Source organism: Cellulomonas sp. ACRRI (genome assembly GCF_022346185.1).
GTDB lineage: Bacteria > Actinomycetota > Actinomycetes > Actinomycetales > Cellulomonadaceae > Cellulomonas.
Genome location: NZ_JAKRMS010000014.1, coordinates 1 through 48,063 on the forward strand (window position 1 = coordinate 1; position 48,063 = coordinate 48,063).

A 48,063-nucleotide genomic window follows, 5' to 3' on the forward strand; every position below is an offset into this window, starting at 1 on the left:
GGACGCCCCCGCCCCCCTGGAGGGCGCCGCCGGGCGCGCCCCAGGGGGCCGGCGAGCCCCACCCGGACGGGGGCTGCGGCGGCGCACCGGCCGGCAGGGTCCCGGTCCCCGCGCCCGACGGCGCCCTCCAGGCGGGCGGGGGCGTCCAGCCCCGCGGGGCGGCCGGCGGCGGCGCGTACGGGTCGGCGACCGCGGGTCGGTGCCCCGCCTGCCCCACCCGGTCCTGCGGCGGGTCCGCCGGCCGGCCGTGCTCGTCGGGCGCGGTCACGGCAGGTGCACCGCGGTGGCGAAGGTGTCCCACCCGCGGGTCAGCCGGGCGCTCAGGCCGGCGTCGAACTCGCCCTCGGGGAACTGCGCGACCACGGCGGCGGCGCCGGGGCCGGTGCGCGACGACACGACCTCGACGACGGTGTCCCCCGACTGCCAGGCGGCGTGCCAGGGCTCGGCGGACAGCAGGTACACGGTGCGGCCCTCGACGTCGATCGGCTCCGCGGCGGTGAGCGCCGAGACGTCGAGCCGGCCGTGCTGCTCGGTGACGACGACGTCCCCGGTCGGCCCGGACAGGTCCACCTCGAGCGTGCCGCCGTCGTCCCGCAGGTGCACGGCGGTGACCGCCCAGCCGGCGGGGACCTGCTCGGGGCAGGTCCAGCCCTCGGCGCGCATCCAGTCGAGGTAGTCCTGGGTCGTCGCGCCCGCGGCGGGTGCGGCGCCCTCGGACCCGGCGGCGATCACGGGCAGCGCGGCGGGTCCGGCGTCACCGAGCAGCGACAGCGCCTCGGTGGACTCGGAGACCGGGGCGACGGTCGGGCGGTCGCCCAGCAGGAACAGCCCGACCGCGACGACGCCGAGCCCGGTGATCGACCCCACCGCCGCCCGCAGGCCGCGGCGGGTCGCGCCGGGGGCCGTCGTCGCCGGAGCGCTGCCGACGACCGGGCGGTCGCCCAGCAGCCGCCGGGAGCCGAGCACGGAGCCGCCCAGGACGGAGTGCGCACCGAGCACGGACCGCCCGCCGAGGACACCCTCGCCGAACGGACCGCGCCCGCCGAGCAGCCCCCCGATGCCGGCGGCCGCGGACGACGGCGCGCCGGTGAACGCCGCGGCGCCGCGCACGGCCGACGGCGGCACGAACGGGTCCATCGGCCGCGCGTCGCCCGGGCGCGCGGCGGCGTCGGCACCCGGGGGCACGGGGGCGCCGCCCAGGGCGAGCAGCCGGGCCGTGAGGTCGCCCGCGGGCCGGACGTCGTCGCAGCCGGACAGCACGCGGCGAGCGGCGCGCGCCGCGGCGAGGTCGGCCGCGCACCGTGCGCAGCCCGCGACGTGCGCGAGGGCGCGCTCCGCGGCGGCGGGGGCGAGCTGGCCGTCGACCAGCGCGCTCACGCGGTCGCCGAGGTGGGCGCTCACCGGGCGCCCGCCGGGGCCGTCACCTCGGCGGGGTCGACCGCCGGCTCCGCCGCCACCGCGCGCGTCGCCGAGGGCGCACGGTGCTCGAGCGCCACCCGCAGCCGCGCGCGGGCGCGGTGGATGCGCGAGCGCACGGTGCCGAGCTTGATGCCGAGGGTCACCGCGATCTCCTCGTACGACAGCCCCTCGATGTCGCACAGCACCACGGCGGCGCGGTACTCCGGGGGCAGCTCGTCGAGGGCGCGCTGCACGTCGACGTCGAGGTTCTCGTGCTCGAAGGCGCGCTCGGGGCCGGCCCCGGTCGCCGGGTAGCGGTCGCCGTCCTCGCCCATCGCGTCCATGCGGATGCGCTGGCGGCGGCGGGCGCCGTCGAGGAACAGGTTGGTCGTGATCCGGTGCAGCCAGCCCTCGAACGTCCCGGGGGTGTACGTCGACAGCGACCGGAAGACGCGGACGAACACCTCCTGCGTGAGGTCCTCGGCGTCGTGCCGGTTGCCGGTCAGCCGGTAGGCGAGGCGGTAGACGCGCGCGGAGTGCTCCCGGACGATCGCCTCCCAGGTGGGGGGCTGCCAGTCCGGATCGGGCAACGAGGTCGCCATCCACGTCCTTCTGTTCGGGGGCCGCGGGTGCGGCGCGGAGTCCCAGGGACCCAGTGTCCCAGGGCACGGGGCCCGGTGCGAACCGGGTCCACCCCTTCTTGCGCACAACGCGCACAGGTCCCGCCCGGTTCCCCCGCGCGCGGGTGAGGCCGCGGGGCGCCGCGGGCCGCCCGCCCGCCGCGCGCACTAGGCTGGCCCGCGCCGGCGCCACGTCCGCGCACGGCCCGCCGCACCCGGCGCGCACCACCTTCGACCAGGAGGACACCATCGCCACCGACAAGGCCGCGAGCTGGGTCTACGCCGAGGGATTCGTCCCCGAGGACGACACCCTGCTGCGCGCGCGGGACCGCGCCGGCGAGCTCGGCTGCACGCCCGTGCAGCCCGGCACCGGCGCCGCGCTCACCGTGCTGGCCGCCGCGTCCCGGGCGCGCGCCGTGGTCGAGGTGGGCACGGGCGCGGGCGTCAGCGGCCTGCACCTGCTGCGCGGGATGCCGTCCGACGGCGTGCTCACCACCATCGACGTCGAGGTGGAGCACCAGCGCGCGGCCAAGCAGGCGTTCGCCGAGGAGGGCGTCCGCGCGGCGCGCACCCGCACCATCTCCGGCCGGGCGCTCGACGTGCTGCCGCGGCTGACCGACGGGGCGTACGACCTGGTGTTCGTGGACGCCGACGTGGAGAGCTACCCGGCGTACGTCGAGCGCGCCGTGCGGCTGCTGCGGCCGGGCGGCGTGCTGGCCGTCGACGACGCGCTGTGGCACGACCGGGTCGCCGACCCGGCCCGGCGCGACGAGGCGACGACGCTCGTGCGCGAGACGGGCCGGCTGGTGCGGGAGGACGACCGGCTGATGCCGGCGATGCTGCCCGTCGGCGACGGCCTGCTGGTGGCGGTGCGCCGCTGATCCCGGGGCCCGGCACGCGGACGGCCGCCCACCCCGCGGGGTGGGCGGCCGTCCGCGTCGTCGGCCGGGCGGCGTGCGGCCCGGCTCAGCGCAGCGCCGCGAGCCAGCGCAGCAGCAGGCGCGCACCGAAGCCGGTCGCGCCCTCGGTGACCTCGTGCCGGTCCGCCGTCGCCCGCGCGGGGCCGGCGATGTCGAGGTGCGCCCACGTCCGGGTGCCCACGAACTCGCGCAGGAACAGCGCCGCGGTGATCGACCCGGCGCCGTACTTCGCGTCCTGCGGGACGTGCCGCAGGTCGGCCACCGTGGACCGCACCGCGTCGGCGTAGTCCTCGACGAGCGGCATCGACCAGACGGGCTCGCCCGACTCGGCCGCCGCGGCCTCGAGCGCCGCGGCGAGCCGCGGGTCCGTGGCGTACAGCGCGCCGTGCTGCTTGCCGAGCCCGAGGCTGGCGGCGCCGGTCAGCGTCGCGACGTCCACGAGCACGTCCGGGTCGAGCGTCGCGGCGGCCCACGCCAGCGCGTCGCCGAGCACCAGGCGGCCCTCGGCGTCGGTGTTCGCGATCTCGACCGTGCGCCCGCCCCACATCCGCAGGACGTCACCCGGGCGGTACGACGCGGCCCCGACGTGGTTCTCCGCGAGCGGCAGCACCGCGGTGACCCGGTGCGGCACCTCGGCGGCGGCGGCGCCGAGCACGGTCGCGAGCGCGACGGCGGCGCCGGCCATGTCGGTCTTCATCGGCACCATCGCCTCGCGCGGCTTGATGGACAGGCCGCCGGTGTCGTAGGTGATGCCCTTGCCGACGACCACGACGTGCTGCCGGCGACGACCCGCGGTGCCGGCCGGGCCCGCCGGGTCGTAGGAGACCGTGACCAGGCGCGGCGGGGACGCCGACCCGGCGCCGACGGCGAGGATGCCGCCGAAGCCCTGGGCCTCGAGCTCGCGCGGGCCGAGCACCTCGACCCGCAGGCCGGCCGCGCGGGCCAGCTCCGACGCGCGGTCGGCGACCCAGGCCGGGTCCTTGGTGCTGGACGGGGTGTTGGCGAGGTCGCGCACCAGCCAGGTGGCGGTCGCACCGCGCACGGCCTCGTCGAGCGCGGCCTGCACCCGGACGCCCTCCCGGCCGACGACCACCAGCCGCTCGGCCGGCGCCTCCGTCGGCGAGGCGGGCGCACCGATCCGCTGCACGCGGTAGGCGGCCAGCAGGTAGCCCTCCGCGAACGCGCGGACCGCGCGCGGGCCGTCGGCGCCGGGCTCGGTGCCGACGGTCGTGAGCACGCGGCGCAGGCCGCGGGTGGCGCGCGCCAGGGCGGCGCCGGCCCGCCGGAGCTGGTCCGGCGTGCCGTCGCCGACCCCGACCAGCACGAGCCGGCGCGGCAGACCCGCCCAGGGCAGGTCGCCGCCGGCGCTGCCGACGGGGCGCGGGAGCAGCAGCGTCCACGCCTCGCCCGCGGCGCCGGTGAGGCCGGCGCGCTCCGCGAGCTCGGCCAGGTCGATGCCGTAGCGCGCCGCCGCGTCCGCGGTGCCGCGCCCGGGCTGGAGGTCGGTGTCGTCCGGCGCCGCGGGGGCGACCGGGACGGCCACCGCGTCGACGTCGGCCTCGAGCAGCAGGTCCGAGGTCGCCAGCGAGCCGGCCGCGAGGCCGACCGCCGGGACCGCGCGGCCGATGCGCACCGTGGGCGGGGTCAGGGAACGAGCCACGTCGGAAGCGGGTCCCGCGCGGTCAGGAGACGACGGAGGTCAGGGCCTCGCCGAGCTCCTGGGCCTCGGTCGCGTTGAGCTCGACGACGAGTCGGCCACCGCCCTCGAGCGGGACCCGCATGACGATGCCGCGGCCCTCCTTGGTCACCTCGAGCGGACCGTCACCAGTCCTCGGCTTCATCGCGGCCATGCGGGGCTCTCCTTCGCGTCGTCAGCTGGGCTCCCGGGCGCCCGGTACCGCCGCGTCCGCGGGGGGCGGGACGGGCGGACGCGGGCCTCCGGCTCCCGGATGTCCAACCCGCAGTCTAGTTCACCGGGGCGACAAGGCGGGGCCGTCCTCGCGCGGCGGGTGCGCCAAGCCGCTCGTCAGGCCCCTGCGGCGGGGTCTCGGCGTCCCGGCGGAGCGCCCGCGGAGCCCCGACGGCACCCCGCGGACGGGGGCGGTGGCGACGGGTCACGGCGGCCAGCCGGACGGCGGCACGAACCGCCAGATGTGCCAGATCCACACCACCTGGAGCACGAGCATGAGGACCACCACGGCGCCGGTCCACGCCCAGCGGGCCGCGCGCGGCCGGGTCACCACGCCCGCGGTCGCGGCGCCGATCGGGAACGCCAGGAGCAGGAACCGGGCCAGGCTGCTCCCGGGCTCCACCGCCGCCGCGAGGTACAGCAGGTACGCGGCGGACCAGGCGTGCAGCTCCCGGCCCAGCCGCCACGCCGACGGCGTGACCAGGCAGGCGATCACGAACGCGGCCGCCGCGAGCACCACGAGCGGCGCCGCGTCGCCGAACCAGAACGCCGGCACGTACGACCACCCGGCGAACGGCGCGGTCGTGGCGGCGCCGCGCCAGGCCTCCTGGGTCTGCAGGTACGCGTCGGGCACGCCGGTGACCCAGCCGCAGATCGCGAGCCACGCGACGCCCGACACCACGGCGGCCACCCCCACGGCCGCGATGCCCGCGAGGTCCCGGCCGCGCGGACGCTCCCCGGCCGTCCGCCACTCCCGCCACCGCACCAGCGCGTGCACGGCGACCACGACGGCCATCGGCAGCGCGACGGCGCGGGTGAACCCGAGCGCGAGCACCGCGGCGCACGCCCAGCCGTACCGCCGGGTGACGACGGCGAGCAGCGACGCGGCGACCAGCAGCAGCGCCAGCGACTCGGTGTACCCGACCTGCAGCACCACCGACGTCGGGAAGACGCTGACCAGCAGCACCGTCGCCAGCGGCAGGCCCGGGCGGGCGGCGACCGCGCGCGGGGCCCCGCGCACCACGACGCGGTGCACGAGCAGCACCGCCCCGGCGCCCGCGAGCAGCGACACCGTCGGGGCGACGACGGCCCAGGACCCGCCGGTCACGGACATCACCGCGCGGACGACGAACGGGTAGAGCGGGAAGAACGCCCACGCGTTCTGCTGCACCAGGCCGTCGGCGCCGACCGGGAGCTCCGCCGGGTAGCCGCCCTCGGCGATCGTCCGGTACCAGGTCGCGTCCCACATCAGGCCCGTGTAGTCGGCGTACCCGGGGGACGCGCCGGTCCAGCCGCTCGCCGCCTGCCGGGTGGCGACGACCAGCAGCACGACGGCGGAGAAGGCGCGGGCCGCGGCGTACACCGCGAGCGCCTGCACCCACCACGGCCAGGTGCGGGGGTCGAGGGCGCGGCGGGCGGGGGCCGTGGCCGGTGCCGTCACGCCAGGCCCCGGACGGCGCGCGCCGGCGGCGCGTCCCCGCGCAGGGCGGCGACCATGTCCACCGTCCGCCGCGTGGCCCGCACGTCGTGCGCGCGGAACACCCGCGCGCCGAGCCAGGCGGCCAGCGACGTCGCGGCCAGGGTGCCCTCCAGCCGGTCCTCCGGGGGCAGGTCGAGCGTCTCCCCCACGAAGTCCTTCCGGGACAGGGCGACGAGCACCGGGTGCCCGAGCGCGGTGAGCGCCGCGGTGCGCCGGACCAGGTGCAGCGAGTGCCAGGTGCTCTTGCCGAAGTCGTGCGTCGGGTCGACCAGCACGCTCGCCGGGTGCACCCCGAGGTCCACGGCCCGCGCGGCGGCGGTGCGCAGCGTGGCGAGCACGTCGAGCAGCACCCCGTCCCGCGGGTCGGCGCCGGCGGGCGCGTCGGCCGGCAGCGGGTACGACACCCGCAGCGGGTCGGTGCGCGGCGGCAGCCCGCCGGTGTGCGAGCACACCACGCCCAGCCCGCGCTCGGCGGCGACCTCCACCAGCGCCGGGTCGTGCCCGGCCCACGTGTCGTTCAGCAGGTCGGCGCCCGCGTCGGCCGCGGCCCGCGCGACCTCGGCGCGCCAGGTGTCGACGCTGACCAGCAGGTCCGGGTGCCGCCGCCGGACGCGCTCGACGAGCGGCACGACGCGCGCGATCTCCTCGGCGACGTCGACGGCCGGCCCGCGCCCGGCGCGCACGCCGCCGAGGTCGACCAGGTCGGCGCCCTCCTCCTCGGCGCGCGCGACCGCCGCGTCGGCCCCGGCGTCGTCGTGCCGCGCGGCGGCGTAGAACGAGTCCGGCGTGCGGTTCACCACCGCCATGACGACCGGGTGGCCCGGGCCGAACCAGCGGCCGCGCAGCAGCAGGGGCGCGCCGGGCGCGGGGACGCCGGGGGGTGCGGCGGCCCCGGGGTCCCCGGGGTCGGGCTCAGCGCCCACCCGGGGCGTCCTCCGCCTCGTCGGCCACCTCCGCCTCGGCCCGCTCCTGCGCCCGCTCCGCCTCCGCGGCCGCCGCGCGCTCGGCGGCGCGCAGCTCCATCCCGCGGTCGCGCACGATGCGCACGGCCTCCTCCGGGTCGTCGACCAGCCGGATCAGCTCCAGGTCGGCCTCGCGGATCATGCCGCGGTCCAGCACCGGGCCGCCCAGCCAGTCGAGCAGCCCCTGCCAGTAGTCGGTGCCCACCAGGACGATCGGGAACTCGGTGACCTTGTGGGTCTGGACGAGGGTGAGGGCCTCGAACAGCTCGTCGAACGTCCCGAACCCGCCGGGCAGCACGATGAAGCCCTCGGCGTACTTCACGAACATCGTCTTGCGGGCGAAGAAGTAGCGGAAGTTGACCCCGAGGTCGACCCACGGGTTCATGCCCTGCTCGAACGGCAGCTCGATGCCGAGGCCGACCGACAGGCCGCCCGCCTCGGAGGCGCCCTTGTTCGCCGCGGACATGATGCCGGGGCCCCCGCCGGTGATCACCGCGTAGCCCGCCTCGGCCAGCAGGCGGCCGACCTCCTCGCCCAGCGCGAAGTCCGGGTGCTCGGGCAGCGTGCGGGCCGAGCCGAACACGCTGACCGCCGGGCCGAGCTCCGCGAGCGCGCCGAAGCCCTCCACGAACTCGCTCTGGATCCGCATCACGCGCCACGGGTCGCCGTGCAGCCAGTCGGCGCCGTCGCCGCCGGACAGCAGCCGCTGGTCGGAGGTGGTGGTCGGGATCTGCCCGCGCCGCAGCAGGACGGGCCCCTTGCGGTAGCCCGAGCCGGGGACGGGAACGCCGTCGTCGCTCATGGCCCCGACTCTACGGTCCGCGCCGGGGCACGCGCGGGCACCCCGGGGGACGGGCGGGTGAACCCCCGGCGGCGGCGGCGTCAGGCCGTCAGCCAGGCCCGGAGCGCGTCGTGGCACAGCCGGAGCTGGGCGACCGGGAGGCGCTCGTCGTCCTTGTGCGCGAGCAGCGGGTCGCCGGGGCCGAAGTTCACCGCCGGCACCCCGAGCGCGGAGAAGCGCGCGACGTCCGTCCAGCCGTACTTGGGCGCCGGCGCACCACCGGTCACGCCGAGCACCGCGTCGGCGAACTCGGCCGCGGCGGGGTCGTCCAACCCGGGGCGGGCACCGGCCGCGGCGTCCGTGACCACCACCTCGAAGCCGTCGAACAGCTCCCGGACGTGCGCCTCCGCCTCCGCCTCGGACCGGGACGGGGCGAACCGGTAGTTGACGGTGACGACGCACCGGTCGGGGACGACGTTGGTCGCCACGCCCCCGCTGATCAGCACGGCGTTCAGCCCCTCGCGGTACACCAGGCCGTCGACCTCGACCGAGGCCGGCTCGTACGCCGCCAGGCGCGCCAGCACCGGCGCCGCGCCGTGGATGGCGTTGACGCCGGTCCACGCCCGCGCCGAGTGCGCCGCCACGCCCGGCACCCGCACCTCGGCGCGCAGGGTGCCGTTGCAGCCGCCCTCGAGGCCGGCGTCGGTCGGCTCGCAGAGGACGGCGAAGTCGGCGGCCAGCCAGTCCGGGTGCCCCCGCGCGATCCGGCCCAGGCCGTTGAGGGAGGCCTCGACCTCCTCGTGGTCGTAGAACACCCAGGTGACGTCGCGGGTCGGCTCCGTCAGCGCGGCCGCGAGCGCCAGCTGGACGGCGACGCCGCCCTTCATGTCGACCGTGCCGCGGCCCCACAGCACCGCGTCGGCGCCGGCACCCTCGAGCCGGGTCGGCAGGTTCGCGGGGTCCGTGGTGACCGGCACGGTGTCGATGTGCCCGGCGACCACGACCCGGGACGACCGGCCGAGGCGCGTGCGCGCGACCACGGCGTCGCCGTCGCGCAGCACCTCCAGGTGCGGGTACGCGCGCAGCGCCGCCTCGACCGCGTCGGCCAGCGCCCGCTCGTCGCCGCTCACGGAGGCGATGTCGCAGATCGCGGCGGTGAGCGTCGTGAGGTCGGCGGTCAGGTCCAGCGGGGTGGTCGTCGTCACGCCCGCGACCCTACCCGCGGACGACCACCCCCTCGCCGACGGCCCCTAGGCTGGGCGCCATGACCGACCGCACCGCCTGGGCATGGGGCCTGGCCACCGTCACCGACTCCGCCACGCTGGACGCCTGGTACCCGCGGCCCGCGCTGGGCGACGTGCCCCCCGCCGCGGAGTGCCCCGAGGAGCTCGCGGCCCTGGTCACGGTCGACGCCGCCCGCGGGGTCCGGACCGAGACCGTGCTGACCGTCGTGGACCTGGACGCCGAGCCGGTCGACACCGCCGACGCCTACCTCCGGCTGCACCTGCTGTCCCACCGGCTCGCGGCGCCGAACACGCTCAACCTCGACGGCATCTTCGCGGTGCTGCCGAACGTCGTGTGGACGGACCACGGCCCGTGCGCGGTCGACGGCTTCGAGCTGACCCGCGCCCGGCTGCGCGCCGCCACCGGCCGGCCGGTCACGGTCCTCGGGGTCGACAAGTTCCCGCGCATGGTCGACTACGTCCTGCCCGAGGGCGTGCGGATCGCGGACGCCGACCGGGTCCGGCTCGGCGCGCACCTCGCCTCCGGCACCACGGTCATGCACGAGGGCTTCGTGAACTTCAACGCGGGCACGCTGGGCACGTCGATGGTCGAGGGCCGCATCTCCCAGGGCGTCGTCGTGGGCGAGGGCAGCGACATCGGCGGCGGGGCGTCCATCATGGGCACGCTGTCCGGCGGCGGCCGCGAGCGGGTGTCGATCGGCGAGCGCTCCCTGCTGGGCGCGAACGCCGGCCTCGGCGTCTCGCTCGGCGACGACTGCGTCGTGGAGGCCGGCCTGTACCTGACGGCCGGCACCAAGGTGACCCTGGTCGGCGAGACCGGCGACGACGGCGCCCCGCGGGTCGTCAAGGCCCGCGAGCTGTCCGGCTCCGACGGCGTGCTGTTCCGCCGCAACTCGCTCACCGGCGGCGTCGAGGCCGTGGCCCGCACCGGCACCGGCATCACGCTGAACGCCGCCCTGCACGCGAACTGACGCCGTGTCCCGCCGTCGCGGCACGGCCTCGCGCCTCGGCTGCGCGGCGCTGGCCGCCCTGGCCCTGCTGGCCGGGGCGGTCGGCGCGGTGGTGTGGGCCCTCGGCGGGACCTCCCCCGCACCCGCGTCCCGGCGGTGCACCGCGACCGTCGACGGCACGGCGTGGGCGCTGTCCGCGGACCAGGCCGACAACGCCGCGCTGATCACCGCCACCGCGGCGCAGCGCGGGCTGCCCGCGCGGGCCGCGACGATCGGCCTCGCCACCGCGCTGCAGGAGTCCCGGCTCATCAACATCGACTACGGCGACCGGGACTCCGTCGGGCTGTTCCAGCAGCGGCCCTCGCAGGGCTGGGGCACCGTCGAGCAGATCATGGACCCGGTCTACTCGACCGGGAAGTTCTACGACGGGCTGGTCGCGGTGCCGGGCTACACCGAGCTGCCGGTGACGGAGGCCGCGCAGGCGGTGCAGCGCTCGGGGTTCCCGGACGCGTACGCCCAGCACGAGGGCCGGTCGCGCGCGTGGGCGTCCGCGCTGACCGGCTGGACCCCCGCCGCCGTCGACTGCGACCTCGACCCCGCGGAGCCCGGCGACGTCGACGCCGTGGCGGCGCGCGTGCAGCGGGACTTCGGCGGCGCCGTCTCGGCGGCGGTCGACGCCTCCGCGGACGGGGCGGCGGGCCCGGTCGTGCTCCTGGACGTCGCGGGTCTGACTGCGGCGACCGGCGGCGACCCGGCGCGCGCCGCCTGGGCGGTCGCGCAGTGGTCGGTCGCCGCGGCCCAGGCGCTGGGCGTCGACGCGGTCGAGGTGGGCGACAGCCGGTGGGACCGCGCGGGCGACGGCTGGACCGCGGGCGGCGCGGCGGCCGACGCCGCCCCGGCCCCCGAGGGCACGGTCGCCCTCACCCTCGCCCCGGGCGCGGGGTCAGCCCGCCGACCTCGCCGAGATAGGACCTGCGCGCCGAGATAGGACGCGCCGGGGTCCTATCTCGGCGCGGGGGTCCTATCTCGGCGATCGGACGGTCGGACGCGGGCGGACGCGGGTCAGCGGAGGGCCGCGAAGGCGGTGATCTCCTCCCGGAGCTGCTCCGCGAGCTCCGCCAGGCCCGCGTCCGGGCCGGCGCCGCCGCCCGCCGCGGCCGCGACCGCCTCGACCTGGCCGGACATGCCGGCCACGATCTCGTCGATCCGCCCGATGGCCCGGCCGGCGTCGTCGGCCACCGCCTGCGCCTCGGCGACCTGCCGCGCGATGTCGTCGGACCGGCCCGCCGAGTCGTCGGCGAGCGCCCGGACCTCCTCGGCCACGACCGCGAACCCGCGCCCGGCCTCCCCCGCCCGCGCGGCCTCGATGGTCGCGTTCAGCGCGAGCAGCCGGGTCCGGCTGGCGATCGCCTTGACCAGTCCCGCGGCCTCGTCGATCTGCCCGGAGGTGTCGGCGAGCTCCCGGACGGTCGCCCGGGAGTCCCGCGCCGCGGACGTCGCCTGCTCGGCTGCGGCGCCCAGCGCGGCGGCCGACGACGCGAGCCGCTGGGCGCTCTCCGCCACCCGCTCGGCCACGGCGACCAGCCGCTCGGCGAGGTCGGCCCGCTCCGCCCGGTCCCGGGCGGTGCGGCTCGCGGCGCCCTCCAGCCCGGCGCGCGCGCCGTCGATCCGCGCGGCGCCCTCCCGGAACGCCCCCGGCAGGCCGCGGCGCAGGAACCGCCGGTGGAACCGCCCCTCGCCCGCGGCGGTGAGCGAGGCCTGGGACTCGCGGACGTACGCGTCCACCAGGTCGGCCAGCCGGTTGAGCGAGCCGCGGGCGCGCTGCACCGCCTCGTCGCCGTCGAGCACGGGGAGCCGGCCCTCGAGGTCGCCCGACGCGATCCGGTCGCAGAACGCGGCGATCGCCTCCAGCGCCGCGGCGGTGCCGTCGTCGGGTCCCGCGCCCGGTCCCCGGCCGCGGGACCACCGGCGGTCACGGCCCGCCCGCGCCGGGGCACCGACCCGGTCCGTGCCCGGCGGCACCGGCAGCACCGGCAGCGCCCCCGTCGTCGTCGCGGTCATGCGGCACCCCCGTCGGCGTCGTCGCGGCCGGCGAGCGACCACACCCACTCGTCGTACGTCAGTCCGGCGTCGTCCAGGGCGACGCCGAGCGCCGCGGCTCCCGCGGCGAGGGCGTCCGGCGTGCTCGGCTGCGCGTCCTCGGCGGCCCGGACCCGGGCGTAGAGGTCGCCGACGGCGCGGCGCGTGGCCGGCGGCACCCACCGGCGGTTGGAGTGGTACCCGACGACCCGCCCGTCGGGCCCGCGCGAGGCGGTGACGTGCGCGAGCACCCAGTAGTGCCCGCCGTCCGCCGCGAGGTTCAGCACGTAGGCGAACAGCTCCTGGCCGGTGGGGATGACCTCCCACATCAGCCGGAACACCGCCCGCGGCATGGCCGGGTGCCGGATCAGGTTGTGCGGCGCGCCGAGGATCTCGTCCTCCGGGTACCCGCTCACGCGCACGAACACGTCGTTCGCGTAGGTGACGACCCCCCGGGGGTCGGTCTTGGAGACGATGATCTCCTCGGGCCCGAAGGCCCGCTCGACACCGGTCGGCCGCACCCCGCGTCGCCCCCGCGCGGGTCCGGGCCGCCGGCCGCTGCCGCGATGGTGCGCGGCCTCAGTGGGCGACATGCCCCCGGGATCGGTCCGAGTCGTCGGGTTCTGACCGGTTCGTCCGACCCGATCCGGGGGAAGCGCTCGCCCGCGCGGGCGGGGGTGCGGTCAGCGGTCCTCGACCGGGACGAAGGTCCGCTCCGGGGAGCCCGAGTACACCTGGCGCGGCCGGCCGATCTTGGTCTGCGGGTCGGTCATCATCTCCCGCCACTGCGCGATCCAGCCCGGCATCCGGCCGAGCGCGAACAGCGGGGTGAACATGCGCTCGTCGAAGCCCATCGCCTTGTAGATCAGGCCGGTGTAGAAGTCGACGTTCGGGTAGAGCTTGCGCGAGATGAAGTACTCGTCGGACAGCGCGATCTCCTCGAGGGTGCGCGCGATGTCCAGCAGCTCGTTGTCCTTGCCGAGGGCGGCGAGGACGGCGTCGGCGCTCTCCTTCACGATGGCCGCGCGCGGGTCGTAGTTCTTGTAGACCCGGTGGCCGAAGCCCATGAGCCGGACGCCCTGCTCCTTGTTCTTCACCCGGCGCATGAACTCGGTCGCGTCGCCGCCGTTCGCCTGGATCTCGGCGAGCATCCTGAGCACGGCCTCGTTGGCGCCGCCGTGCAGCGGGCCGGACAGCGCGTTGATGCCGGCCGCCACGGAGGCGTACAGGTTCGCGTGGCTGGAGCCGACGATCCGGACGGTCGAGGTCGAGCAGTTCTGCTCGTGGTCCGCGTGCAGGATGAGCAGCTTGTCGAGCGCCCGCACCACCGTGGGGTCGACGTCGTACTGCTGGTACGGGACGGCGAACGTCATCCGCAGGAAGTCCTCGATGTACCCGCGCGAGTAGTCCGGGTACAGCAGCGGCTCCCCGCGGGACGTGCGGTGCAGGTAGGACGTGATGGTCCGCGTCTTGGCGAGGATCAGCACGGTCGCGAGCTCGACGGTCGCCGGGTCGAACGGGTCGAGCGACTCCGGGTAGAACGTCGGCAGCGCGTTGATCGCGGACGACATGACGGCCATCGGGTGCGCGCCGGACGGGAACGTGCCCATGAACGTGCGGAAGTTCTCGTGCACGAACGTGTGCCGGTTGATCCGCTCGACGAACGCCTCGAGCTGGTCCGACGTCGGCAGCTCGCCGTTGATCAGCAGGTAGGCGACCTCGAGGAACGACGACCGCTCGGCGAGCTGGTCGATCGGGTACCCGCGGTAGCGCAGGATGCCCGCGTCGCCGTCGATGTACGTGATCTGCGACTCGCAGGACGCCGTGTTCATGAAGCCGGGGTCGACGGTGACCAGGCCGGTCTCGCGCAGCAGGGACGACACGACGACGCCGTCGTTGCCCTCGGTCGCGCGCACCACCGGCAGGTCGTGCGGGGTGCCGTCGACGACCAGCTGGACAGGCTCGGTGGTGACGTCGGACATGGCGCTCCTCCTCGGGCGGTGTGCGGGGCTCGGACCTCGGTCCGGTCCGCGAGGTCGTGCAGGTCAGGTGCCGGCGGCCGCTGCGGTGCGGGCGCGCGCCACGGGGGTGGCTCGGCCTGCGACGAGGCTACGTGCCGTCCGCGGGCGGAACCATCCCGGGAGCGGCGCGAGGCGCTGTGACGAGAGTCACACGTCCCGTCGCAGGGCACGGCCGCCGACGGAGCGCCGCGCGCCGGCCCCCGCGGTCAGCGCGCGCCGACCGCCGCGAGCCGCGCCGCCGCCGCCGCGATCCGCTCGTCCGTGCCGGTCAGCGCCACGCGCACGTGCCGCGGCGCGCCGTAGAACGACCCCGGCGCGACCAGGATCCCGCGCTCGGCGAGCCGGCCGACGGTGGCCCAGCAGTCGTCGTCGCCCTCGGCCGGCCGGGCCCACAGGTACAGCCCCGCGGCGGACCGGTCCACGACCAGCCCGGCGGCGCCCAGCGCCCCGAGCAGCGCGGTGCGCCGCGCCCGGTACCGCTCGCGCTGCTCCGCCACGTGCGCGTCGTCGCCCAGTGCGACGGTCATCGCGGCCTGCACCGGGGCGGGCACGATCATGCCGACGTGCTTGCGGGTGGCGAGCAGGTCGCCGACCAGCGCCGGGTCGCCCGCGGCGAACGCCGCCCGGTACCCCGCGAGGTTCGACTGCTTGGACAGCGAGTACAGCGCGAGCAGCCCCGTGACGTCGCCGCCGGTGACCCGCGGGTCCAGCACGCTCGGCACGCCGTCGGTCGCCCACGGCTCGTCCCAGGCCAGCTCGGCGTAGCACTCGTCCGAGGCCACCACGACCGGCCGCCCGGTGCGGGCCGCGGCGGCACGGGCGGCCTCGACCACCGCGCGCAGCTCCTCGACGCCGAGGACCCGGCCGTCCGGGTTGCCCGGGGAGTTCAGCCACACCAGGCGCACCCGGTCGCCGTCCGGTCCGGCCAGCAGCGCGGCCGGGTCGTCGGTCGCGACCGGCTCGGCGCCGGCCAGCCGCGCGCCGACGTCGTAGGTCGGGTACGCCGCCGCGGGGTGCGCGACCAGGTCGCCGGCGCCCAGGCGCAGCAGCGCGGGCAGCAGCGCCACGAGCTCCTTCGACCCGACCGTCGGCAGCACGCCCGCGGGGTCGAGGTCGGGGACGCCGCGGCGCCGGGCGTACCAGGCGACGACGGCCTCGCGGAGCGCGGGGGTCCCCCAGGTCTGCGGGTAGCCCGGCGCGTCGGCCGCGTCGGCCAGCGCCCGGCGCACCACCTCGGGCGTCGGGTCGACCGGCGTGCCGACCGACAGGTCGACGATGCCGTCCGGGTGCGCGCGGGCTCGGTCGCCGTACGCCGTCAGGGTGTCCCAGGGGAAGTCCGGCAGCGCGCCGGTGTGCAGGCCCACGCGGCCTACTCGCCGTGCACCTGGAGCGGCAGGGTGGCGATGACGGGGTGGTCCTTGTCGATCACGCCCATCTTCGCCGCGCCGCCGGGCGAGCCCAGGTCGTCGAAGAACTCGACGTTGGCCTTGTAGTACTCGCTCCACTGCTCGGGGACGTCGTCCTCGTAGTAGATGGCCTCGACGGGGCAGACCGGCTCGCAGGCGCCGCAGTCCACGCACTCGTCGGGGTGGATGTACAGCGACCGCTTGCCCTCGTAGATGCAGTCGACCGGGCACTCCTCGATGCACGCCTTGTCCTTGACGTCCACGCAGGGCTGGGCGATCACATACGTCACGGTGTCCTCCACGCGCCCCGGCCTCGGCGGCCGGGCGCGATCCGGGTCGGCTCGGGCTGGCTGCTCCTAGTATCGCTCACCTGCGCACGACCGGCGCAGCAGGGCACGACGAGACGGGGACGACACATGAGCAGCGCCGACGCGACCGCTCCGGGCGGACCGGGCGGCGGCGGCCCGGCCGCGGTCCCGTGGCGCGCGTGGCGGCCGGGTCAGCGCGTCGTCGTCCGGCGCCGGCTGCCGGCCGGCGAGCCCCAGCCGTACACCGACGTGCTCGGGGACCTCGTGGCGGTGGACGACGACGGGGTCACCGTGCGGACCCGCCGCGCGGGTGACGTGCGGGTGCCGGGCGCCGAGATCGCGCTGGGCAAGGTCGTGCCGCCGGCCCCGGAGCGCCGCCCGCGGCGCTGAGCCGCCGCGGCGCCGAGCCGCCCCCGGCGCGCCGGGGGCGGCGGACCTCAGCCCGCCGGCGCCGCCGACGCCGGGTCGGGCCCGCAGACCACCTTGTTCTGCGCCTTGTAGGTCCAGGTCGACGGCTCGACCGCGACGACCTCGCCGTTCAGCTTGATGGTCCGGGTGTTCGTGATCCGGAAGCCCGGGTTGCCCGCGGACTGCGGCGAGCAGGTCGGCGACTGCGAGTACACGGTGGTCGGCTGCACGACGTTGGTCTTCGGACCGGCCTCGGTGGTCACCTCGAAGTACGGGGTGCTCCAGATCTTCACCCACGTCTTGCCGTCCGCCACGTACGCCTGGACGAGCGCGCCGTAGGGCGTGGTGTTCTTCCACCTCATGTCGAGCGTGCCGGTGAACAGCGTCGCCTCGCGGCCCGCGGGGTACCGGGTGAACCACTCGGAGTGCGGCTTGTGCTCCACGTCCTCCATGCCGGCGAAGTAGGCCGCGTTGTACGTGGTCGTGGACAGCTGGGACAGCCCGCCGCCCCACGCGTCCGTGTGCTCGCCGCTGACGATCGCGCCCGCGGTGGTGAAGCCGTGCGCGGCGTCGATCGGGCCGAGCGCCTCGGTCAGGCTGAACGTCTCCCCCGGCCGGACCAGCGTGCCGGAGATCGCGGCGGCGCCGGCGGCGATGTTCTGCGTGCGGCGCGGCTCGGAGGTCAGCGGGGTGGAGAACTCGGCGACGACCTGGGTGACGCCGAGGGCCTGCAGCGCCTCGGTGGTCTGCGCCGGGTCCGAGGCCACGAGCTCCACGGCCGCGTCCCGCTGGTCGGACTGGGTGGCCTGCGCGACGGCGGCGGCGAGCGCGGCGGGGTCCAGGGTGGTGCCGGGGGTGCCGGGCACGATCACCGGGGCGCCGTCCTGGAACTCGAAGCGCGCGTCCGAGGCGGTGGTGAGCAGGTTCGTGGAGCGCGCGAGCACCGCCTCGACCAGCGCGGCGCCGTCCAGCTGCAGCACCAGGTCGGAGTCCTGCGGCACCATCGACGCGGCGGCGCCCAGCACGTCCACCGGCAGCTCGACGGTCTGGCCCGCGACCTGCACGGCGACCGGCGCCGCGACGACCCGCGACGCGACGTCCTGCAGCGCGCGGTCGGTCTCCTCCTGGGTGATGTCGGGGGCGACGACCTCGGTGGCGAGCTCGAGCGGGCGCGCCGCGGTGAGCCAGGTGCCGGCCAGGGCCTCGCGGGCGGCGTCCTCGTCCAGCGCCCAGCCGTCCTCGGCGGCGACGGCGTGCGCCTCCCCGTCCGCGAACGCGATCGACCCGTCGACGGGCGCGAGGGCGAGCGTCCCGGACAGCGACGCGACGGCCGCGTCGAGCGCGTCGTCGTCGACGACCGTCACCGGCTCCTCCGCGGCGCCGCCGACCACGTGCCGCCACAGCCGCTGCGGCCGCAGGTCCGCGCCGGTCAGCCGCTCGACGGTGGCGGCGGCGTCGAACGTCAGCCCCGCGGCCGCCGGGTCGACGCTGCCGGACATGTCCTGCGCGCTCACCGGCACGGGCTCGGCGGCGAGGCCGCCCAGCTCGTCGGTCAGGACCTGCTCCGCGCGGTCGGCGGACATGCCGCCGATCGGCACGCCCGCGACCGTCGTCCCGCGCGGGACCCGGTCGGCCAGGGCGAAGGACGCGCCGACGTACGCACCCGCCAGGAGCACGACCACGCCGCCGACGACCAGCGCCGCGCGCAGCCGGCGCCGCGGGCGCTCGGGCTCGAACTCGTCGAGCGGGGACCACGACTCCTCGGGTCCACCGCCGTCCACGACGGGCTCGGTGCCCTCCGCGCTGCCCTTCGCCATCCAGGTCCCCCCTCGCGAGCGGCGGCGCCGGGATCAGGACGCCGCGACCGCCGATTCTACGGCCGCGGCCCGGGTCCGCCCCGGGTCCCTGTCCCGCTTTCGACCGGTTCGCAGGTCACGACTTCGCAACGACGCCCGCGGCTCAGCGCAGCCCGCGCACCCGCCGGCGCAGGTGGACGAGCGAGCCCGCCCCCGGGTCGCCCTCGCGGGACTCGAGCACGTCGGCGAGGACGACGTCGTGGTCCCCCGCCGGCACGATCTGCGCCGTCCGGCACTCGAACCAGGCCGCCGCGCCGGACACCCACGCCGCGCCCGACCGCGGCGCCGCGACGTGCGGCACGCGGTCGAGCTGCCCGACGGCGGGGCGCCCCGGCGAGGCGAGCCAGTCGGCCACCGGTGCCTGGTCGTCCGCGAGCACGCTGACGGCCCAGGTGCCGACCTCGTCCAGCGCGTCCCGCAGCCGCGCGTCCTGGTGCACGCACAGCAGGAGCATCGGCGGCTCGAGCGAGACCGAGGTCAGCGCGGAGGCGGTCATCGCGTGGTCGGTGCCCTTCCACCGCACGGACACCACGACCACCCCCGCGGGCAGCCGGCCCATCGCCGCGCGGAACGCCTCCGTCGCCTCGGCTCCCGCGGCGCCGGCGTCGCCGTCCCCGTAGAGCGGGTCGACCTCGGTCACGGGACGCTCGGGCGGCGGCGCAGCGGCACGTCCGCGAACCAGCGGCGCGGCGCGAGCGCCACGGCGAGCGCCACCGCCAGCGCACCGAGCGCCCACGTCCAGCCGAGGGCGGCGTCCCCGCCGGGCACCAGCACGTCCCCGCCCGGGCCGAACCCGGACAGCACCTGCACGCTGCCGAACAGGCCGACCAGCAGCCCGACCGAGGCGACCCAGCCGCCCCAGGCGCGCGCGGTCACGGCGGCGGCCAGCACCAGCAGCAGGCAGACGACGACCCCCCAGGGCGGCACGGAGCGGTGCATCACGGTGCCGACGGTCCCGACGAGGACGCCGAGCAGCAGGGCGCCGAGGGCGCGGAGGACCATCCGGGTCGACAGGGGCTGCACGCGCGTCAGGCTACCCCGCGGCGCCACCGGTGCCCGGCCGTGAGGTCGGCGGAAGGGCGCGAGGTCGGCGGACAGGAGTGACGACCTCACCGCGAGGTGACGACCTCGCGATCCGCCGCGTCGGTCAGCGGGCGCCCGCGGGCAGCGCCAGGGGCGCGGCCGGGGCGCGGCCCGGGGCCCAGACGTACGACTCCCGCGGCAGGACCGGGGCGAGGACCAGGTTCGACAGGGCGTAGCAGGCCACCGCGTCCGGGTGGTCGAGCGGCGTGACCACCTGGACCTGGGTGGCGTGCGCGCGCAGGGCGGCCAGCACCGGCTCGCGCACCGGCAGCACGTCGACGACCAGGTCCTCCGGGCCGCCGGTCGCGACGGAGGGCAGCGCGCCCGCCGGGCCCGGCAGCGTCAGCGGGGCCTCGCGGGTCGCGCGCCGGTCGTCGGACGCGGCGGCGAGCACGGCGCGCGCGGCCCGGTCGGCGGCCAGGGCGGCGTACCCCGCGCGCAGGGCGGCCGCGGGGGCGACGGCCCACGCGACGGCGGGCGACCAGCCGCCGTCGGGCGACGCGCCGTCGTCGGACAGCGGCGCGGTCGCCAGCTCCACCGCGCGCATCGTGATCGCGTGCGCCCGCACGTGGTCGGGGTGCCCGTACCCGCCGCCCGGCTCGTAGGTCACGACCAGGTCCGGCCGCCGCTCCCGCAGCAGCCCGGCCAGCCGCCCGGCGGCCTCGTCGAGCGGCACCGCGACCAGCGCCCCGGCCGGCACGTCGGCCGCGGCGCCGGCCCGCCCGGTCCCGACCCAGGCCATCCCCGAGTCCTGGTAACGCGCACCGGACGCGCCTCCCCCGGCAGCCGGGTCGCCGGGGAGCGGGAGGGTGTCCAGGAAGGTCTGGGTGACGCCCAGGGCGGTCGCCGCGGCGGCGACCTCCCGCTCGCGGTGCCGCGCGAGCGCCTCGCCGTCGCCCTCCAGGGCCGCGAGCGGCGCGCCGATCACCTCGCCGCGCTCGCCGCGGGTGCACGTCACCACCGTCGCGGGCAGGCCGGCCCCCGCCCAGGTCGCCAGCAGCGCGCCGGTGGACAGCGTCTCGTCGTCCGGGTGCGCGTGCACCGCGAGCACGCCACCCGTGCGGGTCGGCGTGCTCGCGGCGTCGGTCATGCGCGCTGGCGTCAGGCGCGCTTGGTGCGGGCCACGGCCCGGGCGCGCTCCGTCTGGTCCAGGATCACCTTGCGGATGCGGACGACCTCGGGGGTCACCTCGACGCACTCGTCCTCGCGGGCGAACTCCAGCGACTCCTCGAGGGTCAGGTGCCGCGGCGGCACCAGGTTCTCGAAGTTGTCGGCCGTGGAGGAGCGCATGTTGGTGAGCTTCTTCTCCTTGGTGATGTTCACGTCCATGTCCTCGGCGCGGGAGTTCTCGCCGACGATCATGCCCTCGTAGACCTCCTGCGTGGGGTCGACGAAGAACGACCCGCGCTCCTGGAGGTTGATCATCGCGAACGGCGTCACCGCACCGGCGCGGTCGGCGACCAGCGAGCCGGAGACCCGGGTCTCGATGGGGCCGGCCCACGGCTCGTAGCCCTCGGCGATCGACGAGGCGATGCCGGTGCCGCGGGTGTCGGTGAGGAACCGGGTGCGGAAGCCGATGAGGCCGCGCGACGGGACCAGGAACTCCATGCGGACCCAGCCGGTGCCGTGGTTCGACATGGTCTCCATGCGGCCCTTGCGCTGCGCGAGCAGCTGCGTGACGGCGCCCAGGTACTCCTCGGGGACGTCGATCGTCATGCGCTCGACGGGCTCGTGGACCTTGCCGTCGATCTTCTTGGTGACGACCTGCGGCTTGCCGACGGTGAGCTCGAAGCCCTCGCGGCGCATCTGCTCGACCAGGATCGCCAGCGCGAGCTCGCCGCGGCCCTGCACCTCCCAGGCGTCGGGGCGGTCGGTCGGGACGACGCGGAGCGACACGTTGCCGATCAGCTCCGAGTCGAGGCGGTCCTTCACCTGGCGGGCGGTGACCTTGTGGTTCTTGCCGCCCTTGCCGGCCAGCGGCGAGGTGTTGATGCCGATGGTCATCGAGATCGCCGGGTCGTCGACCGTGATCAGCGGCAGCGGCCGCGGGTCGTCGGGGTCGGTCAGCGTCTCGCCGATGGTGATGTCCGCGATGCCCGCGACCGCGACGATGTCGCCGGGGCCCGCCTTCTCGGTCGGCACGCGGTCGAGCGCCTTGGTCTCGAGCAGCTCGGTGATGCGGACGTTCTGCATCGTGCCGTCGTGCCGCGCCCAGGCGACGGTCTGGCCCTTGGTGAGCTCGCCGTTGAAGATGCGCAGCAGCGCGAGGCGGCCGAGGAACGGCGACGCGTCGAGGTTCGTGACGTGCGCCTGCAGCGGCGCGCCCTCGGTGTAGGTCGGCGCGGGGATCTTCTCGAGGATGGTCCGGAACAGCGGCTCCAGGTCCTCGGAGTCCGGCAGGCCGCCGTCGGCGGGCTGGGTCAGCGACGCGCGGCCGGCCTTGGCGGCGGCGTACACGACGGGGACGTCGAGGATCGCGTCGAGGTCCAGGTCCTCGACCTCGTCGTGCAGGTCGGACGCCAGGCCCAGCAGCAGGTCGGTCGCCTCGGCGACGACCTCGGTGATCCGGGAGTCCGGGCGGTCGACCTTGTTGACGACCAGGATGACCGGCAGCTTCGCGGCGAGCGCCTTGCGCAGCACGAACCGGGTCTGGGGCAGCGGGCCCTCGGACGCGTCGACGAGCAGCACGACGCCGTCGACCATCGACAGGCCGCGCTCGACCTCGCCGCCGAAGTCGGCGTGTCCCGGGGTGTCGATCACGTTGATCGTGATGCCGCCGGGCTCGCCCACCGCCGCCGCCGCGGGACCGGCGTACCGGACCGCGGTGTTCTTCGCGAGGATCGTGATGCCCTTCTCGCGCTCGAGGTCGCCCGAGTCCATCGCGCGCTCGTCCACGTGGGCGTGCGCACCGAAGGCGCCGGACTGGTGGAGCATCGCGTCGACCAGCGTGGTCTTGCCGTGGTCGACGTGCGCGACGATCGCGACGTTGCGCAGGTCGCCGCGCACGCGCGTGCCCGTGGGCGAGGTGGGCACAGTCATGTCAGGACTCGTTTCCGCGAGGAAGTGGGGAGATGAGGGGCGCGACGACGTCGAGCGCCGATCGATTGTACGCGCACGCGCGCCCCGGCACGAGGAGGGGTCGTGCCGGGGCGCGCGGGACGGGCTGCGGGTGCGGTCAGACCTGGCCGGGCCCGGGACCCTGGTACCGACGACCGAGGGTCTCCTGCTCCGCGTCCTCGAACGCCTCGACGCGCTGCCCGTCGGCCACCGCGGCCTCCGCGGCCGAGGTGCCGGCCGGCGCGGCCGCCGCGAGCAGCCGGTCCCGCTCCTCGCGGCGCAGCTTCTGCTCCGCGGGGTTCGGCACGGGCACCGCCGCGAGCAGGCGCTTGGTGTAGTCCTGCTGCGGCGCGCGGAGGATCTGCTCGCGCGGGCCGACCTCGACCAGGTCGCCCTTGCTCATCACGGCGATCCGGTTGGACAGGATCTCGACGACCGCGAGGTCGTGGCTGATGAACAGGCAGGCGAACCCGTATTCGCGCTGCAGCTCCTGGAACAGCTCCAGCACCCGCGCCTGCACGGACACGTCGAGCGCGGACGTCGGCTCGTCGGCGATCAGCAGCTTGGGCGACAGGGCCAGGGCGCGGGCGATGCCGACGCGCTGGCGCTGGCCGCCGGACAGCTCGTGCGGGTAGCGGTTGCGCATCGCGCGGGGCAGGTGCACCCGGTCGAGCAGCGACTCCACCCGGCGGTCGAGGTCGGCGCCCGAGGCGATCTTGTGCAGCTTGAGCGGCTCGCCGATCGACTCGCCGATCGGCAGGCGCGGGTTCAGCGAGGAGCCCGGGTCCTGGAACACGATCGAGACGTCCTGGCGCACGGCGCGCAGGTCCTTGGGCTTGATGCCCGCCAGCTCGACGCCGTTGACAGTGAGCGAGCCGCCGGCGACCGGCAGCAGGCCGACCGCGGCGCGGCCGACGGTGGTCTTGCCGGAGCCGGACTCGCCGACCAGGCCGACGACCTCGCCCTTGCCGATGGTCAGGTCGATGCCGTTGATCGCCCGGAACGCCGGCACGCGCCCGCGGCCCGGGTACTCGATGACCAGGCCCTTCGCCTCGAGCGCGGAGCCGGTCCGCGGGTCGTCCAGGAGACCCGGCCGCGGCAGGGGCTGGCCGAGCGGCCGCTCCGAGACGTGCAGCGTGGCGGTGCCCTCGGCCGCGGCGACGGGGTGCTCGCCGTTCAGGCCGGAGGCCGCGAACGTCTCCGAGCCGAGGTGCGGCACGGCGTCCAGCAGCTGGCGGGTGTACTCGTGCTGCGGGCGGTTGAACACCTCGTCCGCGGAGCCCGACTCGACCACGCGGCCGTTCTTCATCACCATGACGCGGTCCGAGAGGTCCGCGACCACGCCCATGTCGTGGGTGATGAGGATGATGCCGGCGTCGACGCGGTGCCGCAGGTCGCGCATCAGCTTGAGGATCTCGGCCTGGACGGTCACGTCGAGGGCCGTGGTCGGCTCGTCGGCGATGAGCAGCTTGGGCTCGCAGGCGAGCGCCTGGGCGATCATCGCGCGCTGGCGCTGGCCGCCGGAGAGCTGGTGGGGGTACTTGTCGACCGACTCCTCCGGGTTCGGCAGGTCGACCATGCGCAGCAGCTCGACCGCGCGGGCGCGGGCCTGCTTCGGCGTCATGTCGAAGTGCACGCGGAGCGTCTCGACGATCTGGAACCCGACGGTGTACACCGGGTTCAGCGCCGTCATCGGCTCCTGGAAGATGACCGAGACGTCCTTGCCGCGGACCTTGCTCAGCTGCTTGTGGTTGAGCCCCAGCAGCTCGCGGCCCGCCAGCTTGGCGGAGCCCTCGGAGCGGCCGTTCGGCGGCAGCAGGCCGATCAGCGACATCGACGACTGCGTCTTGCCGGAGCCGGACTCGCCGACGATCGCGAGGACCTCGCCCGGCCGGACGTCGTAGGACACGTCCTCGGCCGCCGGGAACCACTCGCCGTCGACGAAGAACTCCACGCGCAGGTCGCGGACCTCGAGGATCGGCGCCTTGGCGTCGGCCGCGGGTGCCCCCGGGCTGGTGGCGTAGTCAGTGGTCACGGTTCACGAGATCCTTCCGTGGGACGACCCGATGTGTGCGGGCCGCGCGACGTCGAGAGGGGCGGACGTCCGCTGGTCTGGGACGATGGCCGCATGGTCTCGGCGGACGTGGTGGAGTACAGACCGGCCTTCGGCCGGGTGCTGGCGGTGGTCGTGGCGGTCCTGGGCCTCGGCGGCCTGGTGACCGGGCTGGTGGCCGACGCGGGGGCGACGTGGCCCTACGTGGCACCGGTGCTGCTGGTGGTGCTCTGGGTGTGGGCCGCCTACTGGCGCCCCGCCGTGCTGGTCAGCCCCGCGGGCGTCGAGCTGAGGAACGTCACCCGGACGATCGAGCTGCCCTGGCCGACGATCCAGCGGGTCGACACCCGCTACGCGCTCACGCTGCACACCGCGTACGGCGACTACGCCGCGTGGGCCGCGCCGGCACCGAGCCGGGCCCGGGTCGCGACCTCCGGCAAGGGGGACGTCGCGGACCTGCCCGGCTCGACGTACGGCCCCGGCGGCACGGTGCGCCCCGGCGACCTGGCGTCGAGCGCCTCCGGCCAGGCGGCCATCATCGTGCGCCGCCGCTGGGAGGAGCTGCGCGACGCGGGCGTCCTGGACGACCCGCGCCTCGAGCGCGCCACCCCGCGGGTGCGCTGGCACGCCGGCACGCTGGCCGCGATCGCCGTGCTGATCGCGGCCAGCGTGCTGACCGTGGCGCTCTGACACGTCAGGCTCGCGCCGCGGCCCGGGCCTGGGAGCGGGCCTTGCGGGCGTCCGCCTTCGCCAGGGCCCGCTTGGTCGGGATGCGCCGCTGCCGCGGGTCGAAGGCGTCGCGCAGGCCGTCACCGATGAAGTTCACGCACAGCGCGATCGTCACGATGAACAGGCCGGGCCACCAGAACAGCCAGGGCCGCGTGGCGAACGCGGTCTGGTACTCGTTGATGAGCTGGCCCAGGGAGACCTCGGGGCTGCTGATGCCGAATCCGAGGTAGGACAGCGCGGTCTCCAGCAGGATCGCGGAGGCCATGAGCAGCGTCGCGTTGACGATGATCACGCCGACCGCGTTCGGCAGGATGTGCTTGAACATGATCCGGGCGTTCGACGCCCCGGCCACCCGCGCCGCGTCCACGAACTCCCGCTCGCGCAGGGTGAGGAACTGCCCGCGCACCAGACGCGCCATGTTCGTCCAGGACACCAGCGACAGGGCGATGGCCAGCGACCACGGGTTCGCGCCGCCGACCAGCACGCCGAGGATGGCGCCGATCATGATGACCGGGATCGTGATGATCATGTCGGTGAACCGCATCAGCAGGTCGTCCAGGCGGCCGCGGAAGAAGCCCGCCAGCGCGCCGACGAGGACGCCGATCGTGGTCGACAGGAGCCCGATCACGAACATCACGGTGAGCGACTGCTGCGTGCCGCGCATGACCAGCGCGAAGCCGTCGTGCCCGATGTTGTCCTGGCCGAACGGGTGCTCGCCGAACGTGAAGCCGCCGTCCTGGAACCCCATGGTCGGGGCGCCGCCGGCGTTCACGATGTCGCTCGTCTCGCGGTAGCCGTACTTCCACCAGCCCGGGATCGGGCCCCAGCCGATGGACGTGGTCACCAGGATGACGACCGCGACCAGCACGACGGCCGAGATCATCGCGCCGCGGTGCCGCAGGAACCGCCGCAGGACGATGCGGCCCTGCGAGAGGCCCTCGACCTCCTTGAGCTCGATGGCGTTCTCGGTGTTCTCGACCGTGCTCTTCGGGTCGGTGATGCCCTCGTTGGGCTCGAGGGGAGGAGTGATGCTCATGAGTTCACCCGGATCCGGGGGTCGAGCGCCGCGTAGACGAAGTCGACCACGATGTTGGCGAGGACGAGGAGGGTGCCGGTCACGAGGAAGTACCCCATGATCGGGTCCGCGTCCTTGGCGCCCAGGGACTTGATGAACAGCGCGCCCATGCCGCTCCACGCGAAGATGCGCTCGGTGATGATCGCGCCGCCGAACAGGGCCGCGATGTCCAGCGGCACCACGGTGGCGAGCGGGATGAGCGCGTTGCGGAACGCGTGGCGCGTGGTCACGACCCGCTCCGAGAGGCCCTTGGCCCGCGCGGTGCGGATGTAGTCCTGGTTCATCACCTCGAGCAGGCTCGCCCGGGAGTACCGGGTGTAGCTCGCGAACGAGATGAGGATCAGCGCGATCGTCGGCAGCACCAGGTGCGTGAACTTGTCGAGCGACTCCACCCAGAAGTCGCCGGACAGGCCGGGCGTCTGCGAGCCGATCGTCGCGATCGGCCGGCCGTTGATCACCGACGCGTTCGAGTACGTGTACCAGACCGCCATGACGCGGTCGACGAAGATCAGCACGCCCACGCCCACGGCGGTGACGGCCGCGGCGCGCATCGAGACGGCGCGGTCGTACCCGCCGAACAGGTAGCCGACGACCAGGCCGACGACGATCGACGCGATCGCCAGCCCGACGATCAGCAGCCAGGTCGCGTTCACGAACGCGAACTGCAGCGGGTAGTAGAGCGCGGCGCCGATCGCGACCGTGGTCAGCGAGGCGTACAGCGCGCGCCGGTTGTCCAGGCCCGCGCTGAGCGCGACGACGCCGAACGCGATGCCGACGCCGAGGACGAGCACGCCCACCAGGCCGAGGCTCGGATTCAGCAGCCAGTCGGAGTTCGAGATGAACAGCAGCGCGGCGGCGGTGGCGACGAGCGCCGCCCCGAACGACACCCAGCGGGTCCGGGTGCTGCCACCGATGATCGACGACCAGAGCACGCCCGAGATCACGGACAGCAGGGCGATCCACAGCGGCGGGACCGCCGGGTCCGCGAGGAAGTCGTTGAAGCCGATGGCGCCCCAGAGCTTGAGGAGCACCGCGACCCAGAACGACGGCAGCGAGTACAGGACGAACGACAGGAACGTGACGCTGTAGTCGAACCGCGTGTACTGGCGCAGGGCCGACACGATGCCGACCAGGACGCCCAGGCCGATGGCGAGCAGCGTCGACGCGGCGACGAGCTGCACGGTGCTCGGGATCGCGGAGCCCAGCAGCGCCGTGACCGGCTGGCCGGAGACCCAGCTGGTGCCGAGGTCACCGGTGAACAGCGCGCCCAGCCACTTGAAGTAGCGGATGACGGGCGGGGTGTCCAGGTCGAGCGCCAGGGTGCGGGCCGCGATCAGCGCCTCCTTGTTCGGCGCCGTGCTCGTCCGCAGGTCCTCGAGGGGATCCAGGGAGTACGCCAGGAGCATGTAGACGATGAACGTCGCTCCGAGCAGCACGATCGCCGACGACACGAGGCGTCGACCGAGGAAGGTCAGGGTGGGCGCTGCGTTCCGGAACCAGGAACGGCGCGCCGTGACCGGTGCGTCGGGCGCGGAGCGCGCGCCGGAGGCACGGGTCGTCACAGAGGTGGCCATGGGGTCCTTGCCTCACGGGAAGGGGGGTACTCGCAAAGCGCAAGTGTAGGCACTCCGGATAGGGGTGCTGCGCCCGGGCCGGGGTCGGCCGTGGGTACCCGTACGGCTGTGGTACTGGAAGGGGCACGGCAACGGGGGTACCGCGGTGGCCGCGGTACCCCCGTGCCGGTGTCGCTCCTCGCCGGAGGAGCGTCAGGTCAGTGCGTCACTCGGTCTCGGTCGCCGTCGGCGCCTCGATGGAGTCGTCCGCGCTGATCTCCCAGTCCCAGTAGTTCCAGAAGATCGTCGGCGAGAGCGCGATGGTCGAGACGCCCTCGAGGACGTCGCGGTGCGCGACCACGCCGGGGAACTGGAAGATGTTGACGCCGAAGGCGTCCTCGTTGAGCTTCTGCTCGATCTGCGTGGCGAGCTCGATCTCCTTGTCGGAGTCCGTGTTCGTCGCGACCTCGGCCCACAGGGCGTCGACCTCGGGGTTCGAGTAGCCGCCGTAGTTGTTCTGGCCGCCGGTCACGTAGTTCGCCTCGGCGTTCAGGATGAACGTGTTGGTGGACTGCCAGCCGAACAGCGACGCGTCGTACGTGCCGGTGCCCAGGATCGTGCCCCAGTTGTCGTCACCGTTGTCGATGACGTTGAAGCCGGCCTGCGAGGCGGACGCCGAGATGAGCTGGAACTCGTTGGCGCGGCGCACGTTCGACTTGCCGTACAGGAAGCGGACGTCGACCGGGGTGGTCACGCCGGCCTCGGCGAGCAGCGCCTTGGCGCCCTCGATGTCGACCTCGGCCCAGGCGTCGGAGCCGTTGTTCGCGACGACCTCGTCGTAGCTGGGCGCACCCGGCACGATCAGGAAGGAGTCACGGGTGGTGGCGTCCTCCTGCAGCGGCTGGATGAGCTTCTCGATGATCTCCTGGCGCGGGATCGTCTTGAGGAACGCCTCGCGGACCTTGCGGGCCTTCTCGGCGTCGCCGCCGTAGGTCGCCGGGTCGAACGGGCCGCCGTTGTCGAAGGTCAGGTCGACGTGCTCGTAGGTGCCCTCGGGGGCCGAGGTGTAGGAGACGCCGTCGATGCCGTCGAGCGTCGCGAGGACGTCCACGGACGACTGCGGGGCGATGAGGTCGACCTCACCGTTCTGCAGCGCGGTCACCGACGCCAGCGGGTCCTCGGTGTAGCGGACCGTGATGGAGTCGACCTTCGGCTCCGGGCCCCAGTTGTAGTCCTCGTTGCGGGTCAGCGTGAGGTACTGGTTCTCGACGTAGTCCGAGATGACGTACGGGCCGTACGAGAGGTACAGGTCCGGGTCGTCCGGCAGCGAGGTGAAGTTGAACGCGTTCGTCCAGGTGTCCGCGATCTTCGCGAGCGCCGCGGCGTCGTTGTTCTCGAACGCGTCCTCGACGGCCTGCTTGGCCTCGGCCGGGTCGTCGATGCCGAGCGCCAGCTTGCCGACCACGTGGGCGGCGACCGGGCTGGGCTGGTTCATCGACACCTCCCAGTCGGAGCGCGGGGTGTCGTAGACGTACGTGACCGAGCGGCCGTCGTCGCCGATCTCCGGGAACTCGGAGATGGCGGTCATGGCCGGCGAGGAGGAGTCGAAGTAGACCTGGCCCTCGCCGACGATCGCGTTGCCCTCGTCGTCCGTCTCCACGTCGGAGGCCGCGACCGTGTCGAACTTGTCGTTCTGGGCGCCCCAGAACAGGATCATGTCCGCCGCGTCGACCGCGGTGCCGTCCGACCAGGTGACGCCCTCGTTGACCGTGTACTTGACGGTCAGCGGGTCCTCGGAGACGACCTCGTACGTGCCGAAGTCCTCGTTCTTCGCGAGGTTCAGGTCGCCGTCGTAGTAGTTGAAGAACGAGGTCGTCAGGTAGACGATGTTCGCGTTCGTCGTGGCGTTGCCGTTGGCCGTCAGGTTGTTGGTCGAGCGGAAGGGCTCGTTCCACCCGACGTTGACCGAGGTCGTCTCCTCGATCTCGCTCTGCTGCGCCGGGCTGGAGCACGCGGTGAGCACGAGGGCCCCCGCCGCCACCGCGGCCGCCGCGGCGCTGAATCGCCTGATCTTCAATGTTCCTCCTGTGAAGGTGGCGCCCACCCGTCCTCGCGCCGCGCGGGCCGACCTCCAGGGGTCGTCCCGAGCGCGGCAGACGTGCGGTCCCGCCGTGGATGGGGCAACGCTAGTGACCCCACTTGGGACAAAACGGACACATCCCCCCGTCGGGGGCGATCGTTACCGGATCGATACTGAGCAGTAGTGTCCAGCATTCAAGACGGAACCTGCCGGAAACACGGCGGAAACATGCCCGTCAGGGCATCCGCGGCAGGCGGATGCCCTCGCCCGGGGCCATCGGCTCAGCGCGGAACCGCAGCCCTGTGCTATGGGGCGACCGCCGGTCGCCCGCTCCCCCGGCGTCGGGACGCCCTCGTCCGCGCACCGGGTGTGACGAGCATCGCACGCGGCGCGCCGGGCGGCACGGCGGGGCGGCAGGCGGCATGGCGGGGACGGGGGCGGCACGGCGCGGGCGGAGGGCGGCACGACGGTGCCGCCCGACCCCTGGCGGACGGGCGGCACCGTCGGGCGCTCCGTCAGGCCGCAGCAGCCGCGGTCTCGACGTTCAGGATGTTCCCGTCCGGGTCGGCGAACCACACCGACCGCATCGCACCGTCCGTCAGCACGCCGTCGGACCAGGACCCGGACGGCAGCTCGAACGTCTGGAACTCCACGCCTCCGGAGCGCAGCGCGGCGACCTCGGCGTCGAAGGCGTCGCCGGGGACCTGGAACGTCACGGCGGTCGCCTGGTTCGTGCCGGCGTAGGAGGACGGGTACACCAGCATCCCGCCCTGCTTCGTCGCGTAGACGACGCCCATGCCCTCGGCGTCGTCGAGCCCCGGCACCTCCATCCGCCGGAAGCCGAGGGTCTGCTCGTAGAACTCGCGGGCGCGGCCCAGGTCCCGCACGGCGAGGCAGGGCATCGCGGGGTGGTCGGACAGCATCGTCGCCTCCAGCGCGGGCCCGCCGACGGTCGGCCGGCCGGCGCCCGCAGCGTACGGCGGACGGCTCGCAGCGGGGTCGCGGGGCCGGCGACGGGGCCGCGTCGCACCGCCCGCGTCGCACCGGCCCGCCGCGTCAGGCCGGCGCGGACCCGGCCCGGGCGCGGCGGCGGTAGGCGCGCGCCTTCATCACGTCGCCGCACTCGTCCATCGAGCACCACCGGCCCGACCGGTTGCGGGACCCGTCGTGGTACACCCACTGGCAGTCGGGGTTCGCGCACGCCTTGAGCCGTGCCCACTCCCCCGTGGCGACCGCCCGGTGCAGCGCCGCGAGCACACCGCCGACCAGCGCCGCCTCCGGGCCGGCCCCGGGTGCCGGGACCAGCGCGAGCGCGCCGCCGTCGGCCGGGGCGACCACGAGCGGGTACCGCGCCGCGAGCGCGCCGACCGCGGTCGCGTCGCCGCCGCCGAGGTAGCCCCGGAGGACGTCCCGCGCCTCGACGAGCGCCGCCGGGCCGGTGCCGCGGAGCCGGTCGACCCCGTGGAAGCGGTCGTCCGTGTTGAGCAGCGCGCGCAGCCCCTCGGTCGCGTCGGGCGCGACGCCGGGCTCGGCGCCGCGGACCACCCAGGCGTCGAGCGGGTCGGTCCCGGGGCTCTTGACGGCGGACATGGCCCTGAGGATAGTCGTCACCACCGTTCGGCGATAGCCGGTGACGTCCGCAGGGGCGACGTCACCGGCGCCGGACGCTCCGAGACGTCCCACCGAGCGAGAGCGAGCCGACGATGACGACGACCACCGACCGTCCGGGGTGCGACACCTCCGACCTGCTGCACATCCACCAGCTCTTCCGCCGGGCGTTCGCCGACGCGCCCGGACTCGTCCGCGGCGTGCGGGACGGCGACGTCGGCCGGATGCGGGTCGTCGCCGCGCACGTGCGGGAGGTCGCGACCGGCCTGCACCACCACCACGAGGGCGAGGACCAGCTGCTCTGGGACCGCCTCGAGCAGCGCTCCCCCGCCTGCGCCCTGCACGTCGGCCTGATGCGCGCGCAGCACGCGACCGTCGCCGAGCTGCTGCGGGACCTGGACGCCGCGCTGCCCGCCTGGGAGGACGGAGCGCCCGCCGCCGCCCGCGACGCGGTCGCCCGGGTGCTCGACGACGTGCACGCCCTGCTCGAGCTGCACCTCGGCCAGGAGGAGGACCGCATCCTCCCGACCGCGTCGAGCGTGCTCAGCCAGCGCGAGTGGGACCAGCTGCACGAGCACGGGATGGCCTCGGTGCCACGCAGCCGGCTGCTGATCCAGCTGGGCTGGATCCTGGACGCGGTGCCGCCCGCCGAGCGTGCCGGGTGGCTGCGCACCAACCTCCCGGCTCCCGCGCGCCTGCTCTGGCACACCGTCGGGCGGCGGCGGTTCGCCGCGCACCGCGCGCGGGTCTACGGCGTGGGGTGACCCGCGGGCCGTCGGGAGGTAACCCCGGCCGGGTGAGGCCGACCCACCCGCCCCTTCCTAGCGTGGACCTCGTCGCCGGCCACGGCGCGGAGAGGGGGCCACCATGTCCGCGGAGACCGCACCCACCACCGGCGAGCCCGCGGGGCGCCACCGCGCGGGCGACGCCCCCGAGCCGCCGGCCGCGGACGCGCCGGCGGCGCGCACCCCGGTGCCGGCCGCCCAGTGGATCTCCTGGGTCGCCCTCGCGATGATGACCACCAGCTCGGTGGCCAGCCTGCGCGCGGCGCCGACCATGGCGATCTACGGCCTCGCCGCCGTGTTCCTGTACGTCGTCCCGGCCATCGTGTTCCTGCTGCCGACCTCGCTGGTCTCCGCGGAGCTCGCCTCCGGCTGGAAGGGCGGCGTCTACAACTGGGTGTCCGAGGGCATCTCGAAGCCCGCCGGGTTCCTCGCGGTCTGGTGCCAGTTCGCGATGACGATCTTCTACTACCCGACGCTGCTCGGGTTCGTGGCCAGCACGCTCGCGTACGTCATCAACCCGGACCTCGCGACCAGCGGCGTGTGGACGGCCGCCGTCATCGTGGTCGTCTACTGGAGCGGCGTCTGGGTGTCGTCCCGCGGCACCAAGGCGATCGCGGGTCTCGCCTCCGGCGGCCTGATCATCGGGACGCTGATCCCCGGGGTGCTGCTCGTGACCCTCGGCGTCGTGTTCCTCGGGCAGGGCAACCCGTCCGCCGCGCCCATGGACGCCGAGCACCTGCTGCCCGCGTGGGCCGGCCTGTCCAGCCTCGTGCTGATCGTGAACAACTTCCTGTCCTACTCGGGCATGGAGATGAACGCGGTGCACGTGTCGTCGCTGCGCAACCCCTCGCGGGAGTTCCCGCGGTCGATGTTCCTGGCGATGGGGATGGTGCTGCTGATCTTCATCCTGCCGGCGCTCGCCATCTCCTGGTTCGTGCCGGCCGAGGAGCTGTCGCTCACCGCCGGGATCATGCAGGCGTTCGACGCGGTGTTCGCGCAGTTCGGCTGGCAGTGGCTGACCCCGATCATCGGGATCATGCTCGTCGCCGCCTCCGTCGGCGGGATGCTGACCTGGCTCGCCGGACCCTCGAAGGGCCTGCTGCTGATCTCCCGGCAGGAGGGCTACCTGCCGCCGTTCCTGCAGCGGCTCAACAAGAACGGCGTGCAGCAGAACATCCTGGTCGCCCAGGGCGCCGTCACCACCGTCATCGCCCTCGGCTACGCGCTGATCCCCTCGGTGTCGAGCGCGTACTGGGTGTTCTCGGTGATCACCACGCAGGTCTACCTGATCATGTACCTGCTCATGTTCGTCGCCGCGGTGCGGCTGCGGCGGCTGCACGCCGACCACCCGCGCGGCTACCGCGCCCCGATCATCCGCACGCTGTGCGGCGTCGGCTTCGTGGCCTCGGCGGCAGCCCTGCTCGTCGGGTTCGTCCCGCCGTCGCAGCTCGGCACCGGCAGCCCGTTGCTCTACGTCGTGGTCGTCGGCGGCGGCGCCCTCGGCCTCGGCCTGCTCGTGCCGTTCCTGTTCTACCGGTTCCGCAAGCCCACGTGGCGGCTCGCGGAGGCGCAGCAGCCGGAGGTGAGCGCGTCATGACCGTGCCCGTCGAGACCTCGACCCGCCGCGAGCGCGGCTGGGTCTACGGGGTGAGCATCGCGGTCCTCGCGGTGCTGGTGCTCATCGCCCTGCTGTCGTTCCGCTCCGCGCGGCAGGACGCCGAGGCGCAGGACAAGGCCCAGGAGCTGGTCGACGCGATGGCCGCGTCCGGCGCCGACCGGCTGCCGTCGGCCGACCGGGTCGCCGCGGTGCTCGGCACCGACGGCGGCGTCGTCTGCGCCGACCCGGCGTCCGCCCTCGGCAAGGCGGCGCTGTTCCGCGGCCTGGCGAACGGGGCCACGGGCCCGGGGAGCCGGCCGACGGTCGCCGCGGAGCGCGCCGTGCGCGCCGAGCTGCTCATCGTCGAGGTCTACTGCCCCGAGCACCTGGCGGACCTGCAGGCGGTGGTCGACGACCTGCGGCTCTCGGACACCGGGTCCTGAGGCCGCGGGCGCCGGACCCGTCAGGATCGGAGAAGCACCGGCCCGGCCCGGCCTCCTACCGTGGGCTCACGCACCGCACCCGGCCGAGCAGGAGGCACCGAGCATGACCGAGACCCGCGAGTCCACCGCGAACTTCACCGCCGAGGAGCGCGCCGCGATGCAGGAGCGCGCCGCCGAGGTCCGCACCGCCCGCAAGCGCGGCAAGGCCGCCGGCGACCCGGAGGCCGAGCTGCTCGCGAAGATCGCCGAGCTGCCCGAGGAGGACCGGGCGATGGCCGAGCGGATCCACGCGATCGTCCGCGAGGTCGCGCCCGGGCTCACCCCCCGCACCTGGTACGGGATGCCGGCCTACGGCGCCACGAAGGCCGTGCTGTTCTTCCAGCCGGCGTCCAAGTTCAAGGCCCGGTACGCGACGCTCGGGTTCAACGACGACGCGCGGCTGGACGACGGCGGGATGTGGCCGACGGCGTACGCGCTGACCCGGGTCGGCGACGCCGAGGAGGCGGCGATCCGGGACCTGGTGCGGCGGGCGGCCGGGGAGGGGTGAGGGCGGTCGGTCGAGCCGGTCACGCCCCGAGGAGGGCCGCGGTCGTCGCGCGCCGGAGCGCGGTGGCGGTCTTTCCCACTCCCTTGGGGCCGTCGAGGGCGATCGGCCGGCCGGTCACCGCTCCCCCGGCACGGGCGGCCGCCAGCCACCCTCCTCCCGCACCGCCCGCGCGATCCGGAGGCTGATCTCCCGCAGCTGCCGTGCCTGCGCCGCGGTCAGCCGGTCGAGCACCAACCGGTGCACCGTCGCGACGTGCCCGGGCGTCGCCGCCACGACCGCCGCCCGCCCGGCGTCGGTCAGCACGGCGAGCGTGTAGCGCCCGTCCGCGGGGTCCGGCTCCCGGTGCAGCCACCCCCGCCCCTCCAGCCGGGCCGCCGCGCGGGACAGCCGGGACAGGGTGCTGTTCGCGTAGTCGGCGAGCACGCTCATCCGCAGCGCGCCGTCGTCCGCCCGGCTCAGCGCGTAGAGCACCCCGTACTCGAAGTGCGTGATCCCGGCGTCCCGCTGCAGCTGCGCGTCGAGCGCGGGCGGCAGCCACTCCAGCACGGTGGCGAGCGACGACCAGGTTGCGAGGTCGTCGCCCTCGAGGTCGGCAGGGGGCTGCGCGGCGTCCGTCATGCGGGGCAGCCTAGCCTGGGCTGACTTGCCCAGGAAAGTCATCGACGCCTACGGTGACTTTCCTGAGCAAGTGATCGCCGCGCGGTGCGGCGGCACGGGGAGGACCACCATGGATCTGCAGCTGACCGGGACCCGGGCGTTCGTCAGCGGGTCGACGCAGGGCATCGGCCACGCGATCGCCGAGGCGATGCTGCGCGAGGGGGCCGAGGTCGTCGTCAACGGGCGCGACGACCGCCGGGTGCGGGACGCGGTCGACCGGCTGCGCGCCGCCGTCCCGGGGGCCGCGGTGTCCGGGATCGCCGCCGACCTCGCGGACGCCGACCAGGTGGAGCGGCTGCTCGACCGGCTCGGCGACGTCGACGTGCTGGTGAACAACGCGGGCGTCTTCGACGTCGCGCCGTTCGACCGGGCCACCGACGCCGACTGGCAGCGCTACCTCGACGTCAACCTGCTGAGCGGCGTGCGCCTCACCCGCCGGCTGCTCCCGCCGATGCTCGCCCGCGGCCGGGGCCGGGTGCTGTTCGTCAGCAGCGAGTCGGGCGTGGACGTCCCGGCCGACATGATCCCCTACGGGGTCACCAAGGCGGGGGCTCTGGCGCTGGCCAACGGCCTCGCCAAGACCACGCGCGGCACCGGCGTCACGGTCAACACGATCCTCGGCGGGCCGACCTACTCCGACGGCGTCGCACGCACGGTCGAGCAGATCGCGCAGGCCCAGGGCGTGCCCGCCGGCGACCTCAAGGACGCACTCGCCGCCGCCCGGACGACGTCGCTGCTGCAGCGGTTCCTCGAGCCCGAGGAGATCGCGCGGCTGGCGGTGTACCTGGCGAGCCCGCTGTCGTCGGCCACGAACGGCGCCGCGGTGCGGGCCGACGGGGGCGTGCTGACGACGCTGCTGTGAGGCCGTCGCCTCAGGCCCGGCGGGACGCCGTGATCGTGAACTTCGGGTTCCGCGCCACCTGCCGGGTCGGGCCGACCGCGGCCTGGAGGGCGGGCCGGTAGCCGAGCCCGGAGTTCCACACGCACCACAGCTCGCCGCCCGGGCGGAGCACCCGCGCCGCCTCGGCGAACAGCCCGCGCGCGACGCCGTCGTGCACCGCGGCGCCGACGTGGAACGGCGGGTTGAGCAGGACGAGGTCGGCGCTCGCGTCGGGGATCCCGGCCGTCCCCCGGGCCCGCTGCACGCGCACCCGGTCCCCGAGCCCGTTCGCCTCGACGGTCCCCCGGGCCGAGGCGACCGCGGCCGCGGACTCGTCGGTCGCGACCACCTCGACGCCCGGACGGGCGGCGGCCAGCGCGGACGCCAGCACCCCGGTGCCGCAGCCGAGGTCCACCGCGGTGCGCGCGCCGGGGACCGCGTCGGCCAGGTGCGCGACCAGGAACCGGGTGCCGATGTCGACGCGCGCGCCGGCGAACGCCGCCCCGTGCGCGCGGACGGTCAGGCCGAGGTCGTCGTGGCGCGCGGTGGCGGGCCAGGCGGGCGCGTCCTCGGTGCGGCGGGGCGCGGTCGCGTGCAGCACCCGGGCCTTCTGCCGCCCGCGGCTGGCGCGCACCTCCGCGAAGTGCTGCGCCAGCACCTCGTTCATCGTCCGCGACATGTGCTTCTCCCGGCCGCCCGCGACCAGGGTCACCGAGGGGTCCGCGTGCCGGGCGACGAGCCCGGCGACCTCGTCCAGGGCGTCGAGCGACCGCGGCAGCAGGAGCAGCACCACCCGGGCGCCCGCCACCAGCTCCCGGCCGAGGACGTCGAGCGACCGGAACGCGTCGGCGCCGCCCAGCCGGGCCGCGTTCTCCGCCAGTGCGAGCTCGCCGGTGAGCCGGTCGGTGTGCGCGCGGACCCCGGTCAGGCCGAACCGGTGGACCGCGCCGAGGGTCACCGCGCCGTACCGGTCGCCGAGCACGACGACCGTGCCGGGCGCGGCGCCGTCGAGCAGCGGCGCGGCCTCGTCCAGGACCAGCCGGTCGGCGGCGTCGACCGCGACCAGGTCCGGCGTCGCGATCTCGGGGTCGCAGCGCAGCGCGGCGAGCAGGTCCTCAGTCACGCGGCCCACGGGTCGACGACGTCGACCCCGGTCCCGTCGAAGTCCTTGACGTTCCGCGTCGCGCACGTGGCGCCGTGCACGCGGCAGATCGCCGCGATCTGGGCGTCCGCGGAGCGGATCGGCCGCCCCGCCCGCTCGCGCGCCGCGAGCACGTCCGCGTACTGCTCGGCCGCCCCGACGTCGAACGGGAGGATCGCCCGGGTCGCCCGGTAGGGCTCCACTGCCAGGTGGATCCTCTCGGCGAGGGCGGACCGGCGCTGCCCGTCGGGCAGCCGGCGCACGCCCGCCAGGAGCTCCGCGAGCGTCACAGCCGTGATCGCGACTTCGCCGGTCAGGGCCTCGAGCCACGTCACCACGCGCGGCTCGGGCTCCGGCCGGAAGATCTCCGAGATGACGTTGGTGTCGAGCACGATCACCCGAAGTCCACCGCCCGGGCGTCGTCGGTGCGCTCCGGCACGACGAGGTCGTCGACGCCGCCAGCCTGACGCGCCGCACGGAGCAGGGCCACGCCGATGTGCGGCCGGCGGGTGGCCTGCGTGAGGATGTCCCGCGCCTCGGCCTCCATGGAGCGGCCGTGCTCCTTCGCCTGGGCGGCGAGCTGCTGCTTGACGGACTCGTCGAGCCCGCGGACGACGATGGTGGACATGGCGGCGACCCCTCCCGCGGCGAGTGCTAGCCCTGATGCTAGCAGTCGGGTGCGCGGGCGGGGTGCCGGCCGGTCAGACGTTGAAGCGGAACTCCACCACGTCGCCGTCGGCCATCACGTAGTCCTTGCCCTCGATGCGCGCCTTGCCCGCGGCGCGCGCGGCGGCGACGGAGCCGGCCTCGACCAGGTCGTCGAACGAGATGACCTCGGCCTTGATGAAGCCCTTCTGGAAGTCCGTGTGGATCACGCCGGCCGCCTGCGGGGCGGTCCAGCCCTGCCGGATCGTCCAGGCGCGGGACTCCTTCGGGCCGGCCGTCAGGTACGTCTGCAGGCCGAGCGTGTGGAACCCGACGCGGGCGAGCTGGTCCAGGCCCGCCTCCTCCTGGCCGTTCTCGGCGAGCATCTCCTTGGCCTCGTCGGGCTCGAGCTCGACCAGGTCGGACTCGAACTTCGCGTCGAGGAAGATCGCGTCGGCCGGGGCGACGTACGCGCGCAGCTCGTCCTGCATCGCGGTGTCGGCCAGGCCGGCGTCGTCGGTGTTGAACACGTAGATGAACGGCTTGGCCGTCATGAGCTGCAGCGAGGCGAGGTCGGCCAGGTCGAGCCCGGCGGCCTTCGCGCCCTGGAACAGCGTCTGCCCGGACTCCAGCACGGCCTGGGCGGCCTGCGCGGCGGCGAGCTCGGCGGGGTCCGCCTTCTTGATCCGGACCTCCTTCTCCAGGCGCGGAACGACCTTCTCGAGCGTCTGCAGGTCAGCGAGGACCAGCTCGGTGTTGATGGTCTCGATGTCGTCCTTCGGCGAGACGCGGCCGTCGACGTGCACGACGTCGGGGTCGGCGAACGCCCGGGTCACCTGGCAGATGGCGTCGGCCTCGCGGATGTTGGCGAGGAACTTGTTGCCCAGGCCCTCGCCCTCGCTCGCGCCCTTGACGATGCCGGCGATGTCGACGAACGACACGGTGGCCGGGAGGATCCGCTCGCTGCCGAAGATCTCCGCGAGGGTGTCCAGGCGCGGGTCGGGCAGCGGCACGATGCCGACGTTGGGCTCGATCGTGGCGAACGGGTAGTTCGCCGCGAGGACCTGCGCGCGGGTGAGCGCGTTGAACAGGGTGCTCTTGCCGACGTTGGGCAGGCCGACGATGCCGATGGTGAGTGCCACGGGCGACCATCCTAGGGGTCGGGCGCCCCGGGCGGGCCCTCAGGCGAAGGAGCGGATGGTCTGCAGCAGCTCCGGCGCCCGCCGGTCGTACAGCCCGCCACCGACCCGCACGCCCACGACCAGCGCGGCCGCCCCGACGCCGAGCCCCACGACCGCGGTGAGCACCTGGAGCAGCGGGTGCCCGGTGACGACGGCGGCGATGCCGAGCCCGACCGTCGGCGCGCAGACCGCGAGCAGCAGGAGCATGCCGAGCGACTGGGTGAGCATCACGGCGAGCGAGGAGCCCTGCGGCGTGGAGAACGGGTTGTCCCCCGGCTTCGGCACCGGGTAGACGACGCGGGCCGAGTAGATCGAGGACGCCCCGACGCCCACGGCCAGCACCCCGAGCGACATGCCGAGCACCGGGACGGTGGCGTCCCACCGGCCCGAGACGCCGAGCACGAGGACGTCGGTCGCCAGCACCACCACGCCGCCGACGACCATGCCCGCGATCGCGCGGCCGGCCCGGTCGACCCGGCCGTCCACGGGTGCGGCGACGTGCGTCCAGAACGCGGTGTCGTCGTACGAGATGTCCGCGGACAGCGACCAGCCCATGACGAAGGCCACGACCACGCCCGCGCCGAGCACGATGCCCCCGCCTCGCCCCATGAACCACAGCAGCAGCACCATGACGGGGACGACGGCGACGGCCGCCGCGTACCGGGGGTCGCGGAGCCAGTAGGTGAGGCTGCGCGCCGCGACGGCGCCGATCGGGGTCGCCGGGAACCGGGCGAAGAAGCCCAGGCCCTCGCTCCGGGCGACGTGGCCCGCTCCGCCGGGCGAGCGCACCAGGGCCGCGGACAGCGCGCGGTCCCAGACGCCGACCAGGACCGCGAGGGTCGCCCCGGTCACCGCGAGCTTGCCGAGCGCCGCGAGCCAGGCGCCGGCCTGGACGTCCCCCGCGAGCGCCCACGGGGCCCCGAGCGGGGTCCAGCCGACGACCACGCCGACCTCGGGCAGCGCGTCGGCGACCGCCTGCAGGCCGGCGGTCGCGCCGAGCAGGATCGGGCCGATCAGCATGAGCGGGACGATCGCGAGCACGGCGGCGACCTCGCGGAACCGCCGGCCGCCGACGAGCGGCGCGAGCATCGTGGTGATCGCCCGGGAGCCGACGACGCAGACGGCGACGCCGAGCGCCCCGCCGAGGAGCCCGGCCGCGAGCGCGCCCGGCTCCCGCCACCACGCCAGGGCCGAGGCGCCGCCGAGGACCAGGGTCGCGGCGCCGGGCACGCCGACCAGTCCCGCGAGGGTGAGGCCGGTCAGCAGGTGCCGGCGGCGGATCGCGAACAGCTGGAACCGCTCGGGGTCCAGGGTGCTGTCCACGCCGAACGCGACGAGCGGCAGCAGCCACCAGCCGGCGACGAGCAGCGCGCCGCCCAGGACGACGACGGTGCGGGTGAGCTCCGGGTCGTCGCGCGCGCCGAGCGCCACCAGGCCGACCACCGCGAGCCCCAGCAGGAACAGCGCGTACAGGACGGACAGCACCAGGGCGACGACCTTCCACACGCTGCGCCGCAGCCCGTTGCGCAGCAGGGTCAGCTTCAGTCGGACGAGGTGCGCAACCACGCGAGCGCCCCCTCCGTCCGGCGGCCACCGACCAGCTCGACGAACCGGTCCTCCAGCGAGTCGTCCCCGCGCACCTCGTCGACCGTGCCCTGCGCGAGGACGTGGCCCCCGGAGATCACGGCGACGTGGTCGCACATCCGCTGCACCAGGTCCATCACGTGCGAGGACACCACGACCGTCCCGCCTCCGGCGGCGTAGGCCGCGAGGATGTCCCGGATGTTCGCCGCGGACACCGGGTCGACCGCCTCGAACGGCTCGTCCAGGACCAGGACCCGCGGCGCGTGCACGAGGGCGCAGGCCAGGCCGATCTTCTTGGTCATGCCCGCCGAGTAGTCGACCACCAGGGTGTCGGCGTCGGCGGTGAGGTCGAAGGTGCGCAGCAGGTCCGCGGTGCGGTCCCGGACGGTGTCCCGGTCCAGACCGCGCAGCAGACCCGCGTAGGTGACCAGCTGGGCCCCGGTGAGCCGGTCGAACAGCCGCATGCCGTCGGGGAGCACGCCGAGGCCGGCCTTGACCGCCGGCGGGTCCGCCCACAGGTCCTCCCCGCGCACCAGCACCCGCCCGAAGTCCGGTCGGAGCAGGCCGGTCGCCATCGACAGCGTCGTCGTCTTGCCGGCGCCGTTCGGGCCGACCAGGCCGTAGAACGAGCCCGTCGGGACCTCGAGGTCGACGCCCGCCACGGCGATCTTCGTGCCGAACCTCTTCCACACCCCTTGGATGGACAAAGCGGACATCGGCTCCATCGATCCAGCATAGGGGCGGGCGTGTCGGTGGCGCCTGGCAATCTGCAGGCATGGACACCGGACTCGTGCTCGCCCTCGCCGGAGCCCTCCTCGCGGGGCTCGCCCTCGGCTGGCTCCTGGCGGCCGGCCGCTCGGGGGCGCGGCTGCGCCGGGCCGAGGTGGAGGCCGCCCGCTGGCGCACCGCCGCCGAGCTCGGCGGCGGGACCGTCGACGCCGACCGGCAGGCGGAGCGGTTCCGCGCGCTCGCCGCCGACGCGCTGGCGCAGAGCAGCGAGCAGTTCCTCGCCCTCGCGCACCAGAGCCTCGCGGCGCGGCACCAGGAGCAGACCGGCGACCTCGCGCAGCGCGAGCAGGCGGTCCGCTCGATGGTCGACCCGCTGGCCCGCACGCTCGACGCGGTGCGGGCCGAGCTGCGCACGGCCGAGCAGACCCGCGCGCAGCACGACGCCGCGCTCGGCGAGCAGGTGCGGCAGATGCGCGAGGAGGCCGGGCGGCTGCGGGAGCAGACCGCGCAGCTCGTGACGTCGCTGCGCGCGTCGCAGGTCCGCGGGCGGTGGGGCGAGGTGCAGCTGCGCCGGGTCGTCGAGGCCGCCGGGATGCTGCCGCACGTCGACTTCGCCGAGCAGGACCAGGTCCGCACCGACGACGGGCTGCTGCGGCCGGACATGGTGGTGCACCTCGCGGGCGGCAAGCGGGTGGTGGTCGACGCGAAGGTGCCGTTCCTCGGCTTCCTGGAGGCGGCCGAGGCGACGGACCCGGCGGAGCGCGAGCGCCGGCTCGCCGCACACGCCCGGCACCTGCGCGCGCACGTCGACCAGCTCGCCGCCAAGCGGTACTGGGACCAGTTCAGCCCGTCGCCCGAGTTCGTCGTGATGTTCGTCCCGGCGGAGGCGTTCCTGCACGCGGCGATCGACGTGGACCCGGCGATCGTGGAGCGGGCCTTCGAGAAGGACGTCGTCATCGCGACACCGATGACGCTGCTCGCGCTGCTGCGCACCGTGGCGTACGCCTGGCGGCAGGACGCGCTGGCGAGCAACGCCCAGGCGGTGCTCGACCTGGGCAAGGAGCTGCACGGCCGGATCGCGACGCTCGGCGGGCACCTGTCCAAGGTCGGCCGGGCGATCGACTCGGCGGCGACGGCCTACAACCAGTCGGTCGCCTCGCTCGAGTCGCGGGTGCTGGTGAGCGCGCGGAAGTTCGCGGACCTGCGGGTGGTGGACGCCGGCCTGGAGACGCCGCCGTCCGTCGAGCGGCGGCTGTCCGTCGTGACGGCACCGGAGCTCGTGGCGTGGGAGACGCAGCAGGTCGTGGGGCTGGGGCCCGACGGGCCGGCCGCTCCGGGAACCGGGCGGCGGGCGGCCGACGCGCTCGGGGCGCTGGACGACGCGGTGCTCGGGGACGTGCGGCCGCCCGAGGCGGGGCCGGGCGGGGTCTGAGGCGCGCCCGGGCGGGCCGCGGGTCCGACCGGGCGGGTCAGACGGGGCGGGCCGCGGGTCAGACGGGTCGGACCGCCAGGTCCGGGCGGTCGCCGCGCCGCGGGCGCGGGTCGTCGCCGCCGGCCGCGCGCAGGTCCGCACGGAGCTCGCGCGGCAGCGAGAACATCAGGTCCTCCGTCGCGGTCCGCACCTCCTCGACGTCGCCGAACCCGTGCGCCGCCAGCAGGTCCAGCACGTCCCGGACCAGGATCTCCGGCACGGATGCCCCCGAGGTCACGCCCACCGTGCGCGCGCCCTCGAGCCACGCCGGGTCGACCTGCGCGGCGGTATCCACCCGGTACGACGCCCGGGCCCCGGCCTCCCGGGCGACCTCGACCAGCCGCACCGAGTTCGACGAGTTCGCGGACCCGACGGTGATCACCACGTCGCACTCGGGCGCGAGCTTCTTGACCGCCACCTGCCGGTTCTGGGTGGCGTAGCAGATGTCGTCGCTCGGCGGGTCCTGGAGCAGCGGGAACCGCTCGCGCAGCCGGCGGACCGTCTCCATCGTCTCGTCCACGGACAGCGTGGTCTGCGAGATCCACACCACCCGGCTCTCGTCCCGCACCACCACGTCGGCCACGGCGTCCGGCGAGTCGACCACCTGGACGTGCGCGGGCGCCTCGCCCTGGGTGCCCTCGACCTCCTCGTGACCGGTGTGCCCGATCAGCAGGATGTCGAGGTCCGCCGCTGCGAACCGCACCGCCTCCCGGTGCACCTTGGTCACCAGGGGGCAGGTCGCGTCGATCGTGCGCAGCGAGCGGGCCGCCGCGGCCGCGCGCACCGCCGGGGACACCCCGTGCGCGGAGAACACGACGCGGGCCCCCTCGGGCACCTCGTCGGTCTCGTCGACGAACACGGCGCCGCGGGCCGCGAGGGTGTCCACGACGTGCCGGTTGTGCACGATCTCCTTGCGGACGTACACCGGGGCGCCGTAGTGCTCGAGGGCCTGCTCGACGGCGACGACCGCGCGGTCGACCCCGGCGCAGTAGCCGCGCGGAGCGGCCAGCAGCACGCGACGGCCCGCGGTCGCGGGGCCGGGCTCGGTGCCGAGGGTCACGCGCCCATCGTAGGTCGCCCGGCGGGCGGCGGTCGGGCGAGCCGCCGCGCTGCGCCGAGGCAGGACCCACTCGTCGAGGCAGGACCCGCTCGACGAGGTAGGACCCGCGCGCCGACGTAGGACCGTCGGGGGTCCTATCTCGGCGCGACGGTCCTATCTCGGCGCGACGGTCCTTTCTCGGCGCGACGGTCCTATCTCGGCGCGACGGTCGGAGGGTCGGCGTGGGCCGCGCCGCGCGGTGTCGGGAGCGCGTGGCAGGGTGGGGCCCGTGCAGCAGCAGTCCTCCCCCACGACGCCCCGCGCGGACGCCGCCGGTGCCCCGGCACCCGGCGCGCCCGCCGAGCTGCCCGCCCGCGCGAACGAGACGACCGCCGAGCGCCCCTGGCCCGTGCGGCTGCTGTCGGTGAAGATCGCCGACTACGTCGCGAAGATGTCGCCGCTGTGGGTCGAGGGCCAGGTCGTCCAGCTCAACCGGCGCCCCGGCGCGAACATCGCGTTCCTCACCCTGCGCGACACGGACACCGACATGTCGCTGCCCGTGTCGATGCCCGCGGGCGTGCTGTCCGGCGCCGCGACCCCGCTCGCCGAGGGCGCGCACGTCGTGGTGCACGCCCGCCCGACGTTCTGGACGAAGCGCGGCACCCTGCAGCTGAACGCGGACGAGGTCCGCGCGGTCGGCGTCGGCGAGCTGCTCGCCCGGATCGAGCACCTCAAGCGGGTGCTCGCCGCCGAGGGCCTGTTCGACCCGGAGCGCCGGGTGCCGCTGCCGTTCCTGCCCGCGGTGGTCGGCCTGGTGTGCGGGCGGGAGTCGAAGGCGGAGCACGACGTGGTGGTGAACGCCCGCGCCCGCTGGCCCCAGGTGGAGTTCGTCATCCGCGAGGTCGCCGTGCAGGGTGTCGGCGCGGTGCCGCAGGTGAGCCGCGCGATCGCCGACCTGGACGCGGACCCCCGGGTCGAGGTGATCGTGGTCGCGCGCGGCGGCGGCTCGGTCGAGGACCTGCTGCCGTTCAGCAACGAGGCGATGGTGCGCGCCGCCGCGGCGTGCCGCACCCCGCTGGTGTCCGCGATCGGCCACGAGACCGACACCCCGTTGCTCGACCTGGTCGCCGACTACCGCGCGTCCACCCCCACCGACGCCGCGAAGCGGATCGTGCCGGACGTCGGCGAGGAGCGGGCCCGGGTCGCCCAGGCCCGCGCGCGCATCCGGTCGGCCGTCGAGCACCGGGTCGCGCGCGAGGCCGCCGGGCTGGAGCAGGTGCGCAGCCGCCCGGTGCTCGCCCGGCCGCACACGATCGTCGACACCCGGGAGGCCGAGGTGCTGCGCGCCCGGGACCACGCCCGCCGCAGCCTGGAGCACGCGCTGGCGGGCGCCGTCACCTCCACCCGGGCGCTGGCGGCGCAGGTGCGGGCGCTGTCCCCGGCGGCGACGCTCGACCGCGGGTACGCCGTGGTGCAGACCTCCGACGGCCGGGTGGTCCGCGAGGCGACCGAGGTCGCGGCGAAGGACTCGCTGCGCATCCGGGTGTCCCGCGGGGAGCTCATGGCCACCGTGCTGGCGGTCGCCCCGGGTCGCAGGCGCCCGGCCGCCGCGGACGACGCCGAGGCCTGACGGCCGGGGAGCGCCGGGGGCGGGCCGCCCGGGCGACCGGGGCGTCGTCACGGACCGGCCGGCCCGCGCCTCACTTCCCGTGCGGGTCCCGCTGGTTCAGCGCCGCGACGACCTGCGGGTAGTCCCCGCGGGCCTCGCCGTACCGGAGGAACTTCACGCGCTCGACCTGGATCTCCGTGGCGTCGGGCTGCGCCTCGAGCAGCGCCATCACCTCGGCGACGAAGTCGCCGAGCGGCATCGCGTCCGCGTTCTCCCGGTGCCCCGGCATGAGGTCTGTCTGCACCGACGGCGGCTCGAGCTCGACGACCCGCACGCTCGTGCCGGCCAGCTGCAGCCGGATCGACTCGCTGAGCATGTGGATGAACGCCTTGCTGGCGTTGTAGGTGGGCGTGACCTGCAGAGGGGCGAACGCCAGCCCCGAGGAGACCGTGAGGATCGTGGCGTCCGGGCGGCTCTGCAGGTGCTCGACGAACGCGGCGATCAGCCGGATCGGCCCGAGCACGTTGGTGGTGACGGTCTGCTCGGCGGTGGCGAGGAACCCGGCCGGGTCGGTCCAGTCCTCGACCCGCATGATGCCGGCCATCGGGACCAGCACGTTCACGTCGGGGTGCTCGGCGATGACCCGCTTCGCGACCTCGGCGACGTCGTCGGCGTCGGCGGTGTCGATCCGGTACGCGTGGATGCCGGGGTGCTCCGCGGTGACGCGGTCGAGCAGCTCGGTGCGCCGGCCGCCGACGATCACCTCGTTGCCCCGCTCGTGCAGGGCGACGGCGAGGGCCAGGCCGATGCCGCTCGTGGCGCCGGGGATGAAGACGGTGTTCCCTGTGATTCGCATGCCTCGAGTCTTCGGCGCCCCGCACGGCCCCGCCAGAGAGCGGTTGTCGGGGGACCGCCGATCCCTGGTTGCGCACCGGCGCCCCGCCGATACTGCTCGGGTGGATCGCGACGCGCTGGCCGACTTCCTGCTCCGGCACCGGGAGGCGCTGCGCCCGGACGACGTGGGGCTGCCCCCGGGCGCGCGGCGCCGGGCTCCCGGCCTGCGCCGCGAGGAGGTCGCGCAGCTCGCGGTGATGTCGACGGACTACTACACCCGGCTCGAGCAGCGCCGCGGCCCGCAGCCCAGCACCCAGATGCTCGGCTCGCTCGCCCGCGCTCTGCGGCTGACGCCGGACGAGCGCGACTACCTGTACCGCGTCGCCGGGCACAGCGCCCCCGACCGCGCGGCGCGCGAGGACTACGTCGCCCCCGGGCTGCTGCGGGTGCTCGACCGGATCACCGACAGCCCGGCGCTGATCCTGGACGGGCTCGGCCGCACGCTGGTGCAGAACGACCTGGCGCGCGCGCTGTTCGGCCCCGTCGAGCAGCTGACCGGCTGGGAACGCAGCGCGATCTACCGCTGGTTCGCGCACCCGGAGACCGAGCGCCTGATGTACCCCGCCGAGGACCGCGACCGGCAGAGCAGGGCGCAGGTCGCCTCGCTGCGCGCGACGCTCGGCGCGGAGGGACCGCGTTCCCGGGCCGCCGAGCTGGTGCGCGCGCTGTCCGCCCGGAGCCCGGAGTTCGTCGCGATCTGGGAGGCCCACGAGGTGTCCCGGCGGTTCGAGGACCACAAGACGCTGGTGCACCCGCGGGTGGGGCCTGTCGAGGTCGACTGCCAGGCGCTGTTCACGGAGGACGGGTCGCAGACGCTGCTGGTGCTCACGGCGGCGCCCCGCAGCGAGGCCGAGGGGCGGCTGCGGCTGCTTTCCGTGCTCGGCACCCAGGAGTTCGCGGCGCGGGAGGGCTGAGCGACCCCCGGGTGGGCGCGAGGTCGGCGGTCGTTGGTTAGATGGTGCCGTGAGCGACACCTCCCCCGCCTCCGACTCCCCCGGCGCCCCCGGCGTCGCCGACCTGTCCTACGAGGAGGCGCGCGACGAGCTCGTCGCCGTCGTCTCCCGGCTGGAGGCCGGCGGCGCGACGCTCGAGGAGTCGCTCGCGCTCTGGGAGCGCGGCGAGGCCCTGGCCGCGCGCTGCCAGCAGTGGCTGGACGGCGCTCGCGCCCGGCTGGACGCCGCCCGCGCGGCCGACGGCGCCGGGGACGACGCGGGCTCCTGACCGCCCGGGCCGGCGGCTCCGCGTCGCGCGGGCGCCGTCCAGCCGGGCGCGGGCCTGTGG

47 protein-coding genes are annotated in these 48,063 nt (G+C 75.4%); 14 read left to right on the forward strand and 33 right to left on the reverse strand.

Translation table 11 applies throughout. The features are described 5' to 3' along the window. Positions 1-264: 264 nt before the first annotated feature. Entirely contained in the window at positions 265-1,401 is a 1,137-nt protein-coding gene (locus tag MHY85_RS04800; RefSeq protein WP_239193637.1) for a zf-HC2 domain-containing protein, read from the reverse strand. Further along, entirely contained in the window at positions 1,398-2,000 is a 603-nt protein-coding gene (sigE, locus tag MHY85_RS04805; protein ID WP_239193639.1) for an RNA polymerase sigma factor SigE, read from the reverse strand. Before sigE ends, MHY85_RS04800 begins: the two co-directional genes overlap by 4 nt. Before the next feature lie 266 nt (positions 2,001-2,266). Between sigE and MHY85_RS04810 the strand changes: the two genes are divergently transcribed. Beyond that, entirely contained in the window at positions 2,267-2,899 is a 633-nt protein-coding gene (locus MHY85_RS04810; RefSeq protein WP_154731171.1) for an O-methyltransferase, read from the forward strand. A gap of 85 nt (positions 2,900-2,984) precedes the next feature. On the opposite strand, the gene MHY85_RS04815 is transcribed toward MHY85_RS04810, so the two are convergent. The 6 genes from MHY85_RS04815 to dapE form a co-directional block, all read right to left on the reverse strand. Beyond that, positions 2,985-4,598, reverse strand: a complete 1,614-nt coding sequence (locus MHY85_RS04815) for a M17 family metallopeptidase (protein WP_239193641.1) — start codon at positions 4,596-4,598, stop codon at positions 2,985-2,987. Positions 4,599-4,620: 22 nt separating this feature from the next. Continuing rightward, entirely contained in the window at positions 4,621-4,788 is a 168-nt protein-coding gene (locus MHY85_RS04820; protein WP_082812748.1) for a DUF3117 domain-containing protein, read from the reverse strand. Positions 4,789-5,052: 264 nt separating this feature from the next. Next, the gene (locus MHY85_RS04825) at positions 5,053-6,288 is read right to left on the reverse strand and encodes a hypothetical protein (RefSeq protein ID WP_239193643.1); all 1,236 of its coding nucleotides are present in this window, start codon (positions 6,286-6,288) and stop codon (positions 5,053-5,055) included. Further along, the gene (gene folP, locus MHY85_RS04830; protein WP_239193645.1) at positions 6,285-7,250 is read right to left on the reverse strand and encodes a dihydropteroate synthase; all 966 of its coding nucleotides are present in this window, start codon (positions 7,248-7,250) and stop codon (positions 6,285-6,287) included. The genes MHY85_RS04825 and folP overlap by 4 nt, the downstream gene beginning before the upstream one ends. Continuing rightward, positions 7,240-8,091 carry a TIGR00730 family Rossman fold protein gene (locus MHY85_RS04835; protein WP_239193647.1) on the reverse strand — a complete coding sequence of 284 codons (852 nt, stop codon included), beginning with the start codon at positions 8,089-8,091 and terminating at the stop codon, positions 7,240-7,242. The genes folP and MHY85_RS04835 overlap by 11 nt, the downstream gene beginning before the upstream one ends. 80 nt (positions 8,092-8,171) lie before the next feature. Further along, entirely contained in the window at positions 8,172-9,275 is a 1,104-nt protein-coding gene (dapE, locus tag MHY85_RS04840) for a succinyl-diaminopimelate desuccinylase (RefSeq protein WP_239193649.1), read from the reverse strand. Positions 9,276-9,334: 59 nt separating this feature from the next. Here dapE and dapD point away from each other — a divergent pair, with 59 nt between their 5' ends. After that, positions 9,335-10,285: a 2,3,4,5-tetrahydropyridine-2,6-dicarboxylate N-succinyltransferase gene (dapD, locus tag MHY85_RS04845; protein WP_239193651.1), complete on the forward strand. Its 951-nt coding sequence runs from the start codon at positions 9,335-9,337 to the stop codon at positions 10,283-10,285. Between the two features lie 4 nt (positions 10,286-10,289). Beyond that, positions 10,290-11,252 carry a hypothetical protein gene (locus MHY85_RS04850; protein WP_239193653.1) on the forward strand — a complete coding sequence of 321 codons (963 nt, stop codon included), beginning with the start codon at positions 10,290-10,292 and terminating at the stop codon, positions 11,250-11,252. A 74-nt stretch (positions 11,253-11,326) separates the two neighbouring features. Here the strand turns inward: MHY85_RS04850 and MHY85_RS04855 are convergent, their stop codons facing one another. The 5 genes from MHY85_RS04855 to fdxA all read right to left on the reverse strand — a co-directional run bounded on the left by MHY85_RS04855 (position 11,327) and on the right by fdxA (position 16,060). Continuing rightward, positions 11,327-12,325, reverse strand: coding sequence for a methyl-accepting chemotaxis protein (locus MHY85_RS04855; RefSeq protein ID WP_239193655.1), 999 nt, complete (start codon positions 12,323-12,325; stop codon positions 11,327-11,329). Further along, entirely contained in the window at positions 12,322-12,864 is a 543-nt protein-coding gene (locus MHY85_RS04860) for a PAS domain-containing protein (protein WP_239193657.1), read from the reverse strand. The genes MHY85_RS04855 and MHY85_RS04860 overlap by 4 nt, the downstream gene beginning before the upstream one ends. 162 nt (positions 12,865-13,026) lie before the next feature. Continuing rightward, positions 13,027-14,325 carry a citrate synthase gene (locus tag MHY85_RS04865; RefSeq protein WP_239193662.1) on the reverse strand — a complete coding sequence of 433 codons (1,299 nt, stop codon included), beginning with the start codon at positions 14,323-14,325 and terminating at the stop codon, positions 13,027-13,029. Between the two features lie 245 nt (positions 14,326-14,570). After that, positions 14,571-15,728: a succinyldiaminopimelate transaminase gene (gene dapC / locus MHY85_RS04870; protein ID WP_239193664.1), complete on the reverse strand. Its 1,158-nt coding sequence runs from the start codon at positions 15,726-15,728 to the stop codon at positions 14,571-14,573. Positions 15,729-15,733: 5 nt separating this feature from the next. Beyond that, positions 15,734-16,060, reverse strand: a complete 327-nt coding sequence (fdxA, locus tag MHY85_RS04875; RefSeq protein WP_154729855.1) for a ferredoxin — start codon at positions 16,058-16,060, stop codon at positions 15,734-15,736. Positions 16,061-16,186: 126 nt separating this feature from the next. Between fdxA and MHY85_RS04880 the strand changes: the two genes are divergently transcribed. Beyond that, complete coding sequence (locus MHY85_RS04880) at positions 16,187-16,468, forward strand: hypothetical protein (protein ID WP_239193666.1); 282 nt, start codon at positions 16,187-16,189, stop codon at positions 16,466-16,468. 47 nt (positions 16,469-16,515) lie between these two features. Here the strand turns inward: MHY85_RS04880 and MHY85_RS04885 are convergent, their stop codons facing one another. The 6 genes from MHY85_RS04885 to MHY85_RS04910 form a co-directional block, all read right to left on the reverse strand. Beyond that, positions 16,516-18,303, reverse strand: a complete 1,788-nt coding sequence (locus tag MHY85_RS04885) for a VanW family protein (RefSeq protein ID WP_239193668.1) — start codon at positions 18,301-18,303, stop codon at positions 16,516-16,518. A 142-nt stretch (positions 18,304-18,445) separates the two neighbouring features. After that, positions 18,446-18,982 (reverse strand): flavin reductase family protein, encoded by a 537-nt coding sequence (locus MHY85_RS04890; RefSeq protein ID WP_239193669.1) that lies wholly within the window; start codon positions 18,980-18,982, stop codon positions 18,446-18,448. Continuing rightward, the gene (locus MHY85_RS04895; protein WP_239193670.1) at positions 18,979-19,365 is read right to left on the reverse strand and encodes a hypothetical protein; all 387 of its coding nucleotides are present in this window, start codon (positions 19,363-19,365) and stop codon (positions 18,979-18,981) included. Before MHY85_RS04895 ends, MHY85_RS04890 begins: the two co-directional genes overlap by 4 nt. A gap of 124 nt (positions 19,366-19,489) precedes the next feature. Next, the gene (locus tag MHY85_RS04900) at positions 19,490-20,515 is read right to left on the reverse strand and encodes a PIG-L family deacetylase (RefSeq protein WP_239193671.1); all 1,026 of its coding nucleotides are present in this window, start codon (positions 20,513-20,515) and stop codon (positions 19,490-19,492) included. 11 nt (positions 20,516-20,526) lie between these two features. Then, a complete protein-coding gene (gene typA, locus MHY85_RS04905; protein ID WP_239193672.1) occupies positions 20,527-22,464 on the reverse strand; it encodes a translational GTPase TypA in 1,938 nt (645 codons plus the stop codon). Positions 22,465-22,600: 136 nt separating this feature from the next. Further along, on the reverse strand, positions 22,601-24,517 hold the full coding sequence (locus MHY85_RS04910) for an ABC transporter ATP-binding protein (RefSeq protein WP_239193673.1): 1,917 nt from the start codon (positions 24,515-24,517) through the stop codon (positions 22,601-22,603). 93 nt (positions 24,518-24,610) lie between these two features. On the opposite strand from MHY85_RS04910, the gene MHY85_RS04915 reads away from it, so the two are divergent. Next, a complete protein-coding gene (locus tag MHY85_RS04915; protein WP_239193674.1) occupies positions 24,611-25,225 on the forward strand; it encodes a PH domain-containing protein in 615 nt (204 codons plus the stop codon). 4 nt (positions 25,226-25,229) lie between these two features. Here MHY85_RS04915 and MHY85_RS04920 read toward each other — a convergent pair whose 3' ends face one another. The 5 genes from MHY85_RS04920 to MHY85_RS04940 form a co-directional block, all read right to left on the reverse strand. Beyond that, positions 25,230-26,300 (reverse strand): ABC transporter permease, encoded by a 1,071-nt coding sequence (locus MHY85_RS04920; protein WP_239193675.1) that lies wholly within the window; start codon positions 26,298-26,300, stop codon positions 25,230-25,232. After that, complete coding sequence (locus MHY85_RS04925; RefSeq protein WP_239193676.1) at positions 26,297-27,913, reverse strand: ABC transporter permease; 1,617 nt, start codon at positions 27,911-27,913, stop codon at positions 26,297-26,299. The genes MHY85_RS04920 and MHY85_RS04925 overlap by 4 nt, the downstream gene beginning before the upstream one ends. Before the next feature lie 205 nt (positions 27,914-28,118). Then, on the reverse strand, positions 28,119-29,996 hold the full coding sequence (locus MHY85_RS04930; protein ID WP_239193677.1) for an ABC transporter family substrate-binding protein: 1,878 nt from the start codon (positions 29,994-29,996) through the stop codon (positions 28,119-28,121). A 491-nt stretch (positions 29,997-30,487) separates the two neighbouring features. Beyond that, entirely contained in the window at positions 30,488-30,895 is a 408-nt protein-coding gene (locus MHY85_RS04935; RefSeq protein WP_239193679.1) for a VOC family protein, read from the reverse strand. Positions 30,896-31,028: 133 nt separating this feature from the next. Next, on the reverse strand, positions 31,029-31,562 hold the full coding sequence (locus MHY85_RS04940) for a CGNR zinc finger domain-containing protein (protein ID WP_239193689.1): 534 nt from the start codon (positions 31,560-31,562) through the stop codon (positions 31,029-31,031). 113 nt (positions 31,563-31,675) lie between these two features. On the opposite strand from MHY85_RS04940, the gene MHY85_RS04945 reads away from it, so the two are divergent. From MHY85_RS04945 to MHY85_RS04960, 4 genes are all read left to right on the forward strand, one after another. Next, positions 31,676-32,344: a hemerythrin domain-containing protein gene (locus MHY85_RS04945; protein ID WP_239193691.1), complete on the forward strand. Its 669-nt coding sequence runs from the start codon at positions 31,676-31,678 to the stop codon at positions 32,342-32,344. A gap of 103 nt (positions 32,345-32,447) precedes the next feature. Then, positions 32,448-33,962: an APC family permease gene (locus tag MHY85_RS04950; RefSeq protein ID WP_239193693.1), complete on the forward strand. Its 1,515-nt coding sequence runs from the start codon at positions 32,448-32,450 to the stop codon at positions 33,960-33,962. After that, entirely contained in the window at positions 33,959-34,405 is a 447-nt protein-coding gene (locus MHY85_RS04955) for a hypothetical protein (RefSeq protein ID WP_239193695.1), read from the forward strand. Before MHY85_RS04950 ends, MHY85_RS04955 begins: the two co-directional genes overlap by 4 nt. Before the next feature lie 103 nt (positions 34,406-34,508). Beyond that, positions 34,509-34,952 carry an iron chaperone gene (locus MHY85_RS04960; RefSeq protein WP_239193697.1) on the forward strand — a complete coding sequence of 148 codons (444 nt, stop codon included), beginning with the start codon at positions 34,509-34,511 and terminating at the stop codon, positions 34,950-34,952. A 114-nt stretch (positions 34,953-35,066) separates the two neighbouring features. Here MHY85_RS04960 and MHY85_RS04965 read toward each other — a convergent pair whose 3' ends face one another. Next, the gene (locus tag MHY85_RS04965; protein WP_239193699.1) at positions 35,067-35,570 is read right to left on the reverse strand and encodes a MarR family winged helix-turn-helix transcriptional regulator; all 504 of its coding nucleotides are present in this window, start codon (positions 35,568-35,570) and stop codon (positions 35,067-35,069) included. Between the two features lie 109 nt (positions 35,571-35,679). On the opposite strand from MHY85_RS04965, the gene MHY85_RS04970 reads away from it, so the two are divergent. Next, positions 35,680-36,471, forward strand: a complete 792-nt coding sequence (locus tag MHY85_RS04970; protein WP_239193701.1) for an SDR family NAD(P)-dependent oxidoreductase — start codon at positions 35,680-35,682, stop codon at positions 36,469-36,471. Between the two features lie 10 nt (positions 36,472-36,481). On the opposite strand, the gene MHY85_RS04975 is transcribed toward MHY85_RS04970, so the two are convergent. The 6 genes from MHY85_RS04975 to MHY85_RS05000 form a co-directional block, all read right to left on the reverse strand. Beyond that, entirely contained in the window at positions 36,482-37,612 is a 1,131-nt protein-coding gene (locus MHY85_RS04975) for a class I SAM-dependent methyltransferase (RefSeq protein WP_239193703.1), read from the reverse strand. Further along, positions 37,609-38,028 carry a type II toxin-antitoxin system VapC family toxin gene (locus MHY85_RS04980; RefSeq protein WP_239193705.1) on the reverse strand — a complete coding sequence of 140 codons (420 nt, stop codon included), beginning with the start codon at positions 38,026-38,028 and terminating at the stop codon, positions 37,609-37,611. Before MHY85_RS04980 ends, MHY85_RS04975 begins: the two co-directional genes overlap by 4 nt. Continuing rightward, positions 38,025-38,258, reverse strand: coding sequence for an Arc family DNA-binding protein (locus MHY85_RS04985; protein WP_239193707.1), 234 nt, complete (start codon positions 38,256-38,258; stop codon positions 38,025-38,027). The genes MHY85_RS04980 and MHY85_RS04985 overlap by 4 nt, the downstream gene beginning before the upstream one ends. A gap of 73 nt (positions 38,259-38,331) precedes the next feature. Continuing rightward, a complete protein-coding gene (gene ychF / locus MHY85_RS04990) occupies positions 38,332-39,417 on the reverse strand; it encodes a redox-regulated ATPase YchF (RefSeq protein WP_239193718.1) in 1,086 nt (361 codons plus the stop codon). 39 nt (positions 39,418-39,456) lie between these two features. Further along, positions 39,457-41,022 carry a hypothetical protein gene (locus MHY85_RS04995; RefSeq protein ID WP_239193720.1) on the reverse strand — a complete coding sequence of 522 codons (1,566 nt, stop codon included), beginning with the start codon at positions 41,020-41,022 and terminating at the stop codon, positions 39,457-39,459. Continuing rightward, positions 40,998-41,765: an ABC transporter ATP-binding protein gene (locus MHY85_RS05000; RefSeq protein WP_239193722.1), complete on the reverse strand. Its 768-nt coding sequence runs from the start codon at positions 41,763-41,765 to the stop codon at positions 40,998-41,000. The genes MHY85_RS04995 and MHY85_RS05000 overlap by 25 nt, the downstream gene beginning before the upstream one ends. A gap of 50 nt (positions 41,766-41,815) precedes the next feature. On the opposite strand from MHY85_RS05000, the gene MHY85_RS05005 reads away from it, so the two are divergent. After that, positions 41,816-43,201 carry a DNA recombination protein RmuC gene (locus tag MHY85_RS05005; protein WP_239193724.1) on the forward strand — a complete coding sequence of 462 codons (1,386 nt, stop codon included), beginning with the start codon at positions 41,816-41,818 and terminating at the stop codon, positions 43,199-43,201. Positions 43,202-43,259: 58 nt separating this feature from the next. Here the strand turns inward: MHY85_RS05005 and MHY85_RS05010 are convergent, their stop codons facing one another. Continuing rightward, positions 43,260-44,300 carry a 4-hydroxy-3-methylbut-2-enyl diphosphate reductase gene (locus tag MHY85_RS05010; RefSeq protein WP_239193726.1) on the reverse strand — a complete coding sequence of 347 codons (1,041 nt, stop codon included), beginning with the start codon at positions 44,298-44,300 and terminating at the stop codon, positions 43,260-43,262. A gap of 268 nt (positions 44,301-44,568) precedes the next feature. On the opposite strand from MHY85_RS05010, the gene xseA reads away from it, so the two are divergent. After that, positions 44,569-45,909: an exodeoxyribonuclease VII large subunit gene (gene xseA, locus MHY85_RS05015; protein ID WP_374232899.1), complete on the forward strand. Its 1,341-nt coding sequence runs from the start codon at positions 44,569-44,571 to the stop codon at positions 45,907-45,909. Between the two features lie 70 nt (positions 45,910-45,979). On the opposite strand, the gene MHY85_RS05020 is transcribed toward xseA, so the two are convergent. Continuing rightward, the gene (locus tag MHY85_RS05020; protein WP_239193728.1) at positions 45,980-46,744 is read right to left on the reverse strand and encodes an SDR family oxidoreductase; all 765 of its coding nucleotides are present in this window, start codon (positions 46,742-46,744) and stop codon (positions 45,980-45,982) included. A 100-nt stretch (positions 46,745-46,844) separates the two neighbouring features. Here MHY85_RS05020 and MHY85_RS05025 point away from each other — a divergent pair, with 100 nt between their 5' ends. Together MHY85_RS05025 and MHY85_RS05030 are read left to right on the forward strand one after the other, a co-directional pair. After that, the gene (locus tag MHY85_RS05025; protein ID WP_239193730.1) at positions 46,845-47,696 is read left to right on the forward strand and encodes a helix-turn-helix transcriptional regulator; all 852 of its coding nucleotides are present in this window, start codon (positions 46,845-46,847) and stop codon (positions 47,694-47,696) included. 49 nt (positions 47,697-47,745) lie between these two features. Continuing rightward, the gene (locus tag MHY85_RS05030) at positions 47,746-48,003 is read left to right on the forward strand and encodes an exodeoxyribonuclease VII small subunit (RefSeq protein WP_239193732.1); all 258 of its coding nucleotides are present in this window, start codon (positions 47,746-47,748) and stop codon (positions 48,001-48,003) included. Positions 48,004-48,063 lie beyond the last annotated feature (60 nt).

What these genes read in the sequence shown, in the direction of transcription:
- MHY85_RS04920 (WP_239193675.1), bottom strand. Translation starts at nt 26,300, where the DNA reads ATGAGCATCACTCCTCCCCTCGAGCCCAACGAGGGCATCACCGACCCG.
- MHY85_RS04820 (WP_082812748.1), bottom strand. Translation starts at nt 4,788, where the DNA reads ATGGCCGCGATGAAGCCGAGGACTGGTGACGGTCCGCTCGAGGTGACC.
- MHY85_RS04835 (WP_239193647.1), bottom strand. Translation starts at nt 8,091, where the DNA reads ATGAGCGACGACGGCGTTCCCGTCCCCGGCTCGGGCTACCGCAAGGGG.
- dapD (WP_239193651.1), top strand. Translation starts at nt 9,335, where the DNA reads ATGACCGACCGCACCGCCTGGGCATGGGGCCTGGCCACCGTCACCGAC.
- MHY85_RS04855 (WP_239193655.1), bottom strand. Translation starts at nt 12,325, where the DNA reads ATGACCGCGACGACGACGGGGGCGCTGCCGGTGCTGCCGGTGCCGCCG.
- MHY85_RS04900 (WP_239193671.1), bottom strand. Translation starts at nt 20,515, where the DNA reads ATGACCGACGCCGCGAGCACGCCGACCCGCACGGGTGGCGTGCTCGCG.
- MHY85_RS04985 (WP_239193707.1), bottom strand. Translation starts at nt 38,258, where the DNA reads ATGTCCACCATCGTCGTCCGCGGGCTCGACGAGTCCGTCAAGCAGCAG.
- MHY85_RS04915 (WP_239193674.1), top strand. Translation starts at nt 24,611, where the DNA reads ATGGTCTCGGCGGACGTGGTGGAGTACAGACCGGCCTTCGGCCGGGTG.
- MHY85_RS04885 (WP_239193668.1), bottom strand. Translation starts at nt 18,303, where the DNA reads ATGGCGAAGGGCAGCGCGGAGGGCACCGAGCCCGTCGTGGACGGCGGT.
- MHY85_RS04865 (WP_239193662.1), bottom strand. Translation starts at nt 14,325, where the DNA reads ATGTCCGACGTCACCACCGAGCCTGTCCAGCTGGTCGTCGACGGCACC.
- MHY85_RS04960 (WP_239193697.1), top strand. Translation starts at nt 34,509, where the DNA reads ATGACCGAGACCCGCGAGTCCACCGCGAACTTCACCGCCGAGGAGCGC.
- MHY85_RS05005 (WP_239193724.1), top strand. Translation starts at nt 41,816, where the DNA reads ATGGACACCGGACTCGTGCTCGCCCTCGCCGGAGCCCTCCTCGCGGGG.
- MHY85_RS04965 (WP_239193699.1), bottom strand. Translation starts at nt 35,570, where the DNA reads ATGACGGACGCCGCGCAGCCCCCTGCCGACCTCGAGGGCGACGACCTC.
- typA (WP_239193672.1), bottom strand. Translation starts at nt 22,464, where the DNA reads ATGACTGTGCCCACCTCGCCCACGGGCACGCGCGTGCGCGGCGACCTG.
- MHY85_RS04970 (WP_239193701.1), top strand. Translation starts at nt 35,680, where the DNA reads ATGGATCTGCAGCTGACCGGGACCCGGGCGTTCGTCAGCGGGTCGACG.
- MHY85_RS04955 (WP_239193695.1), top strand. Translation starts at nt 33,959, where the DNA reads ATGACCGTGCCCGTCGAGACCTCGACCCGCCGCGAGCGCGGCTGGGTC.
- MHY85_RS04945 (WP_239193691.1), top strand. Translation starts at nt 31,676, where the DNA reads ATGACGACGACCACCGACCGTCCGGGGTGCGACACCTCCGACCTGCTG.
- MHY85_RS04935 (WP_239193679.1), bottom strand. Translation starts at nt 30,895, where the DNA reads ATGCTGTCCGACCACCCCGCGATGCCCTGCCTCGCCGTGCGGGACCTG.
- MHY85_RS04880 (WP_239193666.1), top strand. Translation starts at nt 16,187, where the DNA reads ATGAGCAGCGCCGACGCGACCGCTCCGGGCGGACCGGGCGGCGGCGGC.
- MHY85_RS05000 (WP_239193722.1), bottom strand. Translation starts at nt 41,765, where the DNA reads ATGGAGCCGATGTCCGCTTTGTCCATCCAAGGGGTGTGGAAGAGGTTC.
- MHY85_RS05020 (WP_239193728.1), bottom strand. Translation starts at nt 46,744, where the DNA reads ATGCGAATCACAGGGAACACCGTCTTCATCCCCGGCGCCACGAGCGGC.
- MHY85_RS04940 (WP_239193689.1), bottom strand. Translation starts at nt 31,562, where the DNA reads ATGTCCGCCGTCAAGAGCCCCGGGACCGACCCGCTCGACGCCTGGGTG.
- MHY85_RS04950 (WP_239193693.1), top strand. Translation starts at nt 32,448, where the DNA reads ATGTCCGCGGAGACCGCACCCACCACCGGCGAGCCCGCGGGGCGCCAC.
- MHY85_RS04925 (WP_239193676.1), bottom strand. Translation starts at nt 27,913, where the DNA reads ATGGCCACCTCTGTGACGACCCGTGCCTCCGGCGCGCGCTCCGCGCCC.
- sigE (WP_239193639.1), bottom strand. Translation starts at nt 2,000, where the DNA reads ATGGCGACCTCGTTGCCCGATCCGGACTGGCAGCCCCCCACCTGGGAG.